Genomic DNA, 57,671 nt, shown 5'->3' on the forward strand with positions numbered 1-57,671 from the left:
AGAGCTGTGACCAAGAGATAGTTGCTTGCAACCGGGAATCTAACCCAAAAATTGTATTAAAATTGCATTTAATACCAGTTTTAATTCACATCTGGCGCCGCATCTAATATTATATGCGCTTTACGATTGTGACGATGTTTACCATGAGCCTATCCCCTTTAAATGCTATTTCACCGATTGACGGTCGCTATTTAAAAAAAACAACTCCCTTAAGTCCCTATTTTAGTGAGTTTGCGCTTACCTACTATCGACTAATGGTTGAAATTCGTTGGCTTGAAGCCTTGGCAGCCAATAAGACCATTACTGAAGTTCCTCAACTGGACAATGCAGCGAAAGTTTATTTGACCGAAATTTTGGTTAATTTTAATGAGGCTGAAGCGGAAAAAGTTAAAGAGTATGAAAAGAAAACCAACCATGACGTCAAGGCTGTTGAATATTATCTGCAGGAAAAATTGGAGCAATTTGAAAGCTTACGAAAATATACCCCCTTTATCCATTTTGCCTGCACCTCCGAAGATATTAACAATTTAGCCTATGCCTTGATGGTGAAAGAAGCTATTGCCCAGGTCATTCAGCCTACCCTGGCTGAAATCATGGGTAGTATCACCATGCTCGGTAAACAGCACGGTGACATCGCCATGTTGTCAAGAACTCATGGGCAACCGGCGACCCCTACTACAATCGGAAAAGAATTAGTCAATTTTGTCGCACGATTAAAACGGCCGCAGCAGCAGCTGGCAGAAGTTCTCATCCCGGCAAAATGCAACGGCGCCGTGGGTAACTATAATGCCCATATAGTGGCTTATCCGGATGTCGATTGGCGCAAGCACTGTGCAAATTTTGTCAGCTCACTAGGATTATCTTTTAGTGCCTATACGACACAAATTGAGCCACACGATGGGCTAGCTGAAGTCTCCCACATCATGACTCGTATTAACAACATCTTGTTGGACTATACTCGTGATATTTGGACTTATATTTCCTTGAATTACTTTAAGCAAAAAACGGTAGAAGGTGAAGTTGGTTCATCCACGATGCCCCATAAAGTCAATCCCATTGATTTTGAAAATGCCGAAGGTAATCTGGGTTTGGCAAATGCCCTTTTTAATCATTTTGCCAATAAACTCACCCAGTCAAGAATGCAACGCGACTTGTCAGACTCTACCGTGTTAAGAAATATAGGGGTCGCTTTCGCTTATACACTGATTGCTTTTCAAGCGATTACCAAAGGCAATGACAAACTTCAAATTAACAAGGCAGCTTTAAAAGCTGATTTGGATTCAAGTTGGGAGGTCCTGGCCGAAGCTATTCAAACTGTGATGAGACGCTATAACTTACCCAACGCCTATGAGCAATTAAAAAATTTAACACGTGGACAAGGGATTGATAAAGATAGTTTGAAAGAGTTTATTAAATCACTCGCCATTCCAGAAGAAGTTAAAAAGCAATTGCTGAATCTAACACCGGAAAGGTATACAGGCTTAGCAGCGCAACTGGTAAAAGCATTTTCATGAGCCAATTATCACAACAAGGACAGATGCTTGAATTTGATGTTCTAGTCTTAGGCACGGGGCTAGCAGGACTAAACTACTGCCTTCAATTGTTAAAATTACAGCCGCATGTAAAAATCGCCCTCATCAGCAAGGCTGAAAGCTCTGAATGCAATAGCCGTTATGCTCAGGGGGGAATCGCTGCAGCCGTTGCTAAGGATGACTCTCTTGAATCTCATATTTCCGATACCCTGTATGCGGGAGACGGATTATGTTATCAACCTGCTGTTGAGTTTATTATTCGCCAAGCCCCTCAAGCCATCGAAGAGTTAATTAATTATCAGGTTAATTTTACCCGGCAGTCCGATGGCGAGTTTGCCCTTGCCCAGGAAGGGGGGCACTCTCATCGGCGCATATTCAATAGTGGCGATCAGACCGGCCTTACTGTCACGCAAACTTTATTGGAAATCGCCAAACGTCATCCTCAAATTAGATTTTTTGAACATCATGTCGCTGTTAATTTGATTACCCACTACCATCCTCATCGAACCGATATTCAAGGTGAAGTCCTTGGTGCCTATATCTTAGATTGCCAGCAAAACTGCATACATACTTTTGCCGCGCGCTGTATAATTCTTGCCACAGGCGGTGCTGGCAAAACCTATCGTTACACCACTAATCCAATGATAGCAACGGGTGACGGCGTAGCAATGGCCTATCGTGCCGGTGCACGAGTAGGTAATATGGAATTTTACCAATTTCATCCCACCCTGTTACACCATCATTCACTAAACAATTTTTTAATTTCTGAAGCGGTACGTGGTGAAGGGGCCTTGTTAAAAAATCCCGACACCAATGAACGGTTTATGAAACGTTATGCGCCCGAAGCGATGGAGCTAGCCACGCGCGACGTTGTTGCCCGCTCTATTTTTAGTGAAATAGAACACGGACAACATGGGTTTGTTTATCTGGATATTACCCATCAGCCGAAAGCATTTCTAAAAAAGCGTTTCCCACAAATTTATACCACCTTGCTATCTATTGGCATAGATATGAGCCAGGATATGATACCCGTCGTTCCAGCAGCGCATTACCAATGTGGCGGCGTACTAACCGATGTCGATGGGCGTACCGACTTAAAGCGTTTATATGCTATCGGTGAGGTCGCATTTACAGGTCTTCATGGAGCCAATCGATTAGCCAGTAATTCCTTGTTGGAAGCGCTCGTGATGGCCAGTAACGCGGCCAGATGCACGTTAAAGGATATTACAACCCCTTCAAAAATCATTGAAAACATCCCTAACTGGAACTCCCCCGGCGAGGTAAATCCAAGGCGAGCCAGTCAGATTAATGCCCATTGGCGTGGACTTCGGGGGGAAATGACTTCTTACGCAGGCATCGTCCGTACTGAAGCGGGGTTGGAAGATCTACTACAATTAATCATGAAACGAAAGAAAATTATCGAAGAATACTACTGGAAGCATTGTATTACTCGTGATTTTATTGAGCTACGGAATATTGTATTGAACGCGGAATTGATTGTTCGGGCAGCACTGTCAAGAAGGGAATCGCGTGGAGGACATTTTCGTGAGGATTTCCCTCAAAAAAATGTAAAAGCCGAGGAAAGTATTGCCAGATTAACCTCGCCGCAAAATTCTTTTATTTAGTTTTGAGGTACCCTTGGATGTTTGAAAACCATTCCACTTTTCAACCTGAAAAAACATTAATGCGGGTTACAAACGACATGACGATTTGTCAAACTGATTATCCGCTGGATTGGTATCAGGAAGATTTTATTCCTTATGCTGAGGAATATCTTGCTTTACCCGATCGTAAATTGACGACCGTTTTAGCCTGGATGGCACCTTATGTAAAAAAGGCACAAAGTCATTTTGGCGACAAGCTTCTCTTACTGGCTCATTATTACATGGGCGGTGACATTGTACGACTTGTGGAGCAATTTGGCGGACAGATTGGCGATTCTTATCAATTAGCACTCATGGCGGCCCATCATCCTGAAAAATCGGTCATCATTGAATCGGCTGTTCACTTTATGGCAGAGTCCATTGCTATTTTAGCCAATCAGCATCAGCAAGTTTACATTACCAATCCGAAGTCCGGATGCACCATGGAAATGCTCGCCAAAGATTTTATGGTGGAACCTGCTTTTTTAGATCTTAATGAAAGGTATGGAGCTGAAAACATTTTACCGGTTTGTTATATGAATACCTCAGGCCGTGTAAAAGCAATGACCGGTGCTCAAGGCGGTGCCGTATGTACCAGTTCCAATGTCAAAAAAATCTTCCAATGGGCTCGCCAACAACATAAAAAAATATTATTTATTCCTGATCGTCATATGGGTGAAAATATTGCTTATTGGCTGGGCATACAAAATTTAGCTTATTGGCCAGGGGGTACGGCCGGTGCCCAATATTCTTTGCTGGCGCAGGATGATAAAACACTCGCGCAGTTCGATAAAGCGGAGTTAATTTTATTTTCCAGTGAGTGTGCAGTCCACACACACTATCAGCCATACATGTGTGAATATTGGCATAGTCTTGGATACACGACAGTGGTGCATCCTGAATGTCGCAATGATGTTATTCGCGTTGCACAACACGCAGGTTCAACGGCTTTTATTTGGGACTACGTCGTCAATGACAGGGCTGGAAATAAGAAATACGCCATCGGTACGGAAAACCATATGGTCGAAAACGTGAAGCAACATTGTAAGTCCCTTGGTATTGATGTCGTTAATTTAGCTGAAGCACCTAAAAAAGATGATCAAAAAGGGATGGGTTGCGGTTGTGCAACTATGTCACGTAATGATCCACCGCATTTGGTGGCCTTACTCGACCTTTTACGTCAGGGGAAAAGCATGGCCTATAACGAAGTGAAAGCTGGTGATTTAGTTAATGAATTTACAGGTTCACGCCAGCGCTTGAAAGAAAACGACCAACAGTGGATTATTGAAAATGCCAAAAAAGCATTGGAAATGATGATAAAGATCACTGAAAATCGTTTGTAAAAAATACAAGTGCAACGAACAGGAGTATTTGCAATGGACAACAACTATCATTCGATTTATGAAGTGCCCGTCGAGACCATGGATGGGAACGAGACCACTTTAAAACCTTACCAAAATCAGGTCATGCTCATTGTGAACGTCGCCAGTCGTTGCGGTTTCACACCGCAATACAAAGAATTGGAAACACTTCACAAAGACTACAAGGAAAAAGGATTTAGTGTCATTGGATTTCCCTGCAATCAATTTTTTCATCAAGAACCCGGAAGTCATGAGGAAATCAAAGCATTTGCAGAAAGTTGTTATAACGTCACCTTCCCCTTATTTGCCAAAATTGATGTGAAAGGTGCAAAACGGGCCCCTCTTTACGAATACATCGCAAAAAACATTCAGAAAAAACCTTTAAAATTTGTTCCCTGGAATTTTACAAAATTTCTGGTTGACACTCAGGGGAATGTCGTAAAACAATATTTACCGATGGCTTCTTTTAAAAAAATCCGAGGGGATATTGAGACTTTATTGCCTCAGTAGTCCAAAAGTATCTAAAGCTTGAATAATACAATTCCGTAGACCAACCTACGTTGGTTTGAATAAAAATAGTCTTTTTTAAACCTTTCTTGATTTTTTTATATAAATTAATCACTTTTTATCGTCTTAATTTTTCTGGTTTAGGTTAAACTATTAGAGACCTACTTTTTCAATGTTCTTGTAACGAAATTTATAACCCTCATTTGTAAACGCCTCACTTCACATTAAAAATAGCACAAGCTATGATTAGATGGATTCGATTATTGTATGGCTGTTTTAAACCAACAGTCATTAACTGACTGCGTACAAACAAACCCTCCTAATGTTTCAATCCAATTGTAATCACTACGAGCAGGAATTTTAACATTGACTGGCCACCAAATTGAATAAAATCCCACGGAGTTCTTGTAAGTGCATACTACTCCTCGTCCTACCCCTGCAACCATAATATTCGCCCGGGTAAAGCGAGTTGAAACATCCGCCTGAACATGATGAGGAGAAAAAGGATTTTCAACCCAGGGCTTTGGAATTACACCCCATTTTAATGAACTAGTTTCAGGATCCGGACAATGCTCCGCATAGGAGAATCCTGTCAATAGCGACAAAACCCATGCGATAGACATTACGGTTAATTTTTTCATGCGCATTCCTTTTTGTACTGTCAATGGATTGTCGACAACTGCTATTTATAATTAAATACTTTTCTTAAATAATTTTAAACTTTTTCATTGTAACAAACTATTTCTTTGCTATAATGGCCGCCTGTGCCGGGGTGGCGGAATTGGTAGACGCGCCGGATTCAAAATCCGGTGGTGGTGACACCGTGTGGGTTCGAGTCCCACCCTCGGTACCATCAAAAGAATGATAACAGCCCTTCTCTTTTGATAGCAACTTGTACCTTTCAACGACTTTTATTCTCTAAACAACCATCCTATTAAACAACACCATCCTGAGTATCCAACCACACACTGTGGCAAACATCAAAAAGACGACCGTCATCCCGAATGTAGTGATGGAGCTGCTTTATATCAGGAGATGTCTCACTACGTTCGACATGACATACGTCCTTGGAACATAGCGAAGGATGACGGTAATTTTACGCAAATAAACCCGATTGTCGCAGAGGTGCCAATCAGGCTACAATTACTTTTTTAAAGCTGTTATTTTCTTGGATTAAAAATGCCAAAGCACCAGGATTATTCGCTTCTTTTTCAAAACAATTCGGAAATTTTCCCGGATGCCCCCGCTAAACTACTTAATGATTTAACTAGTCAATGGCTTAAAAGCAAACCTCTAGCAGGTATTCGTTTGCTACATAATATTCCGCTGACCTATGAAACGTTAGTGAAACTGGAATCATTGTTACTTGCCGGTGCAAATTTAACAGTTACCCATACAAAGTGCATCGCTAAATTACCTGATAGAAAGATTGTTTCTCTTCTTAACCAGATAGGTATTCCCTATATCCAAAACCACAACGAAATTAAAGGGGAGTTTGATATCGCTCTTGATTGCTGTGCTGAGGTAGTCGATATGCCAAAGGTTACAATTACTCAAGGCATTGTTGAATTAACGCAAAGTGGTGGTGAACGCTATAAGAAAATGAACCTCCCCTTCCCGGTGATTAATGTTGATGAGTCCCACTTAAAAATGCTGGAAGGGATGTATGGTACAGGTGAGTCTTTTGTTCGCTCAATTAAAGAACAGACTGGTCAATCAATCAGAAACAAACCTTTCATCCTCTTTGGTTTTGGAAAAGTAGGGCGTGGCATCGTCAGGTATTTATTGCAAGAAACCCCCTACATTACTGTCGTGGACTCATCCAAAAATCAACTCGATAAAGCCAAGGCGTTTAATGTGAAAACATTGCATACCTCTCAACTTGCAATGATTAAAGAAAGTGCCAAAGGAAGCTTTTGTATAGTAACCGCCACGGGTAAACTCCATGTTTTATCTGACTATTTATGCGCAGCAGATTGTCCGCAGGCATTTATAGCCAATATGGGGGCTCTTGATGAAATTGGTCCGCAATTTCATGGTGATAACGTGCTATGTTCACGCATGCCTATCAATTTTTCACTCAAACATCCAACGCTACTTCATTTTATTGATCCCATTTTTTATGCACATAATTTATCCGCACAATTAATCTTGGAAAATAATTACACGTCCGGTTACCACCCCTTTCCAAACTATTTGGATAATTTAATTGTAAAGCTGTGGAATACTTACCATCCTATCGATATTAGCGATATCTATCTTTAATTGTGCAACTGCACGTGGATGCCACAAGCAATTAATGAACGACCCTTATGGCTTCTTTCTTCGCAAAATTGATCTCGCTATCCGATTTGGTTTGCTCTCTTATCATAAATAAAAAGGGTACAAACCCTAAAGCAAGAAGAAACGATAATTGATACAGTCCTATCCATCCAAGCCACATTTGTAACATTGCGGCAAGTGGCCCTGAAAAAATTCGGGGTAAAGTAGACACGGCTACCAGTATTGAAAACTGAGTTCCAGTGAATGATTTATTCACCAATCGCATAAATAAAGCAACTAACGCAGTTGATCCCATACCTGCTGCAAAATTATCACAAACGACTGCAGCAGCAAATAACATTAAATTCTTACCCACAATAGCCAACAAGATAAACAAAATATTCGTTGCTGCTTGCACTAAACCAAATACAAGCAAAGAACTAAAGAGCGAGCAACGCAAAAGAATGACACCAGCCGCTAATCCCCCTAAAAGAATGGAACTAATGCCTATCATTTTATTGACATAGCCAATAGTGTCTAAAGAAAAACCAACACCCTGGATTAAAAAAGGCATTACAATTCCACTTGTGGTCGCGGTAAAAGCCTCACCTAATTTGTAGAATACAATGAAGAATAACAAAGGAACAATGCCTCGCCTCGTTAATAAATCGTTAATGGGTGCAACAAAAGCATTCACAAAACTGGTATTGCTAATGGTTTTTTCCGATGGTTCTGCACTCCATAGCGTGGCAAAGAGACCAATAAACATTAAACATCCCATGAGACGGTAAGTGAATGCCCACCCTAAATGCTTAGCAATCACCAGAGCCAAGCCACCTGCAATGAGAAGTGCCAAACGATAACCAAAGACAGCCATTGAGGCGCCTAAACCATGTTCTGTGGAAGGTAAATATTCCACGCGATGCGCATCAATAGCCACATCTTGCGTGGCTGATAAACACGCCAATAAAAAAGCCAAGACAGCCATTATTTCCGGCGATGTCCGCGGCGAAAACCAAGCCAGTGCATTAAAACCAAATAATAAACCAAGCTGCATCATTAGCATCCAGCTTCGTCGTCTACCTATGGGCAACAAGGAATAGCGATCTAACAGTGGCCCCCAGGCAATGCGATACGCATAAGGCAGGCTAATCAAACTCAACATGCCTGTTGCCAATACAGACATTCCAACATCAGCGTACCAGGCCTGCAGGGTTCCTGTGATTAAAGCCAGAGGAAGCCCTGAGGAAAATCCCAATAAAAAAATAATTAGCAACCGTTTATTCATAGAATACTCAAGTGTCAATTCTATTGCTTTGCAAGCACATTTTTATGTTGCCTTTGCGAACAAAAGAAGCAATCCAAAACAAATTCAAAGGTCGTACTAGCTAGATTGTTTCGCTAGCCTCGCGATGACGCAATTCTAAAATGCTTATTCTGTGCAAAGATTCTATTGATTAAATTCTTAATATTATTTACTAAAAGAACAGCTTAGGGGCACTAACCATATAATTGTGAATAGCGTGAAAAGGATAGCTGAAAAACAAACAAGATTAAGAATTCAATAACGTGCTCCTGGCTAAGCCAGGAGCTTAACGTTCTTAAGCGTCAGATTTTTTTACAGAGATTAAATGAATTTTGAAAATTAAAGTCTCATTTGGACCGATGGGGCCACCCACACTACGAGGACCATAAGCCAAATCAGCTGGGACATATACTTCCCAAGTTGAGCCAGCAGGCATTAATTGTAACGCTTCAGTCCACCCAGGAATAACTTGAGACACCTTGAAAGTAGCAGGTTTGCCCGTTCTTTCAGTGCTGTCAAAAACCTGACCATCAACTAACTTACCCGTGTATTCAACAGTAACGGTATCTTCCTTGGCAGGTTTAGCACCATCACCCTTTTGGAGAACCTTGTACTGTAAACCACTGGGCAATGTAACTACGCCATCTTTTGCTTTATTTTGATTTAAGAAAGCTTCGCCTTTTGCTTTATTTTCTTCAGCTTTTTTATTGAATTCGGCATTGCGTTTAGCCATTAAATCTTTTTGAAATTTATTCAATACATCTTTCATTTGCTGTTCAGTCAACAGTAATTGACCACCAGTCATGCCATCTTGCAAACCTTTAGCCATCGCTGCTGGATTAATATCAATACCCTGTTTTTTAAAATTTTTACCTAAATCAGCACCAATACTGTAAGACAGTTTATCCATGTCGCTATTTAATGATGTTGCAGGTGCAGAAGTAGCAGGTGTAGTAGTTGTAGCCGGTGTTGATGCATCGGCGGCAACAATTGCTGTTGACATTGTCAAGCCTATGACAGCTGCAGCAACCAGTCTCATCTTCATAAACAATTCCCCTTTTGTCTTTGGTTCAGAATAGAACGTGCAAAAATGCCCAACCATTCTGCCTAAAATTAATTAAAATTACTAGGGTAAAAAACCCTAAAGCCTATCAATTTTCAACTAATCTTTAAGTAAGGGGCACATTTATATTGTTTGTGTGCAAATTTCCTTCTAAAATTGACATAATTTAATCACTGAGTTCTTAGAATGAGTATTAGTTTATTTGACCTATTTTCCATAGGCATCGGCCCTTCCAGTTCACATACTGTAGGTCCCATGCTTGCAGCTAATGCTTTTTTGGATTTACTCATTAAAGAAAAAAAATTTGACAACACCGAACGTGTGAAGATTGAACTCTATGGTTCATTAGCCCTGACAGGAAAAGGTCATGGCACTGATAAGGCTATACTTAATGGATTGGAGGGTAAATCGCCCGAAACAGTAGTTCCTGAAAGCATGGTTCCCCGAATGGAAGAAATTATTACTTCCAAATCAATTGCTCTGGCGGGTGAAAAAACTATTCTTTTCTCAGAAGAAACTGATTTTTTGTTCTTGCAAAAAGAATTACTACCCAAACATAGTAATGGGATGCGGTTTACTGCCTACGACAAAACAGGCACCCAATTGCTCGCGCAAGTTTATTACTCGATAGGTGGAGGTTTTATCACCACTGAAGAAGCCTTTGATAACGCCTCCAGTGAGAATAGCCCTTCTCCTTACCCTTTTAAAACTGCCCGTCAGCTCTTAGCCCTTTGTCGCGAAAACAAGATGACCATTGCAGAATTGATGATGGCTAATGAATTAGCCTGGAAAAATATTGACGAGATTCACGAAGGTATTCTTGCGATTGCTAATGTGATGGATGAGTGCATTGAAAATGGTTGCAAACATCCAGGGAATTTGCCGGGTGGTTTAAATCTCAAACGCAGAGCCCCTGATCTTTATAAAAAATTGATGGAACACAACGGCGTGCCCAGTGTTTTTGAGCAATCCGACATTATGAACAAACTTAATCTATTTGCCATGGCCGTCAATGAAGAAAATGCCGCCGGCGGGCGAATTGTTACTGCCCCCACCAATGGGGCAGCGGGTATTATTCCTGCTGTCCTGCGGTATTGTCAGGAGGCTCATGATCGCTGGAAAAAAGAAGATATTTATACCTATTTTCTAACCGCTGCAGCTATCGGCATTCTTTATAAGGAAGGCGCTTCAATTTCCGGGGCCGAAGTAGGTTGTCAGGGCGAAGTGGGCGTTGCCTCCTCTATGGCTGCTGCAGGCCTTACGGCTGTATTAGGTGGCACCATAGAGCAAATTGAAAATGCTGCAGAAATAGCAATGGAACACCATTTGGGCATGACTTGTGATCCGGTTTTAGGGTTGGTACAAATCCCTTGTATTGAGCGTAATGCCATGGGGGCTGTGAAAGCAGTGAATGCATCCCGTATGGCTTTAATTGGTGATGGCCAACATCAAATTTCTTTAGATAAAGTTATCCGAACCATGAGAGAGACTGGTAAAGACATGCAAAGCATTTATAAAGAGACTTCCATGGGTGGGTTAGCAGTCAATCATCCTGAATGTTAATTTTAACTTGCATAAGCAACCTGCTTGGCTCATACGCGACAATCAGGTTGCCTTCTTAAAGTTTATTACCTATTTCCATACTTTTTGCAATTGCTTATTCTGTTCACAAGAATGATAGTAATGCCATACTAATAGCCCCACAACCAAAATCCACATTCCCAACAAAATATCAATAAAAGCTTTCAGTGGATTGGCACTGGCATAACCCATCACAATTACAGCAATCGTGGCACTGAACATGTTAATAAAACTCATCATTGCAGCACCATTTGCTTTATCGTTAATTGCAGTTGAAGCGAGTATTGACCCTCCCGAAAATAATAATGCACCGAAGATGTAAAAACTCATTGTACTAAAAAAGAACCATCCTGCTGAAGACGAGTGAAGCTCTAGCATTACTATGAGACTGACAATCCCCCCCAGGCTACCAATGAGCCCAATTACAATCATTTTTTGTGCTGAGAGACGAGTTACCAGAGCTTTTGCCCAAAGCCCTCCTATTAACATGCCTAACATATTAAGGAAATTCCAAGACCCATAGTCAACCACCCTAAGATGCAAAATATCGTTTGCTATCTGCGGCCCAGCAGCAGAAAAACAATACCCCATTGCTGAACATAAACCGATGACTAAGGAGAACACCATTAATTTTCCTGAGGAAACAGCCTGGCAATAATTTGTTATTATTTTGCTGCAGTTAATGGCTTGTGCTTCTTTTAAGGTTTCACGAAACAAGCAGGTTCCCCCAAGCATGATAATGCCATGTCCCAACAACACTAAAAAACATAGAGACCACTGCCAATATTCAGTAATGATGCTGCCTAAGGCCACTGCCAAGCCAATACCGATGGTAAATGACAAAATGCTGTAAGCCATGGCTGTCGCTCGTTGAGTTTCATGAAGCCACTCGTTGATGAGCATGTAGGTACATGCCAAGCCACTTGCAGCCCCTAAGGCACTTACCAGACGCCCAGTACTTAAGAGCAAAAAGCTGGATTGTGCAAGGCCGAAAAAGCAAAGTAAAAGGCCAAGGAGATTAATACTTAATCCAATCCTTAAAGCACCCACCCGCCCCCAACGATTGGCCAAAGGGCCGTAGATCAATTGTCCTATCACATAGCCTGCCAAAAAAGCAGAGACCACCCACTCCACCTGGCCATTGGCAAGACCAAATTGCAATTGAATTTGGGGCAGAGCTGGCGTAATGATCGCGGCTGAAAAAGAGGCGATAGAAATGTAACTTAACAACCACGCAATGCGAAATTTTGAAATCATACGAATTACCTCACCACTCACTGTTTATTCCGTTCAAGAGAAATTTTTTTATAGAGTCATTGGGAACAACGTGAAGCAATCCAGAACAGATTTCTGTTCAAAGAGCAGACTAGATTGCTTCGCTTCGCTCGCAATGACGGGATTCTAAATTTTTGTCCCACACAGAGAACTATGTATAAGATAATTTTAATTGGTAATTTTTTTTTAATAAAGGCGGTATTTGGTTAACAATAGTTAACTATTAGTTAATAATAAAACTCTGAAAATTAACTGACTGACAATTGATAGGCTACTTTTACATTCGCATCATAAAATTGATCACTCACAGCATAGCCCACTACACATGCCAGCTGTTGGTTAATATACAGTAAAGGGATTCGTGCACGAAGCCACGGCGGAACTTGCCATTCCTGAAATAATTTTTTTAATTCTTTCGTTTGACCATGCCAAACAAATGTTTCTCCTCCCTGTCGAAACCGTACTTCAATAATGCTTTTAGCAGGCACCACTAAACCCTTTTTGCTGACACATACATTTAAAATACCTAGGTCGGCACCCAGGTTAAGGGGTTTAGGAAAAGAATTCCATATTAATGAAGAGTAAGGAACTTCTACCTCTTTTACCAAATACAAAACATCCTGATAACGTCGAACGCAATTATCTTCCCAGGTAACCTGAGGATTAGCATCCGGTTTCGCCTTAATTACTTCGAAGATTAGCCTTTCAAAAGTTACTGCAGGTGGCAATTTCACCTGATTGGCCTTAAGCCAAACGCGCAACACATTGGTTAGGCGCGCCTCGTTTAACGTAGAAAGGCCATCAAGCGGTAATTGATTGGATTTGCCCTTAAGTTCAGGACAGTCAATTTTGGCCAAATCCTCAAGATTTTTTTGGGCTTGTCGACAATGCTTACTTGTACGCACAAGGCTATTAACTACTTGTGGCCAGCGGGAAGCAAGCAATGGCATAACCTGATGCCTTAAAAAATTGCGGGAAAAAGCTATATTTTCATTACTTTCATCATTGATCCATGCTAGCCCATGGAAATTAGCATACTCTTCCAATGTCTTACGTGAATGGGACAATAAGGGGCGCAGCATCTCTCCTCGGGCGAATACCTTTCTGGAAGGCATTCCAGCTAACCCATCAATACCGGTTCCCCTTAAAAGGTGCAACAGCATAGTCTCTGCTTGATCATTTAAGTGATGCCCCAGAACTAAACAATCCTCATTCTCGAGTAAATGGCTAAAAACGCCGTACCTTGCTCGTCGAGCCGCATCTTCAATATTAGCGTCCCGTTTAAAATCGACCCTTTTTATAAGGAGAGATATTTTAAGCTTCTTACAAAATAACTGACAATGCTGTTGCCAATGTAAAGCATTAGGGCTAAGACCGTGATTAATGTGTACCGCTGTAAGCTTGGATAATAGTTGCGGGTTTGTCGAGAGGGAATGAAGAAGAGCAGTGGAGTCTAAACCTCCACTGTAGCCAACAAATATACGATTATACCGTCGTAAATATTCTAAAAATTCGGTATCAAGCAGTCCCTTAGTCACAAGCCCCCATCGCCATAAATTTCTCATACCGTTGTTGCAAAAGGTCGGTAATTGGAAACGTTTTTAATGTTCGTAGTTCATCAGTTAACACTTCTTTTAACTGCTTACACATTTCGTTAACATTACGGTGTGCCCCTCCCAGAGGCTCAGGAATCACTTCATCAATCAGTCCTGACTCTACAATTCTATCAGCCGTAATGCCCATTGCTCGAGCAGCTTCACTTGCCTTTGCGGCGTCTTTCCAAAGAATTGAAGCGCAACCTTCAGGCGAAATCACAGAATAAATTCCATATTGGAGCATTAAAACCCTATCCCCTACCCCAATTGCCAAAGCGCCGCCTGAACCAGCTTCACCCGTGACTGTACAAATAACAATGGTTTTTAACTTAGCCATTTCCAGGAGATTTCTGGCAATTGCCTCAGACTGATTGCGCTCTTCCGCCCCAATACCAGGATAGGCACCCGCAGTATCTATAAAAGTAAAGATAGGTAATTTGAATTTTTCGGCCATTTTCATTAATCGCAGCGCCTTACGGTACTCTTCAGGACGGGCCATTCCAAAGTTTCGATAAACTTTTTCTTTGGTTTTTTTGCCTTTCTGGTGGCCTAAAATCATGACAGGCTCCCCATTTAACCGTGCTAAGCCACCAATAATTGCCGGTGCAGAGGAGTAATGCCTATCGCCATGCAGCTCCTGAAAATCTGTAAAAATATTTTCAATGTAGTCAGTCGTTTGAGGGCGAAGCGGATGGCGGGCCATTTGTGCAATCTGCCACGGTTCCAGATTTGAAAAAATATGGGCCGTTAATTCTTCACATTTTGACTCAAGGCGTGCAATTTCTTCGCTCAAGTTGACTTCATTATCGTTGCCAACCATGCGCAATGCTTGAATTTTTTGATTTAGCTCTTCAATCGGTTGTTCGAAATCCAAAAATTGTCGACTCATTGGTTACTCATTTTACGAATTTAATTTCATGCGCTATGATACCCGTAACTGCTTTTTGACGCTACCGTTCTGCCTATTTTACGGGAACAAAAATTGTATTTTTGATTAAATTTAAATCAAAAAGTAAATAAGTTGCTAGATTATACGATGGCCCGTCCAATGTAGCACTTTATGCGCGGCATCCAGTGAACTGGCTAGATTTGGAGCCTGCGGACAAGCCACAGGACGTAGACATCTTGAAGTAGCCGTACTACATAAAAAATAAACCAAGAGAGACTTCCTCTATGCCTTTATTTCTACCCATGACAGCTGAGGAATGTAGTCTACACCAGAATCGCATTGATATCTGGGAGTTTTCACTCAAGGATTTACCTGATTGGGCAATGTCGATTCTTGATGAGGATGAGCGTCATCGGGCACAGCGTTTTCATTTCCCCCGCCACCAGCGCCGCTTTGCTGTCTCACACGCTATGCTGCGTGCCATTCTTGGACGTTATCTTGGGCAGTCACCAAAGGAACTTGTCTTTACTTATGGCCCTCACGGTAAACCAGGCATTAAGACTAACTATAATCTGGAATTTAATTTAACCCATTCGCGTGAATTGGCACTTTTGGCCATAGGACAACAGTTTCCCTTAGGTATCGATATTGAGTTTTTTTCAGCACGTCCTTACCTTGGGTTGGCGAAAACGGTATTTTCGCCTATGGAAGTTGCCGGGCTTTTGCAACTTCCTTTTTGGATGCAACCCTTAGCTTTCTTTCATATTTGGTCGCAGAAAGAAGCATTAATTAAGGCCTGTGGGCTGGGACTTTCCTATCCCACGAAAGCGTTTAATGTTCCAGTCCTTCCCTCTACTAAAACTAGCATAGAGGACAGAAAACATCATAAACACTGGCAAATGATCCCATTTATGCCCCTGGTTAATTGCAGTGCCGCTTTATGTTGTGAGTCAAGTATTCAACATATTCGTTATATTCGCGTTAATCCCCTGGATTTTTAAAAAGTATGTTTATAATTTATCCCCATCCCTTTAAAAGTTATTATTACATGATACAATTGCTCATCTTTAGAACACTCTGACGCTATGCCTCGTATCAATTATTCCTCATTGTTACAATTACCTGAAGAAAAACGACATTTCCTGGGATTTTATCCTGATGTTTTGCTCTATCTTGATGATGAAAAGGACTATGAAGCTGAAACTCTGCGCCTGGCAAGAGCTACTTATCTTTATACTGATGGTTTTAATGTAAGGCCAACAAGTATCTTTAGATTTGCCTTTGAAACCTTTAAAGGTTGGTTTGGGTTTAGTAACCATTGTCAACTGGAAAAAATACAACTTGGCTTACAGAAGTATGCTTACTATGGTTATGTCCACGGGTTTTCTAACTATCAAATAGAGCTGTTACCTTTTCATCCTGTTTCCGAGTCCTTTTTAACACATTTGCGTTCACCGCGTAACAATGAAACCACTAAGCTTCTTCAGAACAGCTTAATGGGATTTTACGTTAGCCATGTTCAGCCGTTTATTAATATTGAAGGAGAACCTCCCCTGTCTTTTGAAAATTATAGTTTTGGAAAAACTTGGGCAAATTTAGCCTATTGGTCAGAAATCCCAAAACTAGACCCTCAAAATGACGCGTTAATTTCAGAAACAGTACAACAATTAAAAAACCACCCTGGACGTTACGCTTTTCTAAAGAACAGTAAATATGCTTTCGCCGTTGCGAATCGCTGTTTGGAAGAAGTTAAATCCTCAAAACAAGCTTCTCGAGTTAGCAATTTTTTAAAAAAAATATTCCATCTATCAAGGAATGCCAAAGATGCGGTTGAGCAAGCACTGCATTTTGCACCGGATATTCGCATGCAGGATAAAACCTTTTTTATACTTTTTTATTTAGAAAAAAAAGAGTTTGATGCTGCCTTCGGTTTAATTGAACAACTTGAAGATATCACTGAGGCAGTTAATTTTTTAATTACTCATTTCTCAAAAACACAACTATTATTTTATCTTAAAAAAAATTCGCCTTTAGCCATCGCGCTTTCAAGGCAATATTTAACCGAAGAGACAGAGGAGTTAGACACTATCCGCTTCGCTTCGCAATTGAACTCCAACCTTGAAAAAGAATTTACGGCCCAAATTTTTTTCCTGTTGGTTGCCGAAGAACGGTATAAGGAAGCTTATCAGCTCTATATCAATGCTGAGAAAGGGAGCCCTTTTTTTATTGCAGACCTTAAAAAACTTGCGAACTATTTTCAGACGCAAAGTATGGCCAAAGAGAAGGAAGCCAAGGCATTTAAGAAGCAAAAAAATTGGGGGCAAGTTTCAACAATAGCACGTGAAGGAATAGAATTTATAAAAATGGCTTTGTTATTAGATGGTGAGCGTGATCAAAAACCGCTTGCCGTGCAACGATGCTTATATGCCGAAGCACTTATCGAGCGCGACAGCAGTCACACTATTGAAAACTGTACTATTAGCGACATTGTTAAGTCTTTAAATCTGCTGAAAAAATGCCATTTTAAAAACTCTAGCGAGCAAAAGACCTATCTCTCCATTTTGGCTAAAGGATTAATGCGACAGATTGACTATCAAATTTATAATCTTTTACCGACTATCTTTGAGGCAAATTACGAGCTAAAGACTTTCACTGAAAAAAATTATGTAGCAATAAGTAATGTCACTCAAAAATTAAAAGAATTAATTAATCTCATCAAAGACACCAACGATGAAAAACTCAAACTAATTTTAGGCAAAGCTTGTTTCTTACTGGGAGACACCATCAAGTTTTTTGGTCTGCCTGAAAATTCCCACCCCTATTTTGAAGCCGCAATGAAAGCCGTACCCAAGAACCCTTTTTACATCCTTCGCTGCAGTGAAATCGCACAATCGGACAAGGAAAGAAGTAAACTACAAGACAAAGGAGTTCCGTTATTAAAAGACTTAAATTATACGGTGCATGACTATGATCATTGGGATACCCAACATTGGTGGAAAGATAAAATCCCAGAAGCCACACCTATTGCCGATATTCATAATTTAGGATTAGAGCAGAACTCACGATGGAGCTTCAATTGTAGTTAATCTTTAAAAACAAATCTTAACAATTTTTTACCGAACGTAATGCAGGATTTGTAAATTTTGTTTATGATTTAATTGGGAATTCACTTAAATAAGGACGTTTTATGGCAACAGTACTACTCGAAGAGCCTCGCGAGCTAAACCGTAATTGGGGCTGGTTGTTAACCTTGGGTATTCTATTTGTTATTCTGGGGGGACTTGGTTTAGGAATGGTTGTTGGGCTAACACTCGCCAGCATGCTTTTCTTAGGTGTTTTGCTCATTATTGGTGGTTTTTTGCAAATCGTGGATGTTTTTAAAGCTCGCCGTTGGAAAGCGGTCGCCTGGCATGCCTTTATTGCTATACTCTACTTAATCGGCGGCGCCCTTATTATCTATGATCCTTTTCTTGCTTCGACATTAATAACCGCTATGTTGGCAACCGTATTAATTATCATTGGTTTAAGCCGCTTTGTAATGGCGATTACCCTTCGAGGTAGTAAAGGTTGGGGATGGCTATTGTTGGCAGGGATTATTGCAATAGCGCTGGGGGTAATGATTTTAATGCACTGGCCCTTAAGCGGATTATGGATCATTGGTTTATTCATTGCCGTTGAATTAATCGTTGATGGCTGGACTTATATTTTCCTTGCTTTATCAATGCGTCGTGCTTGATGCATTATTTTTGAAAGGGTCGAGGTAGTTTCGACCCTTTTCACTCTAACAAATCGAATATCCCCTGTATAATAGCTCTTTATTGCCATTTTTTAATTTTCCATGAAACCATTTAGTCCCTTACAGTTAGAGCTGATAAAATTATTAGCCGATGGCGATTGTCATAGCGGAAGCACACTCGGCGAATGGCTTGGCGTTTCTCGTACAGCAGTGTGGAAACATATTCGCCAACTTATTGATTTGGGATTGCCCATTAAGCGTTTGCCTCAGCAAGGCTATCAATTAACTGCGCCCATGCAATTACTTGATAGTATTGTCATTCAAGAATACCTTAATGCCCGCTCTTTTAAAAAGCCGGTTAATTTCCATTTATTCCCTATTGTTGATTCTACGAATCAATATTTAAAAAATTTAGCAAGCAGTTCTGAGTTGGAAATTTGCTGTGCGGAGATGCAAACCCGAGGGCGTGGCCGCTTTGGGCGTCACTGGATTTCCCCATTTGGTGAAAATATTTATTGCTCAAGCCGTTGGGAATTAAATTGTGACTTGTCTCAACTATCCGGATTAAGTTTAGTTGTCGCCCTAGCGATTCTAGCCAGTTTAAAAGATAATCAAATTAATGAAGAAATCTTATTAAAATGGCCTAATGACCTTTTGTGGAACGATAAAAAATTATGCGGTATTTTGATAGAAATCATTGCAGAAACCCACGGTAATTCCCAAGTGATTATTGGTATCGGCATGAATGTTAATACAGCGACACAAAACTACCTTTTACCTGAAAAACCCTGGTGCTCTTTGTATGAAATCACCGGGCAATACCATGACAGGAACAAACTTTTAGCTCACTTAATCTTTCAATTACAACGTTATGTTGAAAAATTTTTAAACACAGGGTTTAAAGGGTTTCTCGATGAGTGGCAAAAAGTTGATTATTTATATGGAAAATGTGTCACTATCCAGCAACCGACTGGTTCTATAAAGGGCAAGGCTTGTGGTGTGAATGAGTTTGGCCAATTATGCCTTGCTGATGAACAAGGTATGATTCACCACTTGGCTTCTGGGGATACTTCGTTAAGTGAAATGAAATGATAGGAAATTGTCCCGAGCGACCAACTCCTTTTGGACTCGGGACTGGAGGACTGCACTAAATCCGGGGTTACACAGCCTCTTCGCTATCAGTTGCTTCTTTTTCTTGTTGAATTCTTAAGTAAATTTCTTCACGGTGAACAGAAACATCTTTTGGTGCATTAATACCTAATCGCACTTGATTACCTTTAACACCCAAGACAGTGATATTTACATCATCACCGATGATTAAAGTTTCACCAATACGCCGAGTCAAAATTAGCATGACTAAATTCTCCCTTAGATGGCAGCCACCATCTATTCCATGAACTTCCATGGTGCTCTCGGTGACTACAACTTGATTTAATTATAAACAATTTTAGGCTGTTCGATTGTAAGTTTACACAATGATTCTTAACAAAATATTAAGAAAGCCTATTTTTAAATCTTTATACCCTTCACAGGACAAAATTTTTATGCCGTCGTTGCGGACAAAATAAAGCAACCAGAACAGATTCTTGTTCAAAGCTACTGGATTGCTTCGCTAGCGCTCGCAATGACGAGACTCCGAATTCTAATCCTGTTCAAAGCTTAAATAAGGCTAACGTATCTGCCTTTGAACACAAAAATGCTTCCTCTTGACTACCTGCCGTGCTTTATGCACGGCATCCACAATCTTGCATTATAAAAGCAAGCGTTGGACTCCACGCATAAAGCGCGGCATGTAGACTTTTTTATAGCTTTAAGATGCGTTTATCCTGATCTTTATCAAAGAAATAAATTAATTTTTTTGCTTTTTTTTGACTGTCTTCAGAGGAGAGTAAATCGTTATTCGGTAAAATCGCATAAATTACCCTACTGCTCAATTTATAATCCGCATTACAACCAAGTCTAAAAAAACAGCGGAGAATTATACTAAAAAAATAAAGAAAATAAGACTTTTTTTAAAAAATATTTTTTTAATTATTTTCAGGATGCCTGGCAAAAAAATGCCATGCCCAAACCGAGGAAAACCATTTTAAGTTCGACACAGAAGTAATGGAGATAACTCGCTGACATACAATGAAGTCCCTGACTATTTATTTAAAGCCCTATTAATGGTATTTTTATGGAAAAATTTTATAAAAATTTCGCATGAAGCAACTAACAGAACTCAATTCCTGGATTGAATTAGAAAATCATCTTCAATCTATACGCCTGAAAACCATTGGTGATTTAAAACAATCTGCAGCAAGGAATAGCACCCTTTCTGCATCAACCTCCCATATTCACCTTGATTTTAGCAATCAACGTTTAAACGCCACCACGTTAGAGCTGCTAGTGCATTTAGCTGAAGAATGCGATTTAAAAAATAAAATTGACGCATTAATGCAAGGGGGGTTAGTCAATAATAGTGAGAACAGGCCTGCACTCCATACGGCCTTGCGGACTATGGAGAATACGCCTATCCATGTCAATAATCAGGATATCATGCCTGATATTTTCGCTACGCGAGAAAAAATTAAAACTATTTCGAATGCTATCAGAAATGGGGAGTGGGTAGGCTTCTCAGGCAAGCCAATCACGGATATCGTAAACATTGGCATGGGCGGCTCCGATTTAGGCCCACGTTTTTCTATTCATGCGTTAGCTAATCTTGCCGCAAAACATTTACGCTATCATTTTGTCTCTGATGTTGACCCTTATGCCTTAGACAATGTTATCCAACATCTAAAACCCGAAACAACACTATTTATTGTTTCTTCCAAATCATTCACCACCAAAGAAACGTTATACAATGCTAAAAAAGCATTGGCCTGGGTTAACCACCCAACCCAGATTGACAAACATTTTATTGCGGTGACTGCTAATGTGACCAAAGCAAAAGAAAGCGGATTTGGCCATGTGTTGCCCATTTGGGAGTGGGTCGGTGGCCGCTATTCGCTTTGCTCGGCCATCAGCTTAATAACTGCCATTGCCATTGGTTATGATCAGTTTTCACAAATTCTTGCCGGTGCTCATAGCATGGACAAGCATTTTCGAGACACTGCTTTTTCTGCGAATTTACCGGTTCTTTTAGGATTAACAGGTATTTGGAATAATAATTTTTTGCATATTCATAATTTGTTAATTCTTGTCTACACCCAACAACTTGACTATTTTGTCCCCTATATCCAGCAACTTGACATGGAAAGTAATGGTAAATCTATCGACAAACATGGACGAGCAGTCAACCATGCCACAGGACCCATTGTTTGGGGAGGTTTAGGTAACCAGGCCCAACACAGTTATTACCAGTTGCTTTGCCAGGGTACACATCAAGTTGCCGCAGACTTTGTTACCGTGAAATCTTTTAACAGCGAATTGATTAACGCCATGTCAGAAGCCAAAAGACAGATATTGGCCCATGGCGTACATGAACCAGAGAATCCCAATGGCTATATCCCTGGTAATAAACCAGTCAATCATATTCAATTAGCGGATTGTTCCCCTTTCACTCTAGGGCAGCTCATCGCGCTTTATGAACACAAAATTTATGCTCAAAGTGTTATCTGGAATATTAATGCCTTTGATCAACCTGGTGTTGAAAGTGCAAAAAAACAGGGGCTCCCTGCTGTTGTAGTATGATAAATTCCATTCAATACCTTAGGGCTCTGGCAGCATGGATGGTTGTCTTACACCATTTTGTACAACTTTATTTTGGCTCTGCAGCCTCAAATTGGATAGCACGATTTTTTTTAAATTATGGCGCCTACGGGGTGGATCTCTTTTTTATAATTAGTGGTTTTGTTATCTATCATTCTACTTCCGGAAAGACAGTTCATTTTAAGCAATTTATAGTGCAGCGACTGGCTCGCTTAGCCCCCGCTTATTGGTTCTATACTCTCCTTATTACGACTCTGGTGGTTAATTATAAGAATTTAATCCCACTAACCGCTTTTGAGCCCGTGTTTCTTTTAAAAAGTCTTCTATTTTTACCCGCAAAAAATCCTTCCGGTATAGGATTTTTTCCCCTGCTGACTATAGGATGGACATTAAATTACGAGATGGTTTTCTATTTAATGTTTGCACTTAGTCTCTTCTTTCCCTTTAAATTTCGCTTACTAACCACCACCGTTGGTCTTTTGCTATTAATCCTTGTGACACCCAAAATAGGTCATGATTTTTTATTCTATTCCAATAAAATTATTTTTGAATTCTTGTTGGGTATGGGGATTTATAGCTTATGGAAACGAGGGTGGATACAAAAAACTCATTATTCCATGGCGATTATTTTCATTATAGGAGCCTTGCTACTATTTAGTTTTGAGCCGCCCATTGGGCATCACTATCTACGAAGTGGTGTGCCTTGTGCTTTTATTTTTACTGCAGTCCTTTCGCTAAATCATCGACTTAATAGTTCGTGGATAATAAACCTTGGCAATTGGTCTTACTCCACTTATTTATGTCATCTATTGATATTAGCCCTTTTGCGGCCGATTTCGATGTCTTTGCATCTACCCAACTTTTTTATAATCTGCCTTATATTTCCTCTTATCCTGGTTCTTTCCTACATTAGTTATACTTTTATTGAAAAACCAGTCCAAAATTACGTTAAATCATTTCGAAAGCAAAAAGAGACAACTTCAACATCAGAGGGATTAGCATCGCTCTGAACGGGTAAGCTTTATAGAGGTTACTTGGAGATCAACTATGTCTAAAAAATGTTTTTTTAACAAAGTTGATCTCCCCGGACAAAGCGTGACCGTGTGGGATTCTTCACTCTGTTCAGAATGACGTGTGTTGGTTTTTTTACATCCCGTCATCCAGAATGCGGCAAAGCCGCATGAAGGATCTTCTGCAAGCAGAACCGATCCATATCGAAGAGATTCTTCACTTCGTTCAGAATGACGTTTTCATTACGTCATCCTGAACGCAGCGCAAACTGCTTGAAGGATCTCATAGGTCTTGGTGACTCCTTCGTCACTCCCAATGACATACGTCATGTCGAACGAAGTGAGACATCTCCATGATGCCAGGAGATCCCTTACTTCGTTCGGGAGGACATAAGTCTTTCCTGATGTTTGCCCCAAAGGGGCTAGGGCGCTCAGGATGAAGATATTTGTAGCCTGCGGGCCCACAAGGCCGAAACACGGGTTTCACTCCATTTCATCCAGAATACGGAATAGTTCTCATCTGATTTTCTTAGCGGGTGCCACCGAGGATCGCATTCTCAGTGTTTTCTTAAAATTGGACAGTCGTAAGTAATAAAATTTTCGCAACAGAAAAGCCAAAATGTTTTTAGGATAGCCACACCCCCCTTTGATCATAGCCAATGTGGTTACCAGGCAATTGGTATATAGCTCCTTTCGTAATGCTGGATAGGCATCAAAATATTGCGACAAGTCGTTAAAATAAATAGTATAAGCCTTCTGTCTTCCTGCTTTGCTTGCTAAATAAGCCCCGCCAGTTGGATTACAACGGTATTTAACCAATATTTCATTGATATAAGCCCCTTTCCCTTCCGGAATTAGAGAATCCATGGCAAAAAACCATTCCATAAAATCCCGTTTTGGATCCATTACCTTGCGAGCAGAACGCCGATAAGCATAAGAACTGTGTACCGCAACTGTGCCCCAGAGCGCCAAGTCCTTTACATCAAAATACAAAATATCAGCATTAGACACAGGCACACCCGTTTCTGCCTGATAACTTAGGTCATCGGAAAAATAAAGGGCACGATGAAAAACCAAATTCACCGATTCATCTTTAAATAAATCAAATTGTTTCTGTAGCTTGCCGGGTAACATGATATCATCACCGTCTAGGTGAAAAACAATATCACCCGTAGCCATTTTATGCGATTCGATGTAATTTCTTCCTGCGCCAATATTTTTATCGCGTGAGAGTTTTGTAATTTTTTCAGGGTATAGTGAGTGGTAATGGGCAATAATTTCCTGAGTACCATCGCTAGAGCAATCGTCAGAAATTAAAATATTAAAATCAAAGTCCGTTTGTTGATTTAGAACACTCTCCAGCGCCTCAGCAATATAATTTTTTTGATTATAACAAGATACAACGACCGTAGCAGTTCGCATAATTACATTTCCATTACTAATGTGGCGCGTTTATTTCTAAAAAAATAATAAAACAGTGTCAATACCATTACGCAATATAAAAAAGCAGTGCCTACATAGGACAGTATGACTGCCGATAAAGAAGCAGAATAGTGTAATTCTATGGTGCATAAGAGAATAAACAATGCACCCTGCAAAATTTCACCTAGGATATAAAGTTTAGTCGCAGCCTTTGCCACCACCACAAAACCAACGACCCAACCAATCACGCGAAAAAAATCACCCAGCATCTGCCATAAAAACAAGTGGTTAATCGCTAAAAATTTATCCGTATAAACGAGGGTAATAATAAGGTTTTTACAGTAAAAGAAGAAAATCATCATGGCAAGAAATAGGCCACCAATAAAAAGAATCATCTTATTCACTTCACGGACAAGGCTTTGATTATCTTGTTTGGGCGAAACAATAGGTACAAAATAGAAGGATAAAAAAAGCGAGTAGAAGCTTAAATAAGCCGCCGAAAGCTTAGTAATGGCCTGCCAGAAACCCGCCGTTTCTATTCCCATTAAGTGAATAATTTTATTACGAATATACATTTCCACAATAGGAAAACAAACGGTACTAAAAAGAAGCATGAGGCTAAACTTGCTGAGCAGCACGCTATCTTGCTTCACCGAATCAAAACGTAAGTAGCGCCAAAACCGTTTTGAGAGCGCATAGTAGATTACTGGAATGAAAGGACAAAGAATAGGAGCCGTTATCGCAACAATAGCCCCTAAAAATCCATAACGAGGTATCAGATAACTCGCAAGGATTGCTGCTAAAAGATTCCCTACAATCACTAAAACGGCATACGCTGTATTGTTTCGAAAACCATTGGTAAGCCCGTAAGCATAGTTATTAAAAGAGATGAAAATCTGCGCTAGCAAGAAAAAATAAATATAACCACGGTAATCTTGATTTAAAAAAACATAAGCTGTTAATTGTTTACTGAATAATAACCCCAGTAATAAGGTCAATAATGCGCAGAATGTTGTGAAAAGAAAGGCACTTCCTGCAAAGCGAAATTGCCTGTAAAGTGAGCCTGTATATTCGGAAATATATTTAATAATACCAGCACTAATACCGCCTCCCGCCAAAGTCGCAGCAATCGTTACCAGCGTCATAAAATTACCCAGTAAACCTAATCCTTCTGGACCCTGGGTCATCGCAATCTGTTTAATGATGTATAAATTAACCAGGAGGCGGCTTAAGTGGGAAAACGCCGTAAGCATGGCAACTTTTAATTGCTGCACTAAAGCTCCTCAAGGCAACTAATAGCTTCTTTGATAACTAATTCAGCATCCATGTGTGATAAGTTATACCAAAGTGGCAAGCGTACCAATTTTTCGCTTTCAGTCGTTGTATATTCATCTTTCCCTGAGAATCGACCATATTTTAAGCCTGCAGGACTTGAGTGAAGTGGCACATAATGAAATGGCGTTTGCACATTGCGAGCTTGCATATTACTGATGAACGCCTCCCGTTTTGCCAATGTATCCAACTTTAAGTAATACATGTGCGCATTGTGCGTACAATCAGAAGGTACCTGCGGCCGCTGTATAACTTCCCCTATTGACTCAAATGCTTCATGGTACTGATGCCAAAGCGTTAAACGTTTTTCGTTAATTTGCTCAGCTGCTTCAAGCTGTGCTAATAAATAGGCAGCTTGCAGCTCACTCGGCAAGAAACTGGAACCAATATCCCGCCAGGTATATTTATCGACCTGACCTCTTAAGAATTGGGAGCGATTGGTCCCTTTTTCGCGAATTATTTCTGCACGCTCAACAAAGCGCTCATCATTAATTAATAAAGCACCACCCTCACCGCCTGAAGTATAGTTTTTTGTTTCATGAAAGCTAAAACAGCCCAGATGACCAATGGAACCTAGTGGTTTATCTTTATAAGTAGCCATTACCCCTTGGGCAGCATCTTCAATGACATAGAGATTATAACGATTAGCCAGCGCCATAATTGCATCCATTTCACAGGCAACACCTGCATAATGAACAGGTACGATCGCCTTTGTTTTTTCGGTAATGGCGGCTTCTATTTTTTGCTCATCAATATTCATGGTATCCGGACGAATATCAACAAAAACAATTGTTGCCCCACGTAAAACGAAGGCATTGGCCGTACTGACAAAGGTATAACTGGGCATGATAACTTCATCGCCTGGTTGAATATCAATCAACATCGCTGCCATTTCTAACGCTGCCGTGCAGGAGGGAGTAAGCAGTGCCTTTTTTACAGCCCCAGGTTGTGCCAACCAGGCTTCGCAACGTTTGGCATAACTCCCGTCACCGCATAGTTTGGCATTCGAATTAATGATTTCAGAGATATAAGTGAGCTCAGTGCCGAAATGGGGTGGTTTATTAAAATAAATCATGTGGGTGTTTATCCTGTTAATACTTCCGACTTGGCTTTTGAACCGTAAAGAAGCGCGTTGAATGGATTTTTTGTTAAAAGTGAAAGTAAATAATTACCATAATTACTTTTATTTAAGGACATTCCTATCTCATAAAGTTCACTATCAGACAACCAGCCATTGTTGAAGGCAATTTCTTCGGGACATGCAATCTTTAATCCTTGACGATGTTCAATCGTTTGCACAAACATGCTGGCCTCCAGAAGACTTTCATGGTTTCCTGTATCCAACCATGCAAATCCTCGACCTAATAATTCTACATTTAATTGACCAGCCTCGAGGTAAGCCTGATTAACACAGGTGATTTCTAGTTCGTTTCGATAGGAAGGTTTAATTTGTTTGGCAATATCAATGACCTGATTGTCATAAAAGTACAAGCCAGTGACTGCAAAATTAGAACGGGGTTTGGCAGGTTTCTCTTCAATCGAAACCGCACGTAAATTGCTATCAAACTCCACCACACCGAAGCGTTCAGGATCTTTTACCTGGTACCCGAATACAGTCGCTCCTGTCCTTCGACTTGCAACTTCCTGTAATTTAGGTCTAAATCCTTGACCATAAAAAATGTTATCACCTAATACCAGGCAGACAGAATCAGTTCCAATGAAAGATTCCCCAATTAAAAAGGCTTGCGCCAAACCTTCAGGTTTCGCTTGTTCTTCATAACTAAGATTAATTCCAAATTGTTTGCCATCGCCTAAGAGGCGCATGAATGCCGCTTTATCCTCGGGCGTGGTTATGACTAGAATGTCGCGGATTCCCGCCAGCATTAACACAGACAGCGGATAATAAATCATCGGCTTATCATAAATAGGTAATAACTGTTTTGAGACACCTTTGGTAATGGGGTATAACCTGCTACCCGTTCCGCCCGCTAAGATAATACCTTTCATAGGCATAACTCCCTAGAGGTATTAAAATGATGATTACGATAAGATCCGTCTTTAATATGTTGACACCACGTTTTGTTATTAAGATACCATTCGACTGTTTCTTGAAGCCCACTCGTAAAGTTTCGTTCAGGCACCCAACCTAATTCCAGCTGTATTTTAGAGGCGTCAATCGCATAACGTCTGTCATGTCCAGGCCTATCTTTGACATAAGTGATCAAATTGTGAAATGGCTTGTTATTGTTATTAGTAGAAGGAGCCAATACCTGCAAAATATCACAAATCGCCCTTACCACTTCCAGATTAGTTTTTTCATTATGTCCGCCGATATTATAGGTCTCCCCGACTCTACCTTTGGTCAGCACGCAATATAAAGCACGAACATGATCATCAACATAGAGCCAATCGCGAATTTGGCTGCCATCGCCATAAACAGGCAAAGGCTCCCCTGCCAGGGCTTTTAATATCATGAGGGGAATAAGCTTTTCTGGAAACTGGTAGGGTCCGTAATTATTGGAACAATTTGTAATTAACGTCGGTAACCCATAAGTTCGTTGCCAGGCACGCACTAAATGATCAGAACTAGCTTTGCTTGCAGAATAAGGGGAGCTTGGAGAATACGACGTTTCTTCGGTGAAAAAAGCATTGGTATCGCCTAAATCGCCATAGACCTCATCCGTAGAAATATGATGAAAACGAAAAGACTGCTGTTGTTTTGTATCAAGGTTGCCCCAATAGCTTCTTGCTGCTTCAAGCAATGTATAGGTGCCAATAATGTTGGTTTGGATAAAGTCAGCCGCACAGTCAATCGAACGGTCAACATGACTTTCAGCTGCCAAATGCATCACAGCATCAGGACGAAACTCATTAAAGAGGCGCTGCATCGTCTGGATATCACAAATATCAGCCTGTACAAAGCTATAGCGAGGATGATTACTGACCGTTTGTAATGACTCTAAATTACCTGCATAGGTTAATTTATCGAGGTTAAGAACCACATGATCTGTCGTATTAATGAGATAGCGAACTAATGCCGAACCTATAAAACCGGCACCACCGGTAATTATAATTTTCATATTGGAACCATCAATTGAAGATAGCTATGGAGTCCAGGTTTTTCACTAGACAAGAGCATATCTTAAAAGCCACGTGCGGCCATTTTACCCTTCCCGCAGGTAATTTGAAAGGCAATAACCTATTTTGTGATTTTATAGGTGAGTTCTCAGCCAAGCCAACAATGTAGCGTAACGTAAGAAGCTGCGTTATAAAATCCAAGCGAAGTAAATACTCTGCCAACAGAATAATTGGTAGTTAAGGCATTATGCTCAATCCAATCGAGTTCTAACGTTTTCCCCCACAAAAGGCCGGCTTTATTTAATAATTTAAAGATTCCTTGATTACGGTAAACAGCAGATACTGCCCCTATACCTCCTTTTGCATATTTTTTATCAACCTCATTAACCAATTTAAAAGTTAAAAAGCCTGCAATATCATTGCCTGAAGCAATAACTAGAAATTTATCTGCAAAATCGGGATGGGTAAAACTATTTACCGCCCAGTCTTCATAAATTTCATCCACTTTGGTTTGGTCAAGCTGTGGATTATTTGCATAATGGCCATAGCCTTTGAAAGAATGCTTTGCCAGTTTTGCTATTAAAGGTAAGTCCGCTTCAACTGCTTCCCGAAGCTCAAGATTCTCAGGCATTTCCATGGAGTCGAATGTGAGACGATTTAAATCAAACCGATAGGTCAATTGTGTATCTTTCAATTGAAATCCCAGGTTTTCCAATTGATTTATAAGCGCAATATTTTCCGTCGGCAATCGAGTGATGACTAATTTTATATTATCATTACGAAGTTGTTTAACAAATTCTGCAGGACTTGATTCCCATTTATCAACTTTGGCGACATTAAAACCAAAGCGTCTTTTATCGATTTCACTGAGGAACTTACTCATAATACTACCTGTTAAAATAGAAGAAATATCTTTTATTGAGAATTTTTTACGCGTTGTGGGTGGGCATTATTCAATAATTTCTCATATTCGTCTACAACCAAAGTACCAAATTTATTGCTATCGAATTCATTTACTGCTCTTTTTTGCGCGTTTTGACCCATTTTCTTGCGAAGTTTGTCATCAGAAACTAGTTTTTCTAATGCAGCGGTTAATTGCTCAACATTTCGCGGCTCTACTAAGAGTCCTGTTTCACCATCTACAATAGCATCGGTAAGGCCATAGATATTGGTCCCCACTGTAGGCACCCCCATCGCTGCTGCTTCAATGACAACGGTGCCGAAACCTTCGCGATAGCTAGGGAGACATAAAATATCTGCGATTGCTATAAAATTTTCCGGTTCTGAACAAAAACCTGGGAAAATAATTTTATCACCTGCACACTGCAGAGCTAATGCCCTGATCTCTTGTTCAATATCTTGTTCAAAAGGGCCTATAACAAGCAATGATATTTCATTTCTATTTTTTATTATTTCACCAAAAGCTTTTATAAGCTCAAAAATGCCCTTATCTTTAGTTATTCGTCCTACAAATAACAAGACTAAATCATTCTGATTGACCTTAACCGAATTCCGTATTTGTTTTCTATCTGCTTCAGTATAATTATTGGGGTTAAACCTTGCTATATTAACTCCTGCCAAAGAACCAATGCCTAAAACAGAGATCTTTCTAGAATTAATTACTTTATTTTGAATAAGGAAGCTGCATTGACTTGGACTATCAGCATAACAGTGGGTATTTAGCATCCCGATGAGTTTATCACAAGTTTTAACTATTAATTTTTTAAACCCTGACATAGTTACCCAAGTTTGACCTGTAAAAGTGTGTAATCTAATAGGCACACTCGAGATTTTTGCCGCAATTGCACATAAAAGCCCTGCTTTTGGTGTATTCGAATGAACAATGTCAAATTTTTGAGAACGAAAAATCCTGATTAATTTAATTAAAGAGATAAAATCTGAAAATAAGCTAATTTCTCGGGTAATTCGAATGGGCTTAAATTTACATGGCTTTATATCTATCGTATTCAGTAATTCATCCGGACTAGTAATAATAGTTACATCAGCACCTGTACTCCCGATAGCCTCCAGTTGCGTGCGAAGTTGTGTTAATACAAATAACGGAATCGTTGAAACTCGTGCTATTCGAGCTAATTTAATTTTCTCACCCATTACTCTCTCTCGCTAGAAAAGAGCTACTCACAGACCTGACAAATTTTGAGAATAGCGTAGCATATAAATAATAATTGTTGTTAACTTCTATATTACCTTAATATTCCCTGAACAATTGCATAATATAGAATCGAGGTGAATAAAAAAAGTAAATAAACGCCTCGAAAGACTAAATTTGATTTTGGGAGCAAAAGCACTGAAAAAACCGCGCTTAACACACAAAGATATACCCAGGCAGGCAAAAGATACCGATCCGCAAATGATGCAAACCCAAAGATAAAAAAGGGAATTGTTAAAATCCAATAAATCTTTAGAAATTGCATGAATTTTTTTTTATTTTCTCCAACTAATAAATATTTTGCGATAATAAAAAAAATTAACCCTGATATTAAAGTAAAGCTAGTAAAATCTATACGATTACCAGAATTATATCCTGCTGTTAAACCATAACTGTAAATTTTTTCGTAAAGATTAATAGGACTATATTGTGAAAAGAGAAAAATAGCTTTTTTAGTGATGCCTGAAGCATACAAAAAAGCAAGGATAAATACAGTCCTTGAAACAAAAGAATATGAAAAAAAAAGTAATCCAGAAAGTCCAATATATACTACGGTTGTTTTATGAAATCCTAGAGCAAATAATCCAACTAGTACAAGTTTTAAGAAACCAGCTCGATTTAACAACAATAAATAAAAAAGAAGCAACGCTAAAATGGCCACACCATGACGTATTACATTAACTTGTATTGCATAGAAAAAAGGAGAAAAACTGGAGAAAATGATAAGTAGTAAAAAAATAATATGGGTATTTTTTAACTTTAAGAAGCTATTAATTTGAATAGCAAGCAATAACAAAATTGAGTAGTTAATAATGGCAAGAGCTGTAAAAAAGAATTCAGTTGACGAAAAACATTGAGCAAAGCAGTTTGCAAATAATGCAAATAGAAATTCGTAATTATATGAATTGATGCCTAATGATAAACTTTGATAAGAAATAACATAACTAATAGTATCGCTACCCACAAACAAAGGTCGACACCCAGTAGCCAGAGCCAAAATTGTTAGAATAGGCAAAATTAAGGGAATAGACCATAAAGAAGATAATTGTATTCTTAAACTAGAATCTTCATTTGTCATTTCACTCGAGTTCAGAAATAGTTTAGTCATAAACATAATTTTCTATTCCTGCGCGAGGATTGATTTAATATTTCGTAAAATCACCCAAGAACAGCTTAAGACGAACCCTATAAACATTGCAAAAATGATAATGAATTTCCTTTTATTATTAATAGCTTCTGATACAACTATATCATCATCAACTCTTGCGAGTAGAACCTGTTTCATATTGGGTTTGAAGCTTATTATATTATCATATTCTAGTTTCAATTTACGTACTTCTGGAGATATGTCATTATATGAACGATGCTTTAAATTTTTTATTTCTGTAGTTAAAGCTTTTGTTCCACGCAAATGTATAGAACTATCGGAAATAATCGGCCCTTTAGATATAGAAGGATCCGTGATACCTAAGCTACTTGCAGTCTGATAAGCTTTTTTAAGAGTTTCTAATTGATTCTCTCTCATTTCATCAGCAGCTTTATGAAGCAAAGCGAGTTCATGTTTATAATGCTCTTTATAAGCGTTTTTTTCCATTTCCATTGCATGATACATTTTTTCCCTGGATTTTTTATTTACCAAGTCTATAAACGACAAAGCATTTTGCTTAGCAGCTCTCTGGCTGTGGGCTGTAATAATCACAGAATATCGCTGAGCGGCTTCTTGCAGGGTTGTTAGTGAAATAGGTTCGTTTTGTTTTTTCGCAGCCTTAATACCTTGTAGGTTGTCCAAAAATTCATTTTTTACTGAATCAGAAAGTAGTACTCCTCGAAATATATTATAAGAATCAATAGTATTTATGGGTTTTAAAGGAGAAGAAAATGAGCGACCAAAATTCAATGGGGCAATATCGCTATTAATCGGAGAAACAAATGTAACTTTCGCCGTAAATACAGGTTTAATTAGACCCGTTATAATAATTGCAGCCAAGCAAAAGAGGATAGTGATGCCAATAATAAACAATTTCCTTTTCCACAATAATTTACATAATTCTATTAAATCCACTTCACTATTGTAGCTATTAGAAATTGATTGTTTCACCTAACTCCCCTCCAAATCCCGTAATGTCTTATATTCAACCAGCTTCAGTAGCTTCTAACATAACATTTTTTAATACTTTACAGGTTTGATTAATCTCAGCAGTCGTTAACGTTGGATGGACCAAGAACATCAAACTAGTTTCACCTAACTCCTTTGCAACAGGTAATCGTTGTATTGGCCGCAAATTAGTATTATCAAAAGCCTTTTCCAAATACACTTCAGAACAAGAACCGTAATAACATGGTACACCTTGTTTATTAATGGCCTCTAGTATGCGAGCTCTACTCCAATTTCGATTTAATTCACTGTTATTAATAAATACATAGCATTTGTAAGCAGCATGTTCTATATCGGTGGGTATTGGAGGAATGCGTAATCCGGGTAATTGCATGGCAGTATTCCAGATTTGATTAGCATTATCTAACCGCTGTCGATGCCATAAGGGCATTTTCTTTAATTGTAGCCGGCCTAAAGCAGCCTGAATTTCAAGCATTCTTCCGTTCATACCAAAACTGTGATGTAGCCAACGAAATTCAGATTGATGGGTTGTTTTGTAGACAGCATCCCAAGACTTTCCATGATCCTTAAAAGACCACATTGTTGCCCACAAATTACAGTTATTAGTGGTTATCATACCACCTTCACCTCCTGTAGTCATAATTTTATCCTGACAAAAAGACCAAGCACCAATGTGTCCAATCGAACCTACAGAGCGTCCTTTATATTTAGCCCCATGTGCCTGAGCACAGTCTTCAATTACAAATAATCCATATTCGTCAGCCAGTGCCATGATCGGGTCCATGTCACAAGGCCACCCAGCAAGGTGAACGCAGATTATTGCCTTGGTCTTGGTTGTTAATACCTCACGAATGGTATCAGCAGTGATATTCTGACTGTTTTCATCTACATCAGCAAAAACAGGCTTAGCACCCGCTAAAATAATCGAAGAAACTGACGCAATAAAAGTTCTAGGAGTCACAATAACTTCATCACCTGGCTCAAGATTTAATGCCTTGAGTGCGACGTCCAAAGCTACCGTTCCATTCGCCAGAGCTATCGCATGTTCCACCCCTACCCAAGCAGCAAATTCTTTTTCAAACTCCAAACATTCATTACCAGTCCAATAATTGACTTTATTTGAAAGTAGTACTCGTCTGAGAACGTCTGCATCTACCTCTGTATAACTAGGCCATGGTGAAAAAGCTGTATTTAACACGTTATTCCCTCTATTTGTTTAATTTTAATTTTGCAGGCACGCCTACAACAGTCCAATTATCAGCAATACTCTCAACTACAGCAGCACCAGCCCCTACTATTACCTCGCTACCAATAACTATTTTTTGGCGAACACTCGCTCCTATACCAATCCAGCTTAAATTGCCAATCTGGACATTACCAGCAAGATGAGCTCCCGGAGAAATATGAACGCCGTCACCAATCATACAATCGTGATCCACTGAGGCAGATGTATTAATAATGCAGCCAAGGCCACAACGTGCGTCTATATTCACAACTGCATTAGCAAGTACCACAGTACCCACTGCTAAAAAAGCATAGGGACTTATAGTCGCGGCAGGATGGACAATGCTTACTACAGGAATATTGGCTCTTAACAAATTTTTGATTTTTTCCAACCGAATTGAATTTGCCCCAATACCCACAATAACACCATCATAGTTCCCTTTTTGCTCTATTAGAGATCTACTATCACCTATTACATCCCAATGGCTTATTTTTGTTAGCATGGGCCATTTATCATCAAAAAAAATAATTTCTTTCCAACCCGCTAACAAAGCAGCATCAGCAATAACTTTACCGTGTCCACTAGCGCCAAGAATAGCTAATTTTTTCACTACTGTGAACCTCTAAATTTCTCAGCCGTAGCGCTACCTTCGCTAGTAATTCCATCACGAATAAGCACTTGTTTTACGGTTAGAAATATTATTTTCACATCTAACCAAAAAGATTGATTATCAATATACCAAACATCTAAGTTAAACTTGTCTTCCCAAGCAAGGGCGTTACGACCGTTTACTTGAGCAAGTCCAGTAATACCTGGTCTCATTGCATGACGCCTTTTTTGTTGAACATTATATAGAGGTAGATATTCCATTAATAAAGGTCTTGGTCCAACTATACTCATTTCACCTTTTAAAACATTCCATAATTCGGGTAGTTCATCTAGACTACTAGAACGCAAGAATTTACCCAAAGAGGTTAAACGTTTTTCATCTGATAATAAGGTTCCATTTTTATCCTTTGCATCCAACATAGTTCTAAATTTAACCATATGAAAAGGTTTACCATCGAGGCCTGGTCGTTGTTGTCGAAAAAAAACTGGGCTTCCTAAATGCCAACGAACAAAGAAAGCTATACAACCCATAACAGGCAGGGTCAAAATTAATAATAAGCTAGCAATAAAAATATCAAACAGCCGTTTAGCCAACACAAGCTCCTTCAAGCCAATCTACAAAATTGTCTGCCAACATGGTTCTATCAAAATCAGTCTTTGCCAAAAGACGGGCTCGCTCCCCTTTTTCACATAATGCATGGCGATTCTCTGAAGCATATTCTAACACGTCTGCGAATGCTATTGGCATATTCGGTGGTATCACAAACCCGCAATCTTTTTGAGTAATTAAATCTGCAAGCCAGCCCGGATAATTATTTAACACAGGCAAACCTGAGGCAATGTAATCAAAAAATTTATTGGGTGAGGTTCCATAATAAAATGCAGGCACGTCTGCCAAAATCTGTAAACCTAGATGCGCAGTTTCCATCAGCCCAGCAAGCTTTTTCTTATCCACAGGGTCATGAAAAATTACATTATCCAAATTTTCTTTTAAAACTCGCTTTTGCAACTCAGATTTCAATTTACCCTGGCCAATTAAAAGCAATTTAATATCGCTTCTCCCTCGACGCTTTAATTCAGCTGCCGCATCAAGTACGGAGTTTAGACCATTTGCAATACCATGGGTACCAGCAAATATGGCAAAAAAATCTTTTTCATTAATTCCATTCGGGCGCCACGGTATATTAGGGACAGAAAAAATTTGTAAATCACATCCATTGGGTAACAATTTAACCTTATTTTCAACTACCCCTCGTTGTAAAATTCCATTAACAATACCGGGTGATAATCCAATTAAGCGATGGGCAGAATGATAAGACAACCATTCCAATAAAGACATGGCACTCAATATTATTGGATTACGAATTACCCTCATTGCTTTTGGCAACTCTGGCCACAAATCTCGAACTTCAAATACAAAAGGTTTTTTTAGTAACCAACGAGCAAAAATTCCAGGAATCGCAACAGTTAAAGGCGTAGACGTTGCAAAAATTAAATCGTATTTTTCAGTAAACACAAGCCTCAGGCTTTTAACTGCAAATTTAATAAATGTCTTAGCTCTAACCAAGAAACGATCATGATTTGAATAAGCCAAATCAAATTCAATAATTTCGATTCCATCAACAGTCCCACGACGACATCCATTAACAAAGGGTTCCGATAAACCTGTTTTAGCTTCGCCATAACTCCCACAAACTATAGTTACCTCATGACCACGTTTGATTAATTGCTTAGACATTTCATAGGAGCGAATCCCTGTAGTCCCTTTTGGGGTGGAAAAATGTTGGTGAAAATATAATACTTTCATTACCAGCTGTACTCCGTTACCAAAATACCCGCCTGATGCACTTCTACTTCCAACACAGGCAATTTATTCTTTTGAAGATAATAGCGCGACTCCCAACCGTCAACTAATTCAAAACGCACTATTGGAACAGTCGCACTTACTTTGATTGTTTGCTTACCATTCGTCAAGGTATGTCCTTCAATTTTCCAATCATCCGGTTTCAATCGCCACCGCAAAACTGCACAATTAATAAATCCATTTATTTTATCCTCTATTTTCAAAATATTATTAGTTAACATCACAAATCGCTCATGAGTTGCTTTATAGGCGTCCTGATATGACACACCGAAAGAGACAGCTTCCTCATGATCTTGTAATGGTTCTAAAGATTTAACTTTTATCCAATCTCCAAATAGAAAGCGACTGAGACGAGACATTTGATTACGATTATCAAATTGAATGGTATTATGGCTTGCAGTACCAGGGAAATAAGAAGACCAATTAGGTTCAGCATTATAACTATAACTACCAGCATCCCTTAATACATTCTCGTCTCTAATCCATAGATCAAGGTGAAGAGCATCAGCTTGGCTTGGTCGAAAACGAAAGCGAGGGTAACGAATTAAGGCGAAAACATTTGGACGCCGCAATAATGCATAGCCACCTTCATCAAATAAAGTACTCTTTGGTGCATCCATAATTCTTGTTGAATCATTTATATTGAACCATTTTAAAGGTAAATTCCAAGAGCCTTCCCCTTCATAGGCTTTTTGATTGTTAAAAAGCCGCATTGCAAGTTGTACTGAGGGCCTATAATCACGATAATCAGTATCAGTTATAGGAAATAATCGGGCACCATCATTTGCCCCAACATTAGGTCCATCACCCGTATGCGGATTGATCAAGTTTGCCAACCAGTAGGTTGCTGCTTGTACACGTGCCTTCCAAGCTTTTGAAAATGGAGGCAACGAAAGATATCGTCTCCATATTTCAACCATTGAGAGTGTATCAAGAACTACGCGGTGATAATTTAGAGAGTGCTGACTAAAACTACCATCTGCTGCAATTAATCGTAACACTCGATTCTCTAACCATTTCTGGCCACATGTTCGCCATTGTTGTCCCTTATGATGCCCTAAATATTCAAGCCAGCTACCACCGATAAAAAGAGCTGCGGCCTCAGAAGTACCATGATTGTTATCTTGAGCAATTGCATAGGCTAATGTTAACTTTATACGAGATAGATGCATCTTAATTAAATCTATAAGATTTGAGGTTGGCTTCTGCACTTGTTCTAATAAGATAGCAGCCATCGCCAAGTGCATCACACGAATACCCGCTTCCTGTCCACATTTCCAATTCACACCATAGTAGGGGGGATTATGCTTACACCAATCTTCTAGCCAAAAGTTAAGTTTTTCTAAGGATTTTTCATCGCCTAAATTTGCACTTTGAGCAAAGGATAAAACCCACTCAAAACGAGATGCCTCCCAGATACCTTTAATATCCCCAACAGTGGGATCAAAATCTGGAATTCTCCACCATGCAAGAGATGCTGGGGCGTTTTTTTTCGTTAGTGGATTAAAATGCCAGTCAGGAGGATTTTCAGTGACTGGGATAGAATGGTAACCAAAATATTTTGCTATTTTTTGCCAATTTAGAGTAGGAACAAGCTCTGTCTTAATAGACGCACCCTGAGCAAAAAAGCTCCCTGTAAGAATTTCTTTCTGCTCATGAGGCCTTGAATAGAATCCATATTTTTTACTAATACGATGAATTATCACCAATAAAAAATTCTTAGCTCCAAGAGATCTTACCGTGTTAACTTTTGTAAATAATTTACTCATTGTCGTCGGAGTTGCTCGGCTACCTCAATACTTACTCTCGCTACCTCAAATATTTCCTCCACAGGAATGGGAGTAGCAAGTCCTTGTTCGATAGCAGATAAAAATGCTTGAACACACTGTTCTTGTCCTTTATTTTGTTTCCATAGATTCATAGTCTTAAATTCTGGCCAACCGTAGCCTTTAAGTTTGCGAAAATTATCTAATTGTAAAACTCTTCCAGCAGTAAATATTTCTATTCTCTCTTTCGGAAATGCCGCAGCTCCATTGGCTAAATAGTTAATTGTACCAAATGATCCGTCTGCAAAACCTAAAATAATTGCCGCTTTATCCTCAGTAATTTTTAAAGCAGCGTTATCCCCCATACGTCGTGCTTGAATAGATATAATTTTACTGCCAGCTAGAAAACGCATTAAGTCAATAAAATGACAAGCCTCACCTATGATGCGTCCTCCTCCTGTGGCATTATCTTGAATCCAATGCTCTGCCGGAATGGCACCTGCATTCATAGTCATAATAAAAGACTTGGGCTCACTTATTGTCTGTAATAATTTTTTAATTTTTTGAACTTGGGGTGCAAAGCGGCGATTAAATCCCACCATTAAGTGGTTTTTTTTCCCACAAATTTTTGCTGTGTGATAGGCTGCTTCAACTTCAGATACTTCCTGTAAGCTAAGGGCAAGGGGTTTTTCTACGAACACATGCTTTCCAGCAGACAATGCTTTAGATACAAGATTTGCATGCGTGTCATGACGTGTAACTATTGTAATTGTATTAATAGCATCATTGGAAAACAGGATATTTTGGTCGGTGGAGGTTGTGGCAAAGCCCAGCTTTTTGCCGTGTATGCTCCCACTAATCCCTCCTGTTGTCACGAGTGTATGAAACTGAGCTCCAATCTTTTTAAATGCGGGAAGCAAAATTCGGGAAGCATAATTGCCAGCCCCTATCACTCCAAGAAGAGGTTTTTTAGAATCGAACTCTCTAGTTTCGTCAAGCTTGATAGTTGTCTGTAATAGTTTAGAAATATCGTTATTATATTGTAAAACAATTCCTAGTGCAGACTTATCCTGAGTAAGAATCTGATAAGCTTCGGTAGCTTTTTCAAAAAGAAAAGTATGGGTGATTAAAGGCTTAACATTCAACTGCCCTACGGACATCATATCTAATACAGCCTCAAAATTACGCTTTTCTGTCCAGCGCACAAAACCAATTGGATAATCAAAGCCTTTTTCTTCATAAGAAGGATCATATCGACCTGGGCCGTACGAACAGGAAACTTGAAAACTTAATTCTTTTTCATAAAAGTCAGCACGATCCAGCTCTAAACCTGTAGTCCCTACCAAAACAATACGTCCTCGCTTGCGACTCATGCGAGCTGCTTGTTTAATTGGTTCTTGTGATCTTGTTGAAGTGGTGATAATGACTCCATCTACACCTTGACAACGACTAAAAGCCAATCCTGCAGCCACAGGATCTTCATCTTGGCTGAGATTGCAAATTTCAGCCCCAAATTGTTTAGCCAAGTTTAACTTTGTATCATCGAAATCAATAGCTAACACCCGACAGCCATTAGCTTTAAGCAGCTGAACAGTAAGCAAACCGATGAGCCCCACTCCGATCACAGTAAAGCACTCCCCAAGGCTCGGATTAGCAAGACGAATGCCTTGCAGAGCAATACTGGCTAGCACTGTAAAAACAGCGGTTTCATCATTAACATTTTCAGGAATACGTGCACATAGATTTGACGGAGCCTTGACCATTTCAGCATGCGGACCATTTGAAATAACACGATCCCCTACTCTAAATCCACGAACATTTTTTCCGACCTCAACTACTGTTCCGACATGGCAATATCCTAAAGATATTGGCTGAGATAACTTAGAACGCACAGCTTGCACTGTAGTCATCAATCCATCTGTTTTGATTTTTTCTAAAACCATTCTAACTTTTTCAGGTTGCTGTTTTGCCTTTGCTAGGTAAGAAGCTTTACCAAAATCCACGAGCATTCGTTCCGTACCTGCAGAAATTAATGTAGTATTCGTACTAATTATCAAGTGTCCTTCGGAACATGATGGGGTAGGACTTTCAAGGAGCTCTATTGTGCCGTCATTAAGATGCTGTAAAATTTGTTTCATTATTAAGTCTCCATATTAATGTACAGCAAAATCTAGTCTTTAAATTTCTGAATAAAAACTACCACTTTTAGGCATATAACAAAAGGATTTATTATATGCCTAATCATCTTTTAAGATAAACATAATCTTTGACGATTCTGTCATGATCAAATAAACAATTTTCTATATTCGCTATTCTTTATTCAGAATTAGTTGCCCTCTTTGGTATCGTGAAAGAAAAATATGATTTTTGTCTCTGAGAAAAAGATGGGTAACAAAGAGCATACGCAAAAAAAACAGGTAAGATTGAGTAAACGAAAGACTTTAGAAAAGAAGAAAAGTCGGTTCGCAAAAAAAAGAAAAACCACGGAATCACTATTGCATACCAAATTACATTGATAGGTCTAGGGTTCACTATTGCTTTATTCTCTATATACTTGATTACACTTCCCACTAAAAAAAATTCGGCAAAAACACCTATAGTCCCAAAATTTAGGTATCCTTCAGCCACGGGAAAAAAACCCATATTTCCACCAATAGCGATGTAGTCAGCAGAAAAAAATTCTTTCGTATATTGTTCACTTAGACTAGCTGAAAACTTTAAAATTGATGAAGGAATAATATTTATAAATGCTTCCATATAACTTTTTCCAAGCTGAAAACCATCTATGAACCAATGATCTTTAACCTGAAGCATTGCTCTGAACGGAGCACCGAGTTCACTTTTGGATAAATCTAACCATGTCAAGTTAAAATGACCTGAAATATAAGAGAAAGCCGCCATAACGCCCTGATCAGATAACACCTGCCTAAAACTAGCAAAAATTCCAAATAAAAAAACACAAGCAAGAGAAAATAAAATTAATTTTTTAGAAACTCTACCTCTAACTTTTAAAAAATACATAGAAAGAGAAGATAGAATTAGAAAAAAACTTGGCCTTCTAATACCTAAATAGCTAACTCCTATAACAAAAAAAAGTAGGAACAATATTAAAAAAAAGCCTAACATTCGTCTCTTTCGTACAGGATCATATAACCATGAATATGCCAGAAAAAGAAAACCTACAATTGAATAATAAAGACCCAGCTCTATCGGCCCCACTTCTCTTTTTATTAAAGCCCTTCCAGCATAACCAGCACTTAGATATGCTGAAAAACCAACAGACACTGAGATAGCTATGAGCAATGCAATGACGCCTAAGGAAACAGTTACAAAGCCAAACACTAACTCATCCTTGTAAAGCTGCTTAGCAAAAAAATTAGGCTTTCCCACAAAATAATAACTTGATACTAATCCTAACAGAGCTGCTACACAGTTAATTGTAACAAAGCTTACTCCTTCGCTGTCATAATCAGAGTATACCAAGTGGTGTAATGGAATAGCCATTGAATAGAAAAAAAGAGCTAAAAGACAAATAGTAGATATCGAAAATATACTCACTACTGATCTGTAACTTGCGAGAATAGCTCCAAAAATGAAGCAACCAAAAGCAGAAATAATGACCTCAGTACTAAGACTAAGCCAGTAAAATATAAAGACACAAGCAGCTAGAGTTAAAAAAATGTGCCCCAAAATTAATTCAATGGAGCTAATTGAATATGCAATATTTTTTTTCATAATTAATATATCTGTCCAAGAGGATCATAGTATTTATATAACCTATAGATATTACCGTTATGTCTGCTTACAGTCGTTTCAGAAATCATCTATTTTTTTATGAATAAATTTATATAAATTTTTCACATTTGGCACCAATGAATCCATTTTAAAATTTTCTATTTTGTTAAGCATGCGGGTTTGACATTTTTTATATTCTTCATTTAGTAGCATCGCATAAGACCTAGTAAATATTTGCTCATAGCAGCTGACGTTATTCAAATCTGAAATTTTAAAAAACATGCTAAATTCACGCAAGGAAGCATAAGAATCTAGGTCAGCAAGTAAAGGTATAGCTCCACATGCTGCGGCCTCTAGAATAGAACTTGACAATTGATCGGACTCGGGTACAGATATTGAAAAATCCGCTATTGATAAAAATTTCACAAGTTCTTGTTGAGATAAAAAACCCTTTATTAGTTTAATATAAGAATTATCAGTACAAAGAAGTTCAACTTTTTCCAGATAATTATAATCTGAATCACCTTCAAGTAGAATCAAAGTACCTACTTTGTTTTTTTTTCTAAACTGCATAAAAGCTTGAGCCACCTCCAAAGTATGGTAATGTGGATGAATCCTTCGATTAACAACCCAAATAGGGCCATCTAATGTTCCAAAATGCGTTTTTATTTCATCTTTATTTTTTTGCTCATAACAAAAGATATTTGAAATTCCTAAACTAAATTCAAAAATTCTATTTGTGTCGACGCCAAATTTAGAAATTAAATCTTTAGTCATTTCTGGTGAGGTTGAAGATATAGCTGTTGCTTTTTTAAGTATTAAACGAATTAAATAATAATATAACTTACTTTTATTATGAGACTGGAAAATTTCACTGCCATAGGTTGTTATAATATATTGTTTTCCTGATAGGAAAGCCGTTAAACCATATCCTGAAGTATTATGTGCATGTAGAAAAAATGAAGGATATCGTACGCTTACAATTCTTATAAAAAGACCCGCCAGTATATATTTTAATGTGGTTGGAATATGATTTAAAATCAAAGGAAGTATTCTTTCAACACGTGAACTTGTTAGCTTTTCTTTTTTTGATGAATGTATTGTATGAATACAAATGTTATATCCAGCTAATCTTAATAACTCTTCCCAATGTCGTACATGGGGGCTGTAAGGGTTAGCCAAAAAATTAATTTTATCATGCTCCATTTGAAACTCTTTTTTCCAATATATAAATATTATTTTTGTAGTAATACACAAATTGAAGAACTAGATATGCACCCAAAATACCAACGACTTTCCCTAGCATTTGATCACGTATAAATCCAGCTATAGAAACAGCAATAATAGCCCATAATAAACTTCCTATAAGCAAAAAAGTGTATTTACCTTGGGAAACTAACAATTGATTTTGAATGGCTCCTAAGGAGGCTATTATTCCAGAAATTTGCCATAACAAAACAACTATTATTATTTTATTTGACATTACTATTCCGTATATACGGAATAGTAATGGTAATGCCAAACAGACAGCAGCTAACCATATAATGCCAACAATCAAATAATAAAAATTTAAATTACTAATTAGCACTTTTTTTTGTTTATATAAATTTTGACTTAACTTCGGAACGAGAATTCCTCCTAATATTCCTGGTATAAATATAACCACTGTAAAAAGCTGAAATCCTAAAAAAAAGGCTGACTTACCTACAATGTCAGGAGAAGCATTAATTTGCTTTCCAAAGAGGAAAAATATAATCAAAAAAGGCAAGCCGAATAAAGCGCTATAAGTAGACTTTGCCATTTCTACCAAAAAATTATCTTTGAAAATTTTTTTGCACAATTTAATACAGTTTCCTGTAATCTTGAACCAGCTATACAGCCCTAAAAACATCCACATTAATGAAAACAGCAGCAACAGCAAATAATAGTTGTCAAAGATAATCAAAAAAACGCTTAATCCAAATATTATTAAACTATTATAGAACCATAGGTACCCTGCTAAACGATGTTCGTTTGACCTATTTAAAATTGCAGAAGCGAGGGAAAGAAGAAAATATCCCAGACAATAAAAAAGAATCGATATAAAAATCAGAATTTGTACATGCGCATTGACGCTGTCAGGTCTCTCAGGTAAGCAAATACCAAAAAGAAACAAGAGACTTAATATGATTAAGGCAAACAAGAGATTTGCAAACCCGCCATATTGTAGCCTTAATAGTCGATCTTCTGAATCACTGGGTAGAGATAATATTCGAGGTATAGTCCCCATAAGAGAAAAATTAGTAACAACATTTGAAATGGTTAAAAACAGAACGAATTGTGTATAGGCATCTTCTCCTAATTTATGAGCAATCAAGGCACCTAGCATTATCGGAGCAAAACGGGATAAACCAACACCTACTACATAAATAGCTCCTTGAATCAATTTTAATCTCCGCTATTCAAAATCTCTTTATGCTTTTTAAGTTCATCTTCAGAGAATCTTGATTTAACAATTTTGGCAGGAACACCCGCAACAATAGTATATGGAGGCACCGATTTAGTGACTACACTACCGGCTGCAACTACAGCACCCTCTCCAATCGAAACGCCCTTTAAAATCACTGCATTAGCGCCAATCCAAACATCTCTATTTATAGTGACTGCTCCTGATTTTTTTTCATATCCACTTTTTTGAGCCAAAAACATAGGTATACCAATTTGTCTTATCTCATGATCCCCACATAAGATTGTGACATTTGGGCCAAACATAACAAAAGAACTAATTTTTATTGGATTTTGCTCAGAAGCTGACATCCATGCCCCTCCCCCAATAAAAACAAAACTTCCTATATCGATACTTTCGTAGGTCATTACCGAGTTTGTGGGATCAAAAATTACATTATTACCACAAGAATGAAACCTCATCTTATACAAAATCATTAGCAATCTTGACCATACACGTCGAAAATTTTCATGAAACAAAGCTGGAATCTTTAGGATTTTTTTCATCTTACTACCTGAGAAAAATTATCTATACACTTATGTCACAGCCTTAAATTTATTAGCAGGTAGACCGTCTCTAACTGTTAATGCTACTTTGGAGCCAGAATAGACATTGGAACCAGGATAATAAGTAAACGCATTATCTTTTTCTTTATCAATTAATAATTGTTCATTATTAGCCAAAAATGAGAGTATATATCTAAATAAATTATGAGAGGACTTAATGTTGCCATCATATTTTTTGTCATAGTCAACTCCCCATTTGACAGCTAAAAATGCTCCTTGCCGTTCCATAATTTCGTTCTTTCGATATATTCCATCACGGGTACAGTGTCTAAAGATATAAGGACCATGATCCCCTGCAATAATAATCATCGCATCTTTATCTCGAGTTTTGATGGTTTGGATTGTTGAGGATAAAAATTTTGTAGTTCGCTTAACTCTTTCTTTATACAGATCAATCTCAATCTTTTCATTACAATTATTCACCGTTGCAATATCCGTTGCAGAATGGGTAGGTAAAGTAAATGCATGGATGTAAGTAAACGTTGGCTGACTTAGATCCATTTTTTTTAGAAAACGAATTGTGCTATCAATAAACTCTTTTTGATTATGGCTGGCTTGTAGAGCTGGATCAGCAAATAAATTTGTATCAGCAGGAGTCAGATAATGACGAAAGGAAGAAGGCAATAAGAGAGCAATAGTAGCAACAACACGAACTTTTAGCGGCTTTTTTAAATGTTGATTGGCAAAATAACAAACATCTGCCGCACACTTTCCATCCCAAAGATAATCCATTTCATGAAAAATATTTATAGCATAGCCATTTTTTCTAAGTATTTGATATAATTTTCCATCATTTATAATATCATTTCGCCGATTTCTTCCATTCAAATATGCAATTGTTCCATCCTTCTTATAACTCATATTCATATAAGTATAAAGTGCATTCATTGTGGGTTGTAATGAAGTATAAAAATTAGGATAGTGGGTAAATCCTTTTGTTTCCATCCATGTAAGGAATGGTTGCATATCTATTTTAAGGCCCAACATTTCCATACCATTTATATTAGTAAGACTATCAGTCAAAATGAAGAATATATTTTTTCTTTTCTTCATCTCCACTGTTTCTTCTTTAAAATCAACGATCTCCTTGTTTGTTGTATCGAATGCTGGATAAATAGCCTGAGTAATATTCCAAAGATTTAATATGCTTAATAAAATTAGAAAAAAAGCCAAGTTTTGAGAGATAAGAAAAAATCCAAGAGCAAAAATGAGGAAGGCAGACGTTCCATAAATTATCCATTTAAGATAATTTGAGCCCGTTAATAGCTTGGCAGTATTATACAGGTCGGGATTTTCAAAAATAGCTTGCTTCATCATTACCAGCCAGAATAGTAATAATAATCCTGTACAGATTTTAATATATAGGGTTTTGCTAAAATTGAATTTTATAAATATTAATTGTAATAATCCTAAACTTAAGATACTTGCAATAATTAGCAATCCTAGAGTAATCGCAATTTCAGGGAGAGCAAAACTTTGAGCATTATTAGCCACGTAAAATAATAAGGGATAAATTGGTAATAATACCCCTAATCCATAAAGCTTATATTGATTTTCCATATTATTTTCTCTTTAGCAAATATAATGTACGCAGGGAATCAGGAATAGTAATTTTGTCAACAATATCAAAATGCTCTCCGCATACAGATTCAAAATTATCTTGATTATAAAAATTAAATAAATTCTGAGATTCTCTTTTTTGTGCTAATAAAGTTTGAGCCCATGAATCTTCTGGAGGTACAAATTCAATAATTGAAAATAAACTGACTCTTTTGAAATAACTTAAAACCATTTCAAAAGTACAGTTATTAGATAAACACAAGTGATGAATCAACGCTAGTACTAAAGTACAATCAATCTGTTGTTCTAACAAGCGAGCAGTGAACGACAGGCGCTCTTGGTTATCAAATCCAATAGCAGGTGATGGATTAGTCAAATCTACAACTAAAGGTACAATAGACTCTATTTGTTTTTCTTTATTGATTTTGTAATTATAATCTATTGCAACAGGGTCAATATCAGTAACAATGATCTGCTTTGCTTTATGTACAATATGTCGAGAAAAATGTCCATTATTACCTCCTGCATCCCAAAGTTTTTTTGCACCCATACGCTCTATCCAATGCGATATAATATTTGCCTTTTCATTAAAAGCATTAGATAAATAATTTGTATTGTTGTAGTAATCACCCCATTCTGTTTTACTCTTTGTGTAATTTAAAGAGCGAATAAAGAGACTCATGTACTCGAACATATGTTGCAATTTCTTTTTGTTCAACTTTGGTGCGGGAGCTATAGTTTGGTTACTATTAAATTGTTTCAACTTTTTAGAGTGCATATGTATATTCATTTTAATGAATGGCGAGAAATGCGTATGAAATGGTAGTAAATCACTCACAAATTCAAGGGGAAGCCCATCAATATATTGCGCTAATATCTTTGACACTGTAAGTGTCTTATATTTCATAAAAAGTAAAGGTGCCAAAAAATGACGGCAAAATTGACCATAGGCACACCAAGGAGCTCCCTCCTGATAAAATTCAAAAGACAAAGTGTCAATAAATATTGGTTTACCATAGAACAATTGTACATTATAGCTTGTAGCATCTTTAAGATACATATTGTAATTTAAAGCCTCTTTTGCAACGTCCAGCGTTAGTAACGCAGCCTCTTTTAATAGTTGAAAACTCCATTCATATGGGTAGCTAATAAAAGGAATTTGCTGTGGTTCTATTATGATTTCTTTCGTAGACTGAGAAATAAGCTGATGCTTTACCAAAAGATTATTTTTCACCAACTTTTCATAAAGTCCGCATTGCATCAAGTGAGCATACTGAGCATGGTAAGAAGACAAAATGACCCGCTGGACAGTCTCTGCTTCTTTGTTATAAATAATATATCCACTAGGATCTCTGAAGGAAGAAGAGAGCCGTTGTTTTTCAAATGTAGACAATTTTATTTAAACCTCAGTACTTTTAGTTTCAGGTTCGGTTTTAGATGCTATTGTTTTTTTTCTCAATTTCATAAACAAATGTCGGAAGAAGGACGAAAAAACAGCTCTTAGGCGATGAAGATAGACCATCATAACACCAAAAAACGCAATGCAAGATTGAATAAGAAGGCTACCAGTTCCTTGGTCAAAATAAGCATATGCATTATTGATAAAAAATAAGTTCAAACCAAGAGAAGTACACAGACAAGTTGCTGCTAAAAAAGTTCGTTTTTTTAATAACTTCAAGTTATTCATACATACTCCTTTTGATTTTCAATAGTATTAAATGCAAATTCAGCTCTAAATAAAAGCAACACATCGAAAATAGCCATCACTTAAATACGAACTCTCCAGGATGAATTAAAAAGAAATTCACAGGTAAACAGTGAGTTGGATTAATACCATTATATCTTTTTATCTGCAACCATTATTGGAAGTATTTATCGATTTACGATTCTGCTAAATTTAAAGCCACTCCTACCTCATTAAGTTTCATTTGTATATTCAAATAAACCTTTTGTGTCCACTATTTTACACCCGGGTTTGGCTTGTTTATCAATATCTTGAAATATTTTATGATCAACTAAAAGCAATATAATATCCGCTTCAGGCAAAACATCCTCTACTGATTTAAGTTCAGTATTTATTATTGAGGGAGGAAGTTGAGCAATATTAGGTTCAACAACATACACTAAACCAGGATGGCTAGCGATAATATTCTTAGCAATCTTTAATGCTGGGCTTTCCCTTAGATCATCAATATTTGCTTTAAAAGTTAAACCAAAACATGCAATTGTAACATCTTTGATAGTCTTGTTAGGATTTTGCTGGAGAAATTCTGCGACCGCTTCTTTTGTTTTCTGTATAACCCACTCAGGCTTGCTGTCATTAACTTGCCGAGCCATTCGTATTAAACGAGCTTCCTCTGGAGATTTACTTATAATAAACCAGGGGTCCACTGCAATACAGTGTCCACCTACTCCAGGACCAGGTTCAAGAATATTGACGCGTGGATGATGATTAGCTATCCGAATAAGTTCCCAGACATTCATACCAAGCTTATCACAAATCATGGAGAGTTCATTTGCGAAAGCTATATTAACATCCCTGAAACTATTTTCAGTCAATTTGCACATTTCTGCTGTACGACAATCAGTAATAATACACTCACCTTCAATAAAAATTTTATAGAGCTGCGCCGCCAATTCCGAACATTTTGTTGTCATGCCACCAATAACTCTATCGTTCTGCACTAATTCACGCAAAACATGACCAGGAAGAACTCTTTCAGGACAATAAGCAATTCTAATATCAGACTCATTCCCATGAGTGTGTGGAAAAGTCAAATCAGGGCGAGCCTTTGCAAGCCACTCCGCCAATTGCTCCGTTGTACCCACCGGGGAGGTAGACTCTAAAATAACTAAATTATCTTTCTGCAACATTGGAGCGATAGCCAAACTTGCTGCACGAATATAGCTCAGATCTGGTTGATGTCCTTCTTCAAAAGGGGTGGGAACAGCGATTAGGAATGCATTTGCTGGCTCAGGCGACAGAGTTGCTCGTAAATATCTTTCACTAACAGTAGAATGAACAATAATATCTAACTCAGGCTCTACTATATGTATATGGCCGCGATTAATAATCTCTACCGTTTGAGGATTAATATCTACACCTATAACCTCAATTTTTCGCGACGCAATCACTGCAGCCGTGGGTAAACCAATATATCCTAAACCAATAACAGAAATTTTCGGAAATAAAGATTGATAATCTATCATAGAAGAATCTCTTCCTTTTTAATATGTTCATATTTAGCAACCTCTTGAGGAGCGGTGCTGTGTGGCAATTTTTCAAAATGCATTTCAGAAATAAGATTTACAATTCTTGCTGCAGCATATCCGTCCCCATAGGGATTTTTAGCTTCACTCATTCTTAAATAAGTTTGTTTATCGGTTAGTAATTCACATACAGCGTTAACTATGTTCTCCACACTTGAACCAACTAATTTTACGGTACCGGCAATTATTGCTTCTAAACGCTCTGTAGTATCACGCATCACCAAAACTGGCTTACCTAAAGAAGGTGCTTCTTCCTGTATCCCACCTGAATCAGTTAGGATGATATAACACCATTTCATTAAATAGATAAAAGGAAGATAATTTACAGGCTCAATTAGATGAACGTTAGAGATACCTTTCAACAAACTGTTTACAGGTTGTAAAATATTTGGATTCAAATGGACAGGATAAACAAGATCAACTTCAGGAAAATTTAAAGCAATTTGCTTGATCGCTTGACATATTCGTTCTACCCCTTTACCAAAATTTTCCCTCCGATGCCCCGTTATGAGAATAACTTTACGAGATGGATTAAGAAAAGGAAAATGCTTTGCTAGTTGTTCATTAAGTTCAGGCTCCAGATCAATTTTTTTTATCATGTGGAATAATGCATCCACCACGGTATTGCCGGTAACATGAATTTTTTTTGACGACACTCCTTCTCTTAAAAGATTATCGCATGCAAGTTGAGTGGGGGCAAAGTGTATATCTGCTAGGGTGGCGGTTAATTTTCGATTAGCTTCTTCAGGCCAAGGGGAATTAATATTCCCTGAACGCAAGCCAGCCTCAATATGCGCCACAGGAATTTGATGATAATAGGCTGCAAGTGTCGCCGCAAAAGTGGTTGTGGTATCACCATGGACTAAAATTAAATTCGGCCTATACTTTTTTAATAATTCTTCTATGCCTGAGAGAATTTTTATAGTCAATGCGGTCAAACTTTGATTGATAGACATCACGTCTAAATTAAAATCGGGTTTAATATTAAATAAATCCAACACTGGCATAAGCATCTGTTGATGTTGTCCTGTTATGCAGATTTTATTATTTATTGTTGGATGCAGTGCAAACTCTTTGATAAGAGGCGCCAACTTTATAGCTTCAGGACGCGTGCCAAAAACCGTCAAGGTACTAATCATAAAATCCCTTTAGCTAATTAATTATTTTTGTTTTTGAACCATAAATATTGTAATACTACTCCCATTGTCCCTATCAGCAACCCTAACAAAAGTGACAACAAAACTATAGTACTTTTGGGGAGAGATATAGGCATATCCGGCATTTTTATTGCTCCATCCAAATGAAAAGTTTTTATGTTTTCATAATCAATCTTGGATGTTTTATAAAAATGATAATTTGCTTCTAATTCCCTCAGTTCAGGTATAAAAGCATCATCTGATTTTCTTGTTGATAAATTTTGAATTTCTACTTCTAGCGCTTTGCTGCCCCGTAAATACATCATGTTTGGATCATTAAGCGTCGAAGCATCGGTTAATGTTCCATTTAAAGAAGAAATAGAAGGTTCTTTTACTCCTATTGTTTGAGCCATTTTTAAAGCTTCTTGTAGTTGCGCTAAACGATCAGCTCGTTTTTTTCTCGCAATCCCTCTTACAAATGAGATTTGCTTTTTAAGATCATGTGCAACAGTGAGATGTTGCTGTTTTATAATCTTCAATAAATTGTTTAATGTGTTTTTTTTCACTAATGAAATATATTCTTTCAACCACTGCACAGCCTGAGAGGGATTATTATTCTCCACTTTTAAAAGATATTTAGGCATGGCAGATTTAGAAACTTCAGAAATAGATACTTTTTTTAAAAAGCGATTATAAAGCTTATCTAGAGAAGAGTTTTGTTTATCCTTTTTTAATGAGGGTAGATAAATAGTATGGAAAAACTGTCGTTTTATTGCTTCTGATAACAAATTATCAGTAAAAATTTGATACACTTCTGATATAGAAAATGGGGTGATAAGTGAAGTATCTCCATGAGAATGACCATCATTTAACAAAGCGATGTCTGCCAGACTAGGCGCAGAGAGAAGTGCTTTTGCTTCATAAATTGGTTTTTTAAACGAAGCATAAAGGCCCCCTAAACAACCAAAAATTACAATAACAAATAAAATAAACCACTTACGCTTCCAAATAGTACGAAATAAATCCACTAAATCTATTTCATCATTTGGCATTACAACAGAATGCTTTCCTTCCACTGCCACTCCTTATAACGTCCTAAACGGCAAATTATTTTTATTTTTTAAATTTTGTTGGCCTGATAATACCATCAGAAAAATAAAAAATCTTCCACTTTTTCCTTACTATATTAAGCTTTTGTGAGGTAGTGGTTAATAAGCTATAAAGAATAGTCGCAAAACGCCAGCAATTAGAGATATACTGTCCGAATGTTTGAAATTTTCGGAAATGTAGGTGTCCTTAAAGGCCATGTATGATCATATAGCGGGCCATTATGCTACTGCGGATCGTTTTGGTTCGATAAGTCAAAGTCATCGTGCGGCGATAGCACAAATTAAGCGCGAGCATTTAGGATTGCGGCCTCATTACAAGGTATTGGATTTTGGGGTAGGTAATGGTGCTTTTCTGGAAAGGCTTCGAGAATTCATGCCTCAGGCGGACTTTACAGGCATTGATATTTCTTCTGAAATGTTAGAATTAGCTCGTAAAAATTTACCGTTAACAACCATTGAAGCCAGCGCTACTGAAGCAAGCAAGTACCTTCCTCATCACAGTCAGGATCTGGTATTAGCCCATTTTATTAATGCCTATATCCCCATTAATACCTTATTCAATGAGGCAGATTTGTTGACCCGTGCCAATGGTTATTTTTCGTTAATTACCACCACCTATGAATCATTCCCGGTAGCACAACATTATTTGGCAAATTTTATTGCCCAAGGGAACTTATTAAGTACTGTGGTAGGGCATTATTATAAGTCCTTGATAAAAAACTCAACCGTTGCATCCGGACTTGATGAATTAATGCATGTGTTTACCCAACATCAATTTAAAATGGTACGCCATGAGCGTCTATATATTCCTATCATGTTGGAAAATCTTGATGAACTCATCAAATTTGGTATTGAAGGCACCTGGTTTTTAAACAGCCTGGCAATTAGGATGCTACCTAAAAATTTCTTGTTAAAACGCTTAAAGCGTCTTTTTAGTCAGATTTTTACCTTTCCCTATCATGACACTCACATTATTGACGTCATATTAGCTAAAAAATAAAATTTGCGATAAAGTAATTTTTTAAATGTCCCTATTCTTTGTATACTGCTTGTCCAGTATTTTAGCGCAGCATTTTGGATCCCACGGACAAAGCCGCGGGACGTCGGGAAGGTAACTGGACTGCGTTTTCAGAGAGATTTAGAAGATTCAGGGTCAAACAGCAGGACGTAGGAAAGTAAAGCTGGGCTGGTTTTTTAGAAAGGTGTAAATAAGAGAGACAAGCCAAGTACGTATTTTTTGAACAAGCCCATTTAAAAATGAAATCATTATCGATGCCTGCACATCTTGCAATACTGTTATCGACAGGGAGTTGATATGGTGGCACAAACGATACGAAGTATCTTTCCTCAATTAAGCACTCGCCAACAGCAAACCACAAATATTGTGTTTATAACGTTCTGGAGCCAATTTTCCGTTTATGCGCTCAACACGATACTTATTCTTTTCTTAACACGTCCCCTACTCGCGCATGGACTTGGTTACTCACAAGAGAAAGCCTATGCTTTTCTAGGTATTAGTCAGGCTACAGGATATTTGATGCCGATTCTTGGTGGTTTCATGGCAGACAAAGTTTTAGGCATCCGACGAGCGATTCTTTTGGGCAGCATTATGCTGGCATTAGCTTATCTATTCATTATGCTCAGTGGTTATACTCTAGTTTCTTATGGAGATAAGTTGTTCATTGCGGCCTATGCCCTTGTGCCAGCCACCAATTCACTGCTGATGGGAACCGCTTCAAGCATGGTTTCCCGTATTTATGCCGATGATGCGGTTAACGCAAAATCAGCAATGACCTTTTACTACATGGCTATTAATGTTGGGGCCTTATTGGCAACGATTATTTCCCCTGCCTTACTTGACAGTCACTATGGTCCTTTATCGGTGCTTACCCTGGTTTTTATTGGAAAGTCAATTGCAGCTTTAAATTTTGCCAAACGCTATTCTTTGTACGATAACGTTCTTTGGGGGAAAGATACTTCCCCTTTTACCACAAAAAATAAACTGAGTTTATTTCTTTATATCGCCATAATTTATTTGTTTACCCTCTTTGCTTATTCCCATGTTTACCAGGCAAGCATTCTTATTAGCGTGGGTTGTACATTGGGTATTTTTTGGTTTTTTGCAAGAACCTTGTCATTGCCTAAAGAAAACCGTAGTAAACAATTCATTGCTTTGCTGCTTATTATAGAAGCCGTGGTGTTTTTTGTGATTTATAATCAAATGAACAGTACTTTGGTGCTTTTTGCAAAAAACAACTCTACTTTGCAGCTTCTTGGTCTGTCTATTTCCCCTGCCCAATATCAAATGCTAAATCCTTTGCTGATTATTGTTTTAGGAACCCAATTACCCCGATTTTACGCTTATTTTCCTCGCTTCACCATTCCCTATCAATTTGCAGCAGGTACGTTATTAGCAGGTTTTTCCCTCCTGCTATTAAGTTTTGCTGCTGCAATCAGCCATCAAGGTTATGCCAATGGTAATTTTATTGGCTTAACTTATGTATTAATTACGCTTGCCGAACTTTGGGTTTCGGCTGTTGGCTTAAGCATGATAGGGCTTTATTGTGATAGTCATGAAATTGCATTCGCTATGGGTGTTTGGTACTTAGCCTCTTCATTGTCCAATGCCATTTCAGGGCAATTGGCAGCACTGGTGGCCATTCCGAAATCCGTTACTTCAGCGGCTGAAAGTATACGGATTTATCAGGGCTATTATTTTGGAATGGGAGTGATTACCTTGTGTTTAGGATTTGGGATGTTAATCATTGCTTATTTCATACAGCGTTATTTTTTGAAAAAAGGGATTCAAATTGCTTAAGAAGCAGCTCTGTGGGGTCGAAAACGACCCACCCTACAATTTTATCAGACGCAGAAGGTAACTAATTGCGTCCATACTTGTCTTCAAAGCGCACAATATCATCTTCGCCCATGTATTCACCGCTTTGCACCTCAATCATCACCAATGGAATGACACCAGGATTTTCCAAACGATGTTTATGGCCTGCTGGAATATAGGTAGACTCATTGGTGTTTATATATATTTCCTGCTCACCATTAATCACCTTGGCCATACCACTCACCACAATCCAATGCTCACTGCGGTGATAATGCATTTGTAAGCTCAGGCTTGCATTGGGACGTACTTCTATGCGTTTGATTTTAAACCGGGGCCCTTCTTCCAATACGGTGTAAGAGCCCCACGGACGGTGCACTGTGCGATGAACTTTATGTGTTTCATGGCCCTGTGCTTTTAGTTGGGTATAGAGAGTTTTTACATCTTGGGCACGTGTTTTATCAGCTACTAACAAAGCATCAGGGGTATCAATAATGAAAAGATCATCAACACCTATTGCGCCAACCAATCGTTCATGGCTGCGTATGTAGCAATTAGAAACATCATGCAAAAGGGCTTCCCCTTCAATACGATTTCCCATTTTATCTGGCGTAGACAACTCCCCTAAAGCACTCCAGGAACCAATGTCGCTCCAGCCTATATTACAAGGCACCACAGCAATTTTGTCTGATTTCTCGATGACAGCATAATCCAGTGAAATTTCAGGGACTTGATTAAAAGATTGTGTTTCAAGTTCGAGCTGGGAAAAACCTTTTCCAGTGGCGATGCGTGATGATTCCATACAATTTTTAGTTGCTAACAACACTTCTGGGCAATAGCGTTCCATTTCATTCAACATGATGCCGGCAGTGAAGCAAAACATGCCTGAATTCCACAAAAAATTTCCGCTTTCCAAATAGTGCTTTGCCTTCTCTAACGAAGGTTTTTCAATAAAACGCACAACAGTGTTACCATCGGCTTCAATATAACCATAACCCGTTTCAGGGGTTTGCGGTTCAATGCCAAAAGTAACGATATTACCTGCTAAAGCCAATTCTTTTGCTTTTGTTACTGCATCAACAAATGCCTGTTGCGCTGCAATCAAATGATCAGCAGGAAGTACTAACACTAAAGCATCTTCACCATAGAGCTCAGCAACACGAAGTGTTGCTGCGGCTACTGCTGCTGCCGTATTACGGCCAAAAGGCTCAAGAATAAAAGATAAGTTTATTCTGTCTTCATAGACTTCGCGAAATTCATCCTCTGTTTTAAAAAATAAATCACGATTTGTGACAGTCAACACTTCTTGAACCTCTGCAAGCCCTATGGCACGCAGAAACGTTTTTTGTAACAAACTTTGGCCGTCAGCAAGACGAATGAAGGGTTTGGGATGCAATTCGCGAGAGACTGGCCACAAGCGTGATCCTGCTCCACCGCACAGAATAGTCGGTATAAGAGGTACTGACAATTTTTTTTCCTTCCTGCTTTTGTCGGTTAAGCTCTATTCTCTGATTTGACATAAAGTCAGTAGAGTAGAAATTAGACATTCTAAAACGGTGATTAAGAGGCAGTCAAGCTTATAGTCCCAAATTATCCCGCTTAAAGACTCTATCTGCCCGATAGCTTGAGCGTACCAAAGGACCTGAAGCGACTTCAAAAAATCCTTTTTGTAAGCCAATTTCCCGAAATTCCAGAAATTTCTCCGGTGTTACATAACGCGCAACCGGCAAGTGGTTTTTCGTGGGTTGTAAATATTGACCGAGGGTTAAAATATCGACGTGTTGGGCACGTAATTCATCCATGGTATGGATAATTTCTTCATCCGTTTCCCCCAAACCAAGCATTAAACTTGTTTTGGTAAGGACATGAGGTCGATAGCGTTTAGCAAAAGCGAGCACTTCCAGGGTTTGCCAATAGCCTGCACGATTATCGCGTACGGGAT

At 38.4% G+C, this 57,671-nt stretch carries 48 protein-coding genes and 1 tRNA gene (1 of these 49 cut by a window edge); 15 read left to right on the forward strand and 34 right to left on the reverse strand.

The window, feature by feature from the left end; translation table 11 throughout:
• The first annotated feature begins 143 nt into the window (after positions 1 to 143).
• The 4 genes from purB to Ljam_RS04915 are packed head-to-tail and all read left to right on the forward strand — an operon-like array spanning position 144 to position 5,046.
• The gene (gene purB / locus Ljam_RS04900; protein ID WP_058450743.1) at positions 144 to 1,514 is read left to right on the forward strand and encodes an adenylosuccinate lyase; all 1,371 of its coding nucleotides are present in this window, start codon (positions 144 to 146) and stop codon (positions 1,512 to 1,514) included.
• Positions 1,511 to 3,157: an L-aspartate oxidase gene (gene nadB / locus Ljam_RS04905; protein ID WP_058449013.1), complete on the forward strand. Its 1,647-nt coding sequence runs from the start codon at positions 1,511 to 1,513 to the stop codon at positions 3,155 to 3,157. Before purB ends, nadB begins: the two co-directional genes overlap by 4 nt.
• Before the next feature lie 17 nt (positions 3,158 to 3,174).
• On the forward strand, positions 3,175 to 4,518 hold the full coding sequence (gene nadA, locus Ljam_RS04910) for a quinolinate synthase NadA (protein WP_058449014.1): 1,344 nt from the start codon (positions 3,175 to 3,177) through the stop codon (positions 4,516 to 4,518).
• Between the two features lie 33 nt (positions 4,519 to 4,551).
• Positions 4,552 to 5,046: a glutathione peroxidase gene (locus Ljam_RS04915; RefSeq protein WP_058449015.1), complete on the forward strand. Its 495-nt coding sequence runs from the start codon at positions 4,552 to 4,554 to the stop codon at positions 5,044 to 5,046.
• Between the two features lie 257 nt (positions 5,047 to 5,303).
• Here the strand turns inward: Ljam_RS04915 and Ljam_RS04920 are convergent, their stop codons facing one another.
• Positions 5,304 to 5,684 carry a DUF3757 domain-containing protein gene (locus Ljam_RS04920; RefSeq protein WP_058449016.1) on the reverse strand — a complete coding sequence of 127 codons (381 nt, stop codon included), beginning with the start codon at positions 5,682 to 5,684 and terminating at the stop codon, positions 5,304 to 5,306.
• A 125-nt stretch (positions 5,685 to 5,809) separates the two neighbouring features.
• Here Ljam_RS04920 and Ljam_RS04925 point away from each other — a divergent pair.
• Positions 5,810 to 5,896 (forward strand) — tRNA-Leu (locus tag Ljam_RS04925).
• Positions 5,897 to 6,222: 326 nt separating this feature from the next.
• Positions 6,223 to 7,308: a Rossmann-fold NAD(P)-binding domain-containing protein gene (locus tag Ljam_RS04930; protein WP_058449017.1), complete on the forward strand. Its 1,086-nt coding sequence runs from the start codon at positions 6,223 to 6,225 to the stop codon at positions 7,306 to 7,308.
• Between the two features lie 31 nt (positions 7,309 to 7,339).
• Here the strand turns inward: Ljam_RS04930 and Ljam_RS04935 are convergent, their stop codons facing one another.
• Together Ljam_RS04935 and Ljam_RS04940 are read right to left on the reverse strand one after the other, a co-directional pair.
• Entirely contained in the window at positions 7,340 to 8,593 is a 1,254-nt protein-coding gene (locus Ljam_RS04935) for an AmpG family muropeptide MFS transporter (protein ID WP_058449018.1), read from the reverse strand.
• Between the two features lie 313 nt (positions 8,594 to 8,906).
• Positions 8,907 to 9,656 carry a BamJ family beta-barrel-assembly machinery protein gene (locus tag Ljam_RS04940; protein WP_058449019.1) on the reverse strand — a complete coding sequence of 250 codons (750 nt, stop codon included), beginning with the start codon at positions 9,654 to 9,656 and terminating at the stop codon, positions 8,907 to 8,909.
• A 204-nt stretch (positions 9,657 to 9,860) separates the two neighbouring features.
• Between Ljam_RS04940 and Ljam_RS04945 the strand changes: the two genes are divergently transcribed.
• Positions 9,861 to 11,237 (forward strand): L-serine ammonia-lyase, encoded by a 1,377-nt coding sequence (locus Ljam_RS04945; RefSeq protein ID WP_058449020.1) that lies wholly within the window; start codon positions 9,861 to 9,863, stop codon positions 11,235 to 11,237.
• 69 nt (positions 11,238 to 11,306) lie between these two features.
• On the opposite strand, the gene Ljam_RS04950 is transcribed toward Ljam_RS04945, so the two are convergent.
• The 3 genes from Ljam_RS04950 to Ljam_RS04960 form a co-directional block, all read right to left on the reverse strand.
• Positions 11,307 to 12,512 carry an MFS transporter gene (locus Ljam_RS04950; RefSeq protein WP_058450744.1) on the reverse strand — a complete coding sequence of 402 codons (1,206 nt, stop codon included), beginning with the start codon at positions 12,510 to 12,512 and terminating at the stop codon, positions 11,307 to 11,309.
• A 266-nt stretch (positions 12,513 to 12,778) separates the two neighbouring features.
• Positions 12,779 to 14,068 carry a tRNA lysidine(34) synthetase TilS gene (tilS, locus tag Ljam_RS04955; RefSeq protein WP_176713860.1) on the reverse strand — a complete coding sequence of 430 codons (1,290 nt, stop codon included), beginning with the start codon at positions 14,066 to 14,068 and terminating at the stop codon, positions 12,779 to 12,781.
• Positions 14,061 to 15,014 (reverse strand): acetyl-CoA carboxylase carboxyltransferase subunit alpha, encoded by a 954-nt coding sequence (locus tag Ljam_RS04960; protein ID WP_058449022.1) that lies wholly within the window; start codon positions 15,012 to 15,014, stop codon positions 14,061 to 14,063. Before Ljam_RS04960 ends, tilS begins: the two co-directional genes overlap by 8 nt.
• Before the next feature lie 284 nt (positions 15,015 to 15,298).
• Between Ljam_RS04960 and Ljam_RS04965 the strand changes: the two genes are divergently transcribed.
• From Ljam_RS04965 to birA, 4 genes are all read left to right on the forward strand, one after another.
• The gene (locus tag Ljam_RS04965) at positions 15,299 to 16,015 is read left to right on the forward strand and encodes a 4'-phosphopantetheinyl transferase family protein (RefSeq protein WP_058449023.1); all 717 of its coding nucleotides are present in this window, start codon (positions 15,299 to 15,301) and stop codon (positions 16,013 to 16,015) included.
• Between the two features lie 84 nt (positions 16,016 to 16,099).
• Positions 16,100 to 18,100 (forward strand): hypothetical protein, encoded by a 2,001-nt coding sequence (locus Ljam_RS04970; RefSeq protein ID WP_058449024.1) that lies wholly within the window; start codon positions 16,100 to 16,102, stop codon positions 18,098 to 18,100.
• A gap of 101 nt (positions 18,101 to 18,201) precedes the next feature.
• Positions 18,202 to 18,750: an HdeD family acid-resistance protein gene (locus Ljam_RS04975; RefSeq protein ID WP_058449025.1), complete on the forward strand. Its 549-nt coding sequence runs from the start codon at positions 18,202 to 18,204 to the stop codon at positions 18,748 to 18,750.
• A gap of 102 nt (positions 18,751 to 18,852) precedes the next feature.
• On the forward strand, positions 18,853 to 19,842 hold the full coding sequence (birA, locus tag Ljam_RS04980) for a bifunctional biotin--[acetyl-CoA-carboxylase] ligase/biotin operon repressor BirA (RefSeq protein WP_058449026.1): 990 nt from the start codon (positions 18,853 to 18,855) through the stop codon (positions 19,840 to 19,842).
• A gap of 67 nt (positions 19,843 to 19,909) precedes the next feature.
• Here the strand turns inward: birA and csrA are convergent, their stop codons facing one another.
• Complete coding sequence (gene csrA, locus Ljam_RS04985) at positions 19,910 to 20,104, reverse strand: carbon storage regulator CsrA (RefSeq protein ID WP_058449027.1); 195 nt, start codon at positions 20,102 to 20,104, stop codon at positions 19,910 to 19,912.
• An 848-nt stretch (positions 20,105 to 20,952) separates the two neighbouring features.
• Between csrA and pgi the strand changes: the two genes are divergently transcribed.
• Together pgi and Ljam_RS04995 are read left to right on the forward strand one after the other, a co-directional pair.
• Positions 20,953 to 22,425, forward strand: coding sequence for a glucose-6-phosphate isomerase (gene pgi / locus Ljam_RS04990; protein ID WP_058449028.1), 1,473 nt, complete (start codon positions 20,953 to 20,955; stop codon positions 22,423 to 22,425).
• Positions 22,422 to 23,453: an acyltransferase family protein gene (locus tag Ljam_RS04995; protein WP_058449029.1), complete on the forward strand. Its 1,032-nt coding sequence runs from the start codon at positions 22,422 to 22,424 to the stop codon at positions 23,451 to 23,453. Before pgi ends, Ljam_RS04995 begins: the two co-directional genes overlap by 4 nt.
• A 516-nt stretch (positions 23,454 to 23,969) precedes the next feature.
• On the opposite strand, the gene Ljam_RS05005 is transcribed toward Ljam_RS04995, so the two are convergent.
• From Ljam_RS05005 to Ljam_RS05125, 25 genes are all read right to left on the reverse strand, one after another.
• Complete coding sequence (locus tag Ljam_RS05005) at positions 23,970 to 24,875, reverse strand: glycosyltransferase (protein ID WP_058449031.1); 906 nt, start codon at positions 24,873 to 24,875, stop codon at positions 23,970 to 23,972.
• A gap of 2 nt (positions 24,876 to 24,877) precedes the next feature.
• On the reverse strand, positions 24,878 to 26,149 hold the full coding sequence (locus tag Ljam_RS05010) for an O-antigen translocase (protein ID WP_058449032.1): 1,272 nt from the start codon (positions 26,147 to 26,149) through the stop codon (positions 24,878 to 24,880).
• Positions 26,149 to 27,282: a dTDP-4-amino-4,6-dideoxygalactose transaminase gene (gene rffA, locus Ljam_RS05015; protein ID WP_058449033.1), complete on the reverse strand. Its 1,134-nt coding sequence runs from the start codon at positions 27,280 to 27,282 to the stop codon at positions 26,149 to 26,151. Before rffA ends, Ljam_RS05010 begins: the two co-directional genes overlap by 1 nt.
• 8 nt (positions 27,283 to 27,290) lie before the next feature.
• On the reverse strand, positions 27,291 to 28,214 hold the full coding sequence (gene rfbA, locus Ljam_RS05020) for a glucose-1-phosphate thymidylyltransferase RfbA (protein ID WP_058449034.1): 924 nt from the start codon (positions 28,212 to 28,214) through the stop codon (positions 27,291 to 27,293).
• Complete coding sequence (gene rfbB / locus Ljam_RS05025; protein ID WP_058449035.1) at positions 28,211 to 29,287, reverse strand: dTDP-glucose 4,6-dehydratase; 1,077 nt, start codon at positions 29,285 to 29,287, stop codon at positions 28,211 to 28,213. The genes rfbA and rfbB overlap by 4 nt, the downstream gene beginning before the upstream one ends.
• Before the next feature lie 146 nt (positions 29,288 to 29,433).
• Positions 29,434 to 30,168, reverse strand: a complete 735-nt coding sequence (locus Ljam_RS05030) for a hypothetical protein (RefSeq protein WP_058449036.1) — start codon at positions 30,166 to 30,168, stop codon at positions 29,434 to 29,436.
• 32 nt (positions 30,169 to 30,200) lie between these two features.
• Entirely contained in the window at positions 30,201 to 31,397 is a 1,197-nt protein-coding gene (locus tag Ljam_RS05035; RefSeq protein WP_058449037.1) for a glycosyltransferase family 4 protein, read from the reverse strand.
• Between the two features lie 92 nt (positions 31,398 to 31,489).
• Positions 31,490 to 32,533, reverse strand: a complete 1,044-nt coding sequence (locus Ljam_RS05040; RefSeq protein ID WP_162262913.1) for an EpsG family protein — start codon at positions 32,531 to 32,533, stop codon at positions 31,490 to 31,492.
• Positions 32,534 to 32,575: 42 nt separating this feature from the next.
• Complete coding sequence (locus Ljam_RS05045; RefSeq protein WP_058449039.1) at positions 32,576 to 33,553, reverse strand: Wzz/FepE/Etk N-terminal domain-containing protein; 978 nt, start codon at positions 33,551 to 33,553, stop codon at positions 32,576 to 32,578.
• 34 nt (positions 33,554 to 33,587) lie between these two features.
• The gene (locus Ljam_RS05050; protein WP_058449040.1) at positions 33,588 to 34,769 is read right to left on the reverse strand and encodes a DegT/DnrJ/EryC1/StrS family aminotransferase; all 1,182 of its coding nucleotides are present in this window, start codon (positions 34,767 to 34,769) and stop codon (positions 33,588 to 33,590) included.
• Between the two features lie 10 nt (positions 34,770 to 34,779).
• On the reverse strand, positions 34,780 to 35,406 hold the full coding sequence (locus tag Ljam_RS05055; RefSeq protein ID WP_058449041.1) for an acetyltransferase: 627 nt from the start codon (positions 35,404 to 35,406) through the stop codon (positions 34,780 to 34,782).
• Positions 35,406 to 36,002, reverse strand: a complete 597-nt coding sequence (locus Ljam_RS05060; protein WP_177203753.1) for a sugar transferase — start codon at positions 36,000 to 36,002, stop codon at positions 35,406 to 35,408. The genes Ljam_RS05055 and Ljam_RS05060 overlap by 1 nt, the downstream gene beginning before the upstream one ends.
• Positions 35,992 to 37,212 (reverse strand): glycosyltransferase family 4 protein, encoded by a 1,221-nt coding sequence (locus Ljam_RS05065; RefSeq protein ID WP_058449043.1) that lies wholly within the window; start codon positions 37,210 to 37,212, stop codon positions 35,992 to 35,994. Before Ljam_RS05065 ends, Ljam_RS05060 begins: the two co-directional genes overlap by 11 nt.
• Positions 37,212 to 39,038: a heparinase II/III family protein gene (locus Ljam_RS05070; protein WP_058449044.1), complete on the reverse strand. Its 1,827-nt coding sequence runs from the start codon at positions 39,036 to 39,038 to the stop codon at positions 37,212 to 37,214. Before Ljam_RS05070 ends, Ljam_RS05065 begins: the two co-directional genes overlap by 1 nt.
• Positions 39,035 to 41,173 (reverse strand): bi-domain-containing oxidoreductase, encoded by a 2,139-nt coding sequence (locus Ljam_RS05075; protein ID WP_058449045.1) that lies wholly within the window; start codon positions 41,171 to 41,173, stop codon positions 39,035 to 39,037. The genes Ljam_RS05070 and Ljam_RS05075 overlap by 4 nt, the downstream gene beginning before the upstream one ends.
• Before the next feature lie 178 nt (positions 41,174 to 41,351).
• Positions 41,352 to 42,770 carry an O-antigen polymerase gene (locus Ljam_RS05080; RefSeq protein ID WP_058449046.1) on the reverse strand — a complete coding sequence of 473 codons (1,419 nt, stop codon included), beginning with the start codon at positions 42,768 to 42,770 and terminating at the stop codon, positions 41,352 to 41,354.
• Between the two features lie 78 nt (positions 42,771 to 42,848).
• On the reverse strand, positions 42,849 to 43,976 hold the full coding sequence (locus Ljam_RS05085) for a glycosyltransferase (RefSeq protein WP_058449047.1): 1,128 nt from the start codon (positions 43,974 to 43,976) through the stop codon (positions 42,849 to 42,851).
• On the reverse strand, positions 43,966 to 45,195 hold the full coding sequence (locus tag Ljam_RS05090; protein WP_058449048.1) for a hypothetical protein: 1,230 nt from the start codon (positions 45,193 to 45,195) through the stop codon (positions 43,966 to 43,968). Before Ljam_RS05090 ends, Ljam_RS05085 begins: the two co-directional genes overlap by 11 nt.
• 2 nt (positions 45,196 to 45,197) lie before the next feature.
• Positions 45,198 to 45,761 (reverse strand): acyltransferase, encoded by a 564-nt coding sequence (locus Ljam_RS05095; RefSeq protein WP_058449049.1) that lies wholly within the window; start codon positions 45,759 to 45,761, stop codon positions 45,198 to 45,200.
• A gap of 30 nt (positions 45,762 to 45,791) precedes the next feature.
• The gene (locus Ljam_RS05100; protein ID WP_058449050.1) at positions 45,792 to 47,381 is read right to left on the reverse strand and encodes a sulfatase-like hydrolase/transferase; all 1,590 of its coding nucleotides are present in this window, start codon (positions 47,379 to 47,381) and stop codon (positions 45,792 to 45,794) included.
• Position 47,382: 1 nt separating this feature from the next.
• On the reverse strand, positions 47,383 to 48,774 hold the full coding sequence (locus Ljam_RS05105) for a class I SAM-dependent methyltransferase (RefSeq protein WP_058449051.1): 1,392 nt from the start codon (positions 48,772 to 48,774) through the stop codon (positions 47,383 to 47,385).
• Between the two features lie 6 nt (positions 48,775 to 48,780).
• On the reverse strand, positions 48,781 to 49,068 hold the full coding sequence (locus tag Ljam_RS05110) for a hypothetical protein (protein ID WP_058449052.1): 288 nt from the start codon (positions 49,066 to 49,068) through the stop codon (positions 48,781 to 48,783).
• Between the two features lie 230 nt (positions 49,069 to 49,298).
• Positions 49,299 to 50,591, reverse strand: a complete 1,293-nt coding sequence (gene wecC, locus Ljam_RS05115; protein WP_058449053.1) for a UDP-N-acetyl-D-mannosamine dehydrogenase — start codon at positions 50,589 to 50,591, stop codon at positions 49,299 to 49,301.
• Positions 50,588 to 51,790, reverse strand: coding sequence for a non-hydrolyzing UDP-N-acetylglucosamine 2-epimerase (gene wecB, locus Ljam_RS05120; RefSeq protein ID WP_065235525.1), 1,203 nt, complete (start codon positions 51,788 to 51,790; stop codon positions 50,588 to 50,590). Before wecB ends, wecC begins: the two co-directional genes overlap by 4 nt.
• Positions 51,791 to 51,807: 17 nt before the next feature.
• Positions 51,808 to 52,863, reverse strand: a complete 1,056-nt coding sequence (locus Ljam_RS05125; protein ID WP_058449054.1) for an LPS O-antigen chain length determinant protein WzzB — start codon at positions 52,861 to 52,863, stop codon at positions 51,808 to 51,810.
• Positions 52,864 to 53,077: 214 nt separating this feature from the next.
• On the opposite strand from Ljam_RS05125, the gene Ljam_RS05130 reads away from it, so the two are divergent.
• Both Ljam_RS05130 and Ljam_RS05135 read left to right on the forward strand, forming a co-directional pair.
• On the forward strand, positions 53,078 to 53,896 hold the full coding sequence (locus Ljam_RS05130) for a class I SAM-dependent methyltransferase (protein ID WP_058449055.1): 819 nt from the start codon (positions 53,078 to 53,080) through the stop codon (positions 53,894 to 53,896).
• A 315-nt stretch (positions 53,897 to 54,211) separates the two neighbouring features.
• Positions 54,212 to 55,714, forward strand: a complete 1,503-nt coding sequence (locus Ljam_RS05135) for a peptide MFS transporter (RefSeq protein ID WP_058449056.1) — start codon at positions 54,212 to 54,214, stop codon at positions 55,712 to 55,714.
• A 61-nt stretch (positions 55,715 to 55,775) separates the two neighbouring features.
• Here the strand turns inward: Ljam_RS05135 and Ljam_RS05140 are convergent, their stop codons facing one another.
• Positions 55,776 to 57,197 carry a mannose-1-phosphate guanylyltransferase/mannose-6-phosphate isomerase gene (locus tag Ljam_RS05140; RefSeq protein ID WP_058449057.1) on the reverse strand — a complete coding sequence of 474 codons (1,422 nt, stop codon included), beginning with the start codon at positions 57,195 to 57,197 and terminating at the stop codon, positions 55,776 to 55,778.
• A gap of 109 nt (positions 57,198 to 57,306) precedes the next feature.
• Positions 57,307 to 57,671 carry the final stretch of a lipoyl synthase gene (gene lipA / locus Ljam_RS05145; protein ID WP_058449058.1) on the reverse strand. It continues 619 nt past the right edge of the window, so only the last 365 of its 984 coding nucleotides appear in the window; its start codon lies beyond the right edge, outside the window; its stop codon occupies positions 57,307 to 57,309.

This window comes from Legionella jamestowniensis (assembly GCF_001467745.1).
In the GTDB taxonomy this organism is placed as follows: Bacteria; Pseudomonadota; Gammaproteobacteria; order Legionellales; family Legionellaceae; genus Tatlockia; species Tatlockia jamestowniensis.

Excerpts from the sequence above, each read along its gene's own strand:
- purB (WP_058450743.1), top strand. The coding sequence starts at position 144 with ATGAGCCTATCCCCTTTAAATGCTATTTCACCGATTGACGGTCGCTAT.
- nadB (WP_058449013.1), top strand. The coding sequence starts at position 1,511 with ATGAGCCAATTATCACAACAAGGACAGATGCTTGAATTTGATGTTCTA.
- nadA (WP_058449014.1), top strand. The coding sequence starts at position 3,175 with ATGTTTGAAAACCATTCCACTTTTCAACCTGAAAAAACATTAATGCGG.
- Ljam_RS04915 (WP_058449015.1), top strand. The coding sequence starts at position 4,552 with ATGGACAACAACTATCATTCGATTTATGAAGTGCCCGTCGAGACCATG.
- Ljam_RS04920 (WP_058449016.1), bottom strand. The coding sequence starts at position 5,684 with ATGAAAAAATTAACCGTAATGTCTATCGCATGGGTTTTGTCGCTATTG.
- Ljam_RS04930 (WP_058449017.1), top strand. The coding sequence starts at position 6,223 with ATGCCAAAGCACCAGGATTATTCGCTTCTTTTTCAAAACAATTCGGAA.
- Ljam_RS04935 (WP_058449018.1), bottom strand. The coding sequence starts at position 8,593 with ATGAATAAACGGTTGCTAATTATTTTTTTATTGGGATTTTCCTCAGGG.
- Ljam_RS04940 (WP_058449019.1), bottom strand. The coding sequence starts at position 9,656 with ATGAAGATGAGACTGGTTGCTGCAGCTGTCATAGGCTTGACAATGTCA.
- Ljam_RS04945 (WP_058449020.1), top strand. The coding sequence starts at position 9,861 with ATGAGTATTAGTTTATTTGACCTATTTTCCATAGGCATCGGCCCTTCC.
- Ljam_RS04950 (WP_058450744.1), bottom strand. The coding sequence starts at position 12,512 with ATGATTTCAAAATTTCGCATTGCGTGGTTGTTAAGTTACATTTCTATC.
- Ljam_RS04960 (WP_058449022.1), bottom strand. The coding sequence starts at position 15,014 with ATGAGTCGACAATTTTTGGATTTCGAACAACCGATTGAAGAGCTAAAT.
- Ljam_RS04965 (WP_058449023.1), top strand. The coding sequence starts at position 15,299 with ATGCCTTTATTTCTACCCATGACAGCTGAGGAATGTAGTCTACACCAG.
- Ljam_RS04970 (WP_058449024.1), top strand. The coding sequence starts at position 16,100 with ATGCCTCGTATCAATTATTCCTCATTGTTACAATTACCTGAAGAAAAA.
- Ljam_RS04975 (WP_058449025.1), top strand. The coding sequence starts at position 18,202 with ATGGCAACAGTACTACTCGAAGAGCCTCGCGAGCTAAACCGTAATTGG.
- birA (WP_058449026.1), top strand. The coding sequence starts at position 18,853 with ATGAAACCATTTAGTCCCTTACAGTTAGAGCTGATAAAATTATTAGCC.
- csrA (WP_058449027.1), bottom strand. The coding sequence starts at position 20,104 with ATGCTAATTTTGACTCGGCGTATTGGTGAAACTTTAATCATCGGTGAT.
- pgi (WP_058449028.1), top strand. The coding sequence starts at position 20,953 with ATGAAGCAACTAACAGAACTCAATTCCTGGATTGAATTAGAAAATCAT.
- Ljam_RS04995 (WP_058449029.1), top strand. The coding sequence starts at position 22,422 with ATGATAAATTCCATTCAATACCTTAGGGCTCTGGCAGCATGGATGGTT.
- Ljam_RS05005 (WP_058449031.1), bottom strand. The coding sequence starts at position 24,875 with ATGCGAACTGCTACGGTCGTTGTATCTTGTTATAATCAAAAAAATTAT.
- rffA (WP_058449033.1), bottom strand. The coding sequence starts at position 27,282 with ATGATTTATTTTAATAAACCACCCCATTTCGGCACTGAGCTCACTTAT.
- rfbA (WP_058449034.1), bottom strand. The coding sequence starts at position 28,214 with ATGAAAGGTATTATCTTAGCGGGCGGAACGGGTAGCAGGTTATACCCC.
- rfbB (WP_058449035.1), bottom strand. The coding sequence starts at position 29,287 with ATGAAAATTATAATTACCGGTGGTGCCGGTTTTATAGGTTCGGCATTA.
- Ljam_RS05030 (WP_058449036.1), bottom strand. The coding sequence starts at position 30,168 with ATGAGTAAGTTCCTCAGTGAAATCGATAAAAGACGCTTTGGTTTTAAT.
- Ljam_RS05035 (WP_058449037.1), bottom strand. The coding sequence starts at position 31,397 with ATGGGTGAGAAAATTAAATTAGCTCGAATAGCACGAGTTTCAACGATT.
- Ljam_RS05040 (WP_162262913.1), bottom strand. The coding sequence starts at position 32,533 with ATGACAAATGAAGATTCTAGTTTAAGAATACAATTATCTTCTTTATGG.
- Ljam_RS05065 (WP_058449043.1), bottom strand. The coding sequence starts at position 37,212 with ATGAAAGTATTATATTTTCACCAACATTTTTCCACCCCAAAAGGGACT.
- Ljam_RS05070 (WP_058449044.1), bottom strand. The coding sequence starts at position 39,038 with ATGAGTAAATTATTTACAAAAGTTAACACGGTAAGATCTCTTGGAGCT.
- Ljam_RS05075 (WP_058449045.1), bottom strand. The coding sequence starts at position 41,173 with ATGAAACAAATTTTACAGCATCTTAATGACGGCACAATAGAGCTCCTT.
- Ljam_RS05080 (WP_058449046.1), bottom strand. The coding sequence starts at position 42,770 with ATGAAAAAAAATATTGCATATTCAATTAGCTCCATTGAATTAATTTTG.
- Ljam_RS05085 (WP_058449047.1), bottom strand. The coding sequence starts at position 43,976 with ATGGAGCATGATAAAATTAATTTTTTGGCTAACCCTTACAGCCCCCAT.
- Ljam_RS05095 (WP_058449049.1), bottom strand. The coding sequence starts at position 45,761 with ATGAAAAAAATCCTAAAGATTCCAGCTTTGTTTCATGAAAATTTTCGA.
- Ljam_RS05100 (WP_058449050.1), bottom strand. The coding sequence starts at position 47,381 with ATGGAAAATCAATATAAGCTTTATGGATTAGGGGTATTATTACCAATT.
- Ljam_RS05110 (WP_058449052.1), bottom strand. The coding sequence starts at position 49,068 with ATGAATAACTTGAAGTTATTAAAAAAACGAACTTTTTTAGCAGCAACT.
- wecC (WP_058449053.1), bottom strand. The coding sequence starts at position 50,591 with ATGATAGATTATCAATCTTTATTTCCGAAAATTTCTGTTATTGGTTTA.
- wecB (WP_065235525.1), bottom strand. The coding sequence starts at position 51,790 with ATGATTAGTACCTTGACGGTTTTTGGCACGCGTCCTGAAGCTATAAAG.
- Ljam_RS05135 (WP_058449056.1), top strand. The coding sequence starts at position 54,212 with ATGGTGGCACAAACGATACGAAGTATCTTTCCTCAATTAAGCACTCGC.